Consider the following 54633-nt stretch of genomic DNA (forward strand, 5'->3'; position numbering starts at 1 on the left):
TTTTTTATTTAGAATGGGAGAGCAATCAACTTAAATATTTTGGTTTTTCATCCACAATTTCAGCCTGCATTTCATTTGCCTGCTTTTCGAGCAGGCCAAATAAAGCCGCCTGAATCATATGCTGAGCAACCACCGGGGTCTGATCACCGAGAAGTGCTTTTACTTCATCATTAAACTGAATAATGACCAATGGCTGTTTTTCTGAGCCTGCATTGCGTAATGCTAACTCACCACTTTCCAGTTGAACGAGTTCTAAAATCGCTTCTTGACTACCAAATAGTTCTTTCAATTGTTCTATAGACATATGTCCTCCATGTTCAACATGGTGGCAAAGCGCAGAATCACTTTGCATCGCTGTTTATTGGATATATGGTTAATAATTTCAATTTCAAGGGCCATTGGTCGGATTAAAATTCCACCATCTCATTGCGAAAACCATCAATCAATTGTGTCAGGTCTCGATGCCATTCACGCAGGATTGCTGTATCTGGTAACCACGCTTGAGGTGTTTGAGTGACTTTAATAATCAGTTTAGAAGATGTTTCATCTTCAGGCTCCGGCACACTCGGCTCGGGTGTGTACTGACACAAACGATAAGCACGCTTCAGCTCAGCGATAAAGCCGTCTTTAGAAAGTTGCTGCATTACGGTGACTTCTGGAGAGATCTGCCCTTTCGCAGCCATCTGCTCTTCAATCGATTTCAAGGTCGGACTCAGATCATTTAAACGGTAATAACGCACCAGTTCCTGCAAAAAAGCCAAGACTGCACCATGCAAATGGAAAACTGCTGATTCACGATGTGCCTGAGCCTGCTGGACATGATCGGTTTGCTCTGCCTGCTGACAGGCAAGGCGGGCGAAATAAAGTTTCTGATTGGTACGGTCCGCATGATAGCGAGCAACACGAGTCATGGATTTTTCCTAAGTGTTAAAACAAATTTTGGCTTTTATAACTTAAGACCAGATCATTATTTTTACAATGGAATTTATTTTATTTATTGATCTTTTCAGGAAATATGAACAACCGGGCTAAATTACTGACGTAATTTATTTTAATTTTTGAGGAGTCATTAAATCTCTTTCATAAATCAAAAAATGATCATGCTATTCATATTTAAATAGATATTTAAAGCCCTTATCCCTCTGGAATGAGATGCACTGCTTCGCAAGAGGATGAGGGAATGTTCTTTATAGTGATTAAAAATGATTTATGACAAAACTCTATTTTATTGAATGGATAATAAAGTTTGGATTGAGTTATTCAACCAGAAGCTCTAACTATTTGGTCATTCAAAAAAGTTATTTCCATAAAAAAGGAGCATTATCTGCTCCTTTTTCTATTTACGCCTGTGGCTTTTCTTCAGCCTGTTTCACACGAATGCCTGTACCATGTAAGCGCAAGGTATTCAGACCTTTGATCGCTTTAACTGCTTCACGGCCATGCGGCATTTCTACAAAGGCAAAGCCTTTAGACTTACCAGTTTCAGCATCCAGCACCAGTGTACAAGTATCCACTGTGCCATATTGCTTGAACAATTCCAGTAACTCAGCCTCTGTCACAGTACGTTCCAAGTTACGAACTAAAATTTTCATTTGATAACCTTAAGAAGATAGGCAAAAAACATCAAAAAGCACTCGCCTACTCTACTTTTTGCATACAACAATATCTGTCTAGTTTAATCGAGATCAATGCCAAAATCTAAATTAATCGACTGGCGCTCGATTAAGGCACTTTTCACGGTTTGCTGACGGGTCTTGTAATGGGTTTCCGTAGTACACAGCTGCCGAGTTAGGTCATTCATAAAATAACTTTCGACTTTACGGCCCTGCTCATCCACTGTTTCGCGTGCCCAGTGATTCAGATTCTGTTTTGTCAAAATCAACTCATTCTGCGCACGGGTCAACGCCACATACAGCACCCGGCGTTCTTCTTCGACATCATCAAAATCACCTTGCGCGCGCGCATGAGGGTACTGTCCCGGTGTCACATTCGCCACATAACAGACTTTCTGCTCTGTGCCTTTGGCAGAATGGATGGTGATTAAGGTCACCACATCAAGATCTGACTGTCTTTCAATTTCAGAAATAGAGACCGGATCGAGCACATATTCTTCCAGAAACTCACTCACTTGAGCATGTTTGGAAGCTAACTGTTTAACCAATTCAAAATCCCCCTGACGGCGATTCCAGTCCTTTTTATAGTTCTCGGCCAGTTGCGCTTCAATGGCCTGGACTGCCAGACCCACACAGGCCTGTACTTCGGTTTTGAGTACCGCCATTTGCTTCATAATCAGAATGGTTTCTAGGGGGATCTTGCCAAATTTTTCCAGCTTGTCGGCAATGATATCCATCTCTGGCTCAGCTAAAAGTTGCTGTGACAGCTTACTCGCTCCGACATCACCCACACCATTCCACAACGTTAAAAACCGCATCCAGGCGATATCATCCAGCGGATTGGCCACCACACGCAACAGACTGAGCAGATCTTTTACATGTGCAGTTTCTAACAGTTTCATCCCGCCGATGAATCGATACGGAACATTGGCCGCGATACAAGCTGCTTCAATATGTCGCGCTGCATAACTGGAACGTACCAGCACCATATGATCGGACCATTTACTGCCTTGCAGATAATGGCGCTCTTTAATATCAATCGCGATCCATTTGGCTTCATCAAACTCATTCGGGAAGATATGCATTTTTGGCTTAATGCCTTCACCCCGATGTGCATCCAGCCGCTTGTCATATTTAATTTCGGATTGATCCAGCAGCCAGTTGGACAGGTCTAGAATTTCCTGAGTCGAGCGGTAATTTTTTTCCAGTTTAAAAATCTGTGCATCAGGCACACGCTCTTTGAAATGGTGAATATTTTCAAAGTCCGCACCACGGAAGCCATAAATTGACTGTGCATCATCTCCAACACAGAACAGACTGATATGATCTTTGAGTGGTTCTAGCAAGGCCCATTGCAATGGATTGGTGTCCTGCATCTCATCGACCAGCATATGACGGCAGATTGAAGCAACATAATCCACCAGTCCTTCTGATTGTGCCAATGCACTCGCGACCACCGCCAGAATATCGTCATAGTCCAGGAAACTACGTGCCTTTTTACGTGTTTCGTATTCTTTCATGATGTCAGCAATCTGGTCTTTCAGCGCCAGATATTCCGGCATCTGTTTTTCCAGCGCCAGACTCAGCTTCTGACGGGTATTGCGTGCAAAGGAATACAGGTCACACAACTCTTGTGGCTTGGGTAGGTAATTCGGGTTTTTCTTGTCATCGCGTCCGCGAATCAGACGGAACATCATCAACTGATCATCACGATCAATAATCGAAAACTGCTCCAGTCCAAATGCTTTGGGAATACGGCGCAGCAGATACATACAGAAGGTATGAAAAGTCGATGCCCGCAGACCTTTGGCCTCCTCCCCCAAAGCCAATTCCACACGTGCGACAATTTCACTGGCTGCACGACGGGTAAAAGTCAAAATCTGAATCTGATTCGCAGGTACGCCCTGATCGATCAGATAAGCTGCACGTGCGACGATGGTTTTAGTTTTGCCACAGCCCGCCCCAGCCAAGACCAAACTGTGCTTTGCTTCAGTCGTCGCAGCTTGTTTTTGTTGGGGGTTCAGTTCATCTATTAGGCTGGCTAAACTCATGGTCACTCATCATTCTGTGGATGCGTGTAGTTTAACAGATCGCTCTTATAATTATGGCTTTTCATCCGCGCTGAAACAGCACCCAATTTTATCTCTTGATTTGCTATAGGGTCGATGGCATGGATGCCGTCTGCTGGATTAGGGTATAGGGATATCCCCTCAATCCAGCAAAGGATTTTTGTTACCTTGCAAAGCAGTGCTTTTTCTCACCCATGAAAAGTAAGATCTGCTTACGCGTTATTATCTACCATTATGTAAAGTTTGTGCAGCAATGACTATCTTGTAAGAGAACACTAAGTCCTCGGTTCCCAAATATTTTTAATAGTTTTGGACACTGCTTTTTCCAGATTCACTTCCCCATTTTTTAATGCTTCTTCCAAGCTACAATCTGGTGGATTAATTCCCACAATCTGACTAAAGCCGGCATCAAATAAAGACTCAATTCCTTCACCCACCAGACCAGCAAAAGCTAACACCGGTTTATTGAACTGCTGTGCGACCTGAGCAACGCCAAACGGTGTTTTGCCTAAGGCCGTTTGGCTGTCAATCTTGCCTTCACCAGTCAGTACATAATCCGCTTGAGCAATTTTTTCGGCTAATCGGCTTTGCTCAATAATCAATTCCACACCGGATTGCAACTTGGCATCCGCAAATGCCATAAGGCCAAAACCCAAACCACCCGCTGCACCCGAGCCTGCTACATTCTTTATAAAAATACCTAAACTTGCTTCGACCAGATTAGCATAATGGTTGAGATTACGATCCAGTTGCTGCACCATTTCCGGAGTTGCTCCCTTCTGCGGCCCAAAGATTGCCGAAGCGCCATTCGGTCCACACAGTGGATTATTGACATCAGAAGCGATTAGAATTTCGGTGTTTTTCAAACGAGCATCTAACTGGGAAATATCTATTTGATTAATCTGATCTAGATTACCGCCGCAGACCTGAATCGCTTCACCTGTACTATTGAAAAACTGGACACCCAATGCCTGTGCCATCCCGGCACCGCCGTCATTGGTGACACTACCACCAAGTCCAATAATGATTTTTTCAATACCGCGATCTAATGCTTGTTTGATCATCTCTCCTGTGCCATAGGTTGAGGTCAGCATCGGGTTACGTTGTTCTGCTGCGAGCAAATGTATGCCATTGGCTTTGGCCATTTCAAGGACGGCCGTTCGACCATAATCGACTATGGCAAAATAAGTAGACACTTGCTGAGTCACTAAAGGCCCAGTCACCATACAGGTAATACCTTGACCATCCAAGGAGCGCAGCAAGGCCTCTACTGTTCCCTCACCACCATCTGCCATAGGCACAGCAATACAGCATGCATCAGGAAAGACCTGTAGAACACCGCGTTGCATAGCTTGGCACGCTTGCTCGGCTGACATACTTTCCTTAAAGGAATCGGGTGCCAGGACAAAAGTATGCATATTCTTCTCAATTATTAATATTTTATGGTTAGCAGTTTCAGTCTATCTATAAGCTCATAAGCCAGTATTAAATTTATTTACAAGCACGACTAAAGTTCTGGGTAAATTCAGCATTATCCACATCAGTGTTTCCAACCCAATTCAATCGCAGTGATCTCATTAATTAGAGTCTGGCTTAAAGATTCTGGCATTTTACTTGACGTTTGAGAGGTTGGAATATGTCCTGCCATCAGTTCTGCTTTGGCCTGGGGAAACAAAGGTTGCTGATCTGGAAATGCATATCCCACAGGATACATCGGCTGACCGGTCGCCAGATCATATTTATCGCTGGCTCCAAAGGCATGTAATAGCTCATGTACAAGGACAATCTTGTTTTGTTCAGTCTGTTTCCTGGAAGCGAACAGGTTCACTGATCCAATCCGGCCTTTTTGTAAAGCTGTTGAATGCTTTAACACTTTATGCTGTGCCGGATCATAGTAGTTTAAATATAAGATCACATTGGCCGAAGGATCTGAACTTTGCTGCTGTTGCCAGGCATAGAAACGGAATTTCAGGCTCCAGACAATGGTATCTATAACTGAGGCCTGCTCAGGAACTTTAGGTGGTAATTCTTTCAGTTCACGTCCAAGATTAAAATAGAAATATGTTGGTTGACCACGATACTGCTGCGCAGCCTTTTCCAGATATTCTTGTGCTCCATTTAAATCCTGAGCCGAGAGTTGCTGAATATATTGTTGGGTAGCTGCTGAACCATCCGCATTAATTGGATGCAACAAGACAAAAATAGGCTTGGACCAGTCCTGGTTTTGGTCACGATAGGCATTGACTGCGACCATAAATAAAATCAGTAGCAGAATCAGGATTCGGATTTTTTTCCACATGCTTTAAGCACTCTGTTTTTTTATTTTTCTAAGAAACATCTGGCTCATTTCAATTTTAGTTTCAAAAAGATTTAAAGTCTTGATTAACCCAGAAAGTTTGGCACGACCATAATTACGAGAGTCAAAATCAGGTTTTACCGCACTTATGTATTGCCCAACCATACTTAAATTGGCCCAACCATTTTCATCTGCATTATCTTTTACAGCTTTATAAATTAAATTAAGTGTGGCTCGGTCCATCCCTTCAGGTAACTGAATTTCCTTTTGGGCAGATATGGTTTTTTGTCCACTTGTCTTGCTAATATCCGAAACCTTTTTATCGGTTAAGTCTGTTTCTTCACTATCCTCATTATTTTTAATTTCACTATCTACAATTAAGTTTTCAACATAAATAAACTTATCACATGCTTTTTTGAATGCTTCAGGAGTAGCTTTTTTGCCAAAACCATAGACAGTGAGACCATTTTCACGAATACGTGAAGCTAAGGGCGTGAAATCACTATCACTGGATACAATACAGAACCCATCTAATGCTCCTGCATAAAGTAAGTCCATAGCATCAATAATCAGGATCATGTCTGTTGCGTCTTTACCTTTGGTATAGGCAAATTGCTGTACAGGTGTAATTGCATGTGGAAGTAAAACATCGCGCCAATTTTTTAAGGTTTCACTGCTCCAATCTCCATAAACACGTTTAACACTGGCAATACCGTATTTAGCAACTTCTTCTAAAACTGATGCGATTGCATTAATTGATGAATTATCCGCATCAATGAGCACTGCGAATTTTTTTGTTTGAATATCCACACCTTCCCCAAATTTTATTATTAATCAAATTTCTAAAATTTATTCTGCCATAAAAAATGCCGACTGATGTCGGCATTTTTTACTTTTAGCTTTTAGGCTTCAACCCATTTTCCATCCTGGTAGACCAGCGACCATTTGGTTTGCTTACCTTCAGGTGTTTCTGAACCAATATATTGCGACTGGTTCTTACGGCTGAACTTCACCAACGTCGGGTTACCTTCAGGATCTACATCTGGCGCCTGCAAGATAAACTGATACTTCGGATCCAGCTGCTCTGCAACGGTACGTAGTTCCGCCACCTTCGGTGCACGGGTTTCACGTACTTTAGGGAATTTGCTCGCTGCCAGGAACAGACCTGCGGCACCATCACGCAGGACAAAGAAATCATCATGCTTGGTTGAGCGTAAATGTTCCATCTTGATTGGATCAACACGCGGTGGCGCAGGCTGACCATTTTTCAAAACCTTACGGGTATTTTCACAGCTGGTGCAGGCAAAATAAGGACCAAAACGGCCAGTCTTTAACTGCATTTCGCCATCACATTTGTCACATGGAATGGTTGGGCCATCATAGCCCTTGATCTTGAACTCACCTTCTTCCAGTTCAAAACCGGCACAGTCCGGGTTATTACCGCAGATATGCAGTTTACGACCACCATCAATGACGTAGCTGTCCATCGCAGTTGAGCAGATCGGACAACGTTTTTTCGACATCAGGTCAGCAGTTTCAGCGGCATCATCGTCAGACAGTGCAGCCAAAGACTCAACCGGGGTCAGGTTCAGTGTGCCTTTACAACGCTCTTTAGGCGGCAGGTTATAACCTGAACACCCCAAGAATACACCTGTCGTTCCGGTACGGATCTGCATTGGACGTTCACATTCTTTACAGTGTACGGCATTGACTTCTACCGGCTGGTTACGGCGCATACCGCTCTCACCCTGTGCATTGGTCAAACGCTTCTTAAAGTCACCGTAGAAGCTGTCTAAAAGATCTTTCCAGTTCCGTTCACCATCTGCCACCTTATCCAGCTGACCTTCAAGATCTGCTGTAAAAGCATAGTTCATCAGGTTGTTGAAACTTTCATCCAGACGATCAGTAACGATCTCACCCATCTTCTCGGCAAAGAGACGACGGTTATCCAGTTTCACATAACCACGATCCTGAATAGTCGAGATAATCGCGGCATAGGTCGAAGGACGGCCAATACCACGTTTTTCAAGTTCTTTTACCAAGGAGGCTTCAGTGAAGCGTGCAGGTGGTTTAGTGAAATGTTGAGAAGGATCAAGTTTCTCTAGCTTGAGGACTTCACCCACTTTGACAGCTGGCAATAAAATATCGTCATCTGCCTTGTTGGCACCACGAACTTTGGTGAAACCATCAAATACCAGAGTACGGCCTTTGGCCTTCAGCTCCACACCATTGGCATCGACTAAAATCGTAGAAGATAAATATTCAGCAGGTGTCATCTGACAGGCAACAAACTGACGCCAGATCAGGTCATACAAACGCTGTGCATCTCGTTCCACACCAACCAGGCTATCACCTTTTAAGCCAACAGTTGAAGGACGAATTGCTTCGTGGGCTTCCTGCGCACCGGCTTTATTACCATAACGGTTTGGCTTGGCTGGTAAATATTTTTCACCAAATTCAGATTCGATGTGACCACGTACCATATTGACTGCATCATCGCTCAAGAACGTGGAGTCAGTACGCATATAGGTAATAAAGCCAGCTTCATACAGACGCTGGGCCAGCATCATGGTTTTCTTCACCGAGAAGCCTAAACGTGTGCTGGCTGCCTGCTGTAGCGTTGAAGTGATATACGGCGCGCTTGGATTGACCTTGGTTGGTTTATCCTCACGGCTCATCACCTTGTATTCAGCATCTTTGATCAGGCTCAACAAAGCATCAGTTTCAGCTTTATTGTGCAGCTTTAAGGTCTTACCATTTTGCTTCACTGCTTCCAGGCGAATGTCATCTTTTTTCGCTTTGGTATCAGCAAATACTTGCCAGTATTCTTCAGGAATAAAGGCACGGATTTCACGTTCACGCTCAACCACCAGTTTTACTGCAACGGATTGCACACGACCTGCCGATAAACCACGGGCAATTTTTTCCCACAGCAATGGCGAGATCATAAAGCCTACAACACGGTCCAAGAAACGGCGTGCCTGTTGAGCATTGACTTTGTTGGTATCCAGACGGGTTGGATGCTTGAATGCTTCCTGAATGGCATTTTTGGTAATTTCGTTGAAGACCACACGCTGGTAACGTGAATCATCACCGCCGATCACTTCTTTTAAATGCCAGGCAATCGCTTCCCCTTCACGGTCCAAATCCGTTGCCAGGTAGACTTCATCAACTTGCGAGGCCAGTTTTTTCAGTTCGGCAACCACATGCTCTTTGCCAGGCAAGACTTCATATTTAGCTTTCCAGTCGTGTTCCGGGTCTACGCCCATACGGTTAATCAACGCCTGCTGTGATTTTTCCGCTTTTTCTGCTTCAGTCAGCTTGGTTCGCGTTGCTGGTTTTTTCTCTGTACTTTTGGCAGAGCCGCCTGTCGGTAAATCACGTACGTGACCGACAGATGATTTCACAATGTAGTTCGAACCGAGGTATTTGTTGATTGTTTTCGCTTTTGCAGGCGACTCCACAATCACTAAGGCACGCTTATTTCCAGCGTCGGAAGACTTCGCTGTGCTGCTTTTTGATGTGGACCGAGGAGCGTTCGCCATAATTAACCGTTAATCCTGTATATTCTAAAAAATTAAAGTTCAGCCAAGGAATGTAATAGTGCCTTGATGTCATCGAGCTGGGCCGCTTTTAGATCAGCTTCTTCATCCCAATACAGTCCAACACAGTTTGCCTGCATATCAATAGCATAAATGCCTTTTAATGCAATGGGAAAATCTTTAAATTTGTCATCGCCTTGTACCAGCTCAAGCTTTTGATCGACCACACGGGCACGCATCAGTGGCAAACGTGCGTCTGGTATCAGCACACTATAATAAGCCACCATACTGGCACGCTTTTCAGTGGCCATCGGCACTTTGGTCCAGTCAGGAGCCACAACCAGACGTGGGTGTAATCCCATCTTGCGGGCTTTCTCACGCATCATGCCCAAAGCTCTTTCTCGTGGGCTGACACGCAGACCAAAAATAGATCCCAGTACAAATACAATGATGACGACAGCAACCCAGATTCCTGTATTTTCCATAGCTCAACCTTTATGTTCTATTATTAGAGTTGCATAAGCTCAATATAAAACGCAAGTTTGCGCGACAAAATTAATTCAGGAACATCTCATGGCTGTAGAGAACTTCATGACCATTCCAGTAAATATAGCCTTTCTCCAGCAGTTCCTTCAGCAATAAACGCACATCGGATTTTGGAAATAACTGTTCCAGTAAATCTCGCAATTCATAAATATCTTTAGGCTTGTCACCTTGCAGTTCACGCAGCTTGCGTGCCACTTCCATCTGTACCGGATCAATGCGGTCAAAGTTTTTGAACAATCCCTGTTGTGCAGACTGAATGGCAGATTGTTCTTCAATGACTTTTTCTGGCTCTTCCGGGGTCAATTCAGCAATGGCCTGACCTAGATCCCGTGATGTAGTTGGTGCAGCAGACAGATCCAGTTGTGACCATTGTTTTAATACCTTTTTACGGAAGGCAATCTGATCTTCATAGCGTTTTACAATCTTGAGGTTAATCAGCATTCCGACTACATGCTGCGCTTTACCTGGCAGTACTTGCAAAATATTTGCCACAGAATTTTTCAGGCTTTCCAATGTGGTTGGCTTGCCTGGCATTTTCGCCAGTGCATCACAATATTTTTTCACCAGTTGTAAAGTGGGTTTCTGCTGAATGGTGTCGAGACTTGGGATCTTGAATTTAGGAGAGATTTTTTTATCCTGTTCCGGTTCTGCCTGTACCTGAATCAGGCTACAGCTAATGTCAGATGCAATCAGCATTTGCATCAGCATTTCACTGCTGTCCATGGCTGAAATCAGTTCCACATGCGTGTCCGGTTCCAGCAGTGCCATCAGCTGTCCGACAATGACCGCATATTCATATTCACGGTGTTCAGCTTCAGGAATGTCCAGAATGACCACTTGCCCACTGGCGATCCAGCCTGCCAGTTCGGTCAGGTCTTCCAGTTCAAATTCAAACTTTCCGGCACAGCTAAACAGGTACAAGATTGGATAATGCTTGGTGATTTCACGTAATAGAGTGGCGGTCGGGAAATTATTTTCAAGATCGAGTAAAACAACTTTCTGTGACATGGAACACCAATCTGAACAAAACCTGGAAGCGCTATTAGAGGGGCAAGCGTGAAAAAGGTCAAATTATTTTAAGCATGGCTAGTTTTACTGACTAGGATTACCCTGCTGAAACAAAGCATAGACCCATTAAAGCGAAAACCCTCACAATGGAGGGTTTTCTACATGACCAATTACATAATTAATAATGCGGTGGTCGATCAATAATCGGGTCGAATTCTGCAATGCCCTCAGACAAATCTGCCGACTCAACACGTTGATATAACAGCGTCATTTGCTTCTGAAGATTGATGATTTCCAGATTCTGCCTGGTCACCTGCTGATTCAACTGTTCAACTAAATCGTCCAAAAATGCAATTCGGACTTGCAAATCTTCAATGGGTGCGGAAAATGACGCCTGTTCATTTAGATTTTGTTGTTTAGTCATTTTAAGTCCTCATCATAGGATTTCAGGAAACCATTATGGCATATATTACCCTAAGGGACGTCCAACTCGCGTTTGGCGGACCTGCACTGCTCGACGGCGCTAACTTTAATTTAGAACGCGGTGAACGAGTGTGTTTGATTGGCCGTAATGGTGAAGGTAAGTCTACCTTACTTAAACTGATTGAAGGAAGCCTGTTACCTGACAGTGGTGAAGTTTCCTTACAAAATGGCATCACAATTTCCATGTTGGCCCAAGACGTGCCGATGGATTCGGGCAAAGTCGCGGATATCGTGGCAGATGGCGCAGGTGAAGCATCAGAATTTCTACGTGCTTATCATGAAGCCAGCGAAGCCTGCGTACTGGGTGATATGGAAGCTTGTGACCGCATGGGTTCATTGCAGCACAAGATGGATCAGCTGGATGGCTGGGCTTTAGAAACCAAGGTGAACTCTATCCTGAGTAAAATGGGCCTGGATCCGGATGCAGACCTTGCCGATTTATCCGGTGGCCGTAAGCGTCGTGTGCTGCTGGCTCGTGCCCTGCTCACTCAACCAGACGTTCTGTTACTTGATGAACCAACCAACCATCTGGACGTTGAGAGCATTGAATGGTTAGAGAAATTCCTGCTCGATCAAAATAATTTAACCCTCCTGTTTATTTCGCATGACCGTTCATTTGTAGACAGCATTGCAACCCGTATTGTTGAACTGGATCGTGGTACATTGCGTAGCTACGAAGGTAACTATTCACGTTACCTCGAGCTTAAAGCACAGCAGATGGAAGCCGAAGAAAAGCAGAATGCGCTGTTTGACAAGCGTCTTGCTGAAGAAGAAGTATGGATTCGCCAAGGGATTAAAGCGCGTCGTACCCGTAACGAAGGTCGTGTCCGCGCGCTTAAAGCATTACGCGAAGAATCAAAAGCACGCCGCTCACAACAAGGTAAAGTGAGCATGGCAACTCAGGATGCGAGCCGTTCTGGTAAAGTCGTATTTGAGATTAAACACCTCAGCGTGAAATTTGGTGACAATGCACCAATCATTAATGACTTCTCGGCACTGGTAATGCGTGGCGATCGTATTGGTTTAGTCGGTGATAACGGTGTTGGTAAAACCACACTGATTAAAGCGATTTTAGGCCAGCTTGAGCATGGCGGTACGGTGAAAACTGGTACACAGCTTGAAGTGGCTTATTTTGACCAGTTACGTAACGTACTGGATCTGGAAAAATCGGTAAAAGATAACGTCGCTGAAGGTTCTGACCATGTCGATATCAATGGCAGTCGTCGTCATATCTATAGCTATTTACAAGATTTCCTGTTCTCACCTGAACGTGCCCGTACACCAGTAAAAGCACTGTCTGGTGGTGAACGTAACCGTATTTTGCTGGCAAAACTGTTGCTTAAACCATCAAACCTGATTGTGATGGACGAACCAACCAATGATCTGGATATGGTGACCCTTGAACTATTAGAAGAAATGTTAAGTGGCTATAAAGGCACATTACTGCTGATCTCGCATGACCGTGCCTTTATGGACAACGTCGTGACCTCAACCTGGGTATTTGATGGTAAAGGCAATATTGATGAATACATCGGTGGTTATCAGGATTATTTAGAGCAACGTCCGAACCAGACAGCGGTCGATCAAAAATCTGCCGTTAAAAAAGCTGCAGCCAAAGCTGAAGCCGCAGCGGCTGCTCCTGCACCGAAAAAGGTGAAACTCAGCTACAAAGATCAACGTGAACTTGAACAATTGCCTGCAGAAATCGAAGCACTGGAAAGTGAACAGGCTGAACTTTCTGACAAACTGGCAGATGGCTCATGGTTTGTGAAAGATGCAGCAGCAGCCACCAAGGCATCTGAACGTTTAGGTGAAATTGACGAGATTTTGCTGGAAAAAATGGAACGTTGGGATGAACTGGAAAATATGACCAAAGCTTAAGTTTTCTATTTCTCCCATGCCAAGCATCTGTATTCATACAGATGCTTTTTTTATTTTCACTTTTTTGTTTCAAAAAGCTCTTCTGCTACACTGCAGATATCTTGAGGTTTAAATAGCAGATTATGAGTAAAAAGCCAGATTACCAACCCGGTGAATTTCAGTGGGCCTTCCTGTCTCCCCAGTATTGGGGCATATGGATTGGCATTGTATTCCTGATGATTCTGGCGATTTTACCTTGGGCGATTCAGTACCGTCTGGCTTCTTTACTGGGTAGCTTAAGTTATAAATATCTCAAATCTCGCCGTGAAACTACAGTGCGCAATCTGGAAGTGTGTTTTCCAGAATGGTCTGCACAAGAAGTGCAGGAAAATTCCCGTCAGGTCTTTATTGACCAGATGCTCGGTGTGTTTGAAACCTTAAATGCCTGGTACACGCCAAAGTGGTTTAAAGGCCGTGTAACTATTGAAGGTCTGGAATATATCCAGCAAGCACAAGCTGAAGGAAAAGGTGCATTATTACTGGGTACACACTCTACCCTGCTGGATGCTGGCGGCTACCTGTGTGCCCAATATTTTGAACCGGATGTCGTCTATCGTCCGCAGAATAACCCCTTGCTGGATATGCTGATTTATCGCTGCCGTGCCACAATTTATGCTAACCAGATTGACCATGATGATATGCGTGGTCTGGTGCGTAATCTGAAAAATGGACATGCGATCTGGTACAGCCCGGATCAGGATTTCGGTTTAAAACAAGGCGTAATGTCACCATTTTTTGGCGTTCCTGCTGCAACCGTGACCGCACATCGTCGTTTATTAAAAATGACCAAAGCCGCTGCGATCCCATTGTATTTCTACCGTCACGGCGATATCAAAAATCCCAAATATCATGTCCTGATTGAGCCACCCGTTGAAAACCTGCCAAGCGCAGATGAACTGGATGATGCCACTCGCGTGAACCAGATTATTGAACGCCAGTTACGGATCGCCCCAACGCAATATATGTGGTTCCATCGCCGTTTTAAGACCCGCCCACAGGGTTATGATTCGATTTATTGAGTTCTCGAACTCTTTCATCATGGATTAATGATTTATTTCCTGATAAATCCACATGGCTTCAGTATGACCAACATAGCTAAAGCCTGATAAAAGCCGGTAGCATGCTGGTCAGCAACTAAAATTTTTTGATGAAATCCTGAATAACGCTGTAGAATGGCCTGCATAATTCGGCGACCAATGCCCTACCCTTGTAGTTCTGGATGAACCAGTAAATGGGAAAATACATCACCAGTTAGCCATCAAAAATGGCATTACCGAGTCCAACCAGTCAACCATTTATATGGGCAGTCACAAGACTATGAGAATGGTTCAAGGCTTCTAAAAGCAGTTGCGTCTTTTAGCTGCTGACCATCGATTGGCATGATAGACTTCAAATATTTCAAATTCCTGGGCTGAGTCACTGTCAGAAATAATAAACTGCATACACGTTTTTCAGACATTATTTCACCTCAATAAATTGTTTTAATAATCAATTAAATAAAAAAGAAAATTAAAGCTCTAAAATAGTTTAACCCGGGCTCTACATCCTGTAAAAACCCGGGTTAATGAGGTTGTGCTTTCAACATTTTAATTCTTGGTTTTTTGTGATTTCCATTTCATCATCATATCCATGATGTCTTCATTCAGCTTCGTCTTCCTTATGAGAAATTCCCTTCTCGACTCCCTGTGCTGATATAAGCAGAATATTGGAATCATCGAGGAATAAATATCGTTTAAGACCCCAATCTGTGTAAGCCATTTCGTACACTTTTCCGATAAATCCATCACACTTTTAAACCATTTTTGTAAGTTTGAGCAATTTCATCCGTGACTATTTTTTCTTCTTTCTCAGCTTTTTCAATACCTTCTTGTATAGCTTCCTGAGCCTGTTGCTCATCTTCTTCAGTCTGTTCCAGTTCTTCTTGTACATGATCAAAGACTCGCCCGGTTTGTAGTACCACAAACACCGGAAAATGATCCGAGCCCACATGTGGCAAACGCTCCATATGGACTAAAGCAAAGTCGGTACTGTGAAAGACATGGTCAAGTGACCAGCGGAACATCGGATAATCGGCATGAAAGGTATTAACATAACGGCGCCCGACACGCGGGTCGAGCAAGCCACTAATACGCTGAAACAAACGTGTAGTACGTGACCAGGCGACATCATTTAAATCACCCATCACAATACAGCTTTCATCGAGATCCTTGATTTGATCTCCAACAATCAGCAATTCAGCATCACGCAGTTTCGAGTCCTTGGCTTCAGTCGGACTTGGCGGTTTTGGATGTAGGCAATATAACTGAACCGGATGGCCAGAACGTAAAGTGACTGTGGTATGAATTGAAGGAATTTCATTACTCAAAATAAATTTCACTTCGGTATCGCTGAGTTTTAATTTACTGTAGAGATGCATCCCATACAGGTTATCTAAAGGCACAGGTACACGGTAGGGATAGTCCGCTTCAATCACTGAGAGTTGTTTCTGCCATTCTGAATTGGTCTCCAGCGTCAGTACCAGATCTGGAGCTAAATGTTGAATTTGTTCGAGTAATAGATGATATTTTTCATTGGTCATTAACACGTTAGAAACCAGTAAAGAAATTTGTTTGCTTGGATCCAGTTGCTGCCGTTTGACCTTCTTCACCTGTTTCTTCCAGATAAAGGTATAAGGCAAGACCATCTTCAACTGGTAGGCTTGTGCCGCGAGCAGCCCTACAAAAATAATTTGGTCTATCAAGGTCCAGGAATGCTCCCAGAATATATAAAGTCCTAGTGCAATGAAGCCAATGATCAGAATTTGTAGTCGCGGGAAATCGGCGCCACGGATCCACCATTCATCACGAGGAATCAGGGACCAGAAACTGAGCCAGATGACCAGCACTGACAATATCTGAATAAACAAAATCATAAAGTGACTCTTTTACTATGTTGTTATTTTTTCTAGAAGAAAATCTGCGTTATCAATTTTGTATGTAACATAAACAAGATATTTCGCTCAATATTATTGATGTTTCTATTGTGTAGCTATTGCAGTTGAGTCCCTTTTTGGTACACTCGAACCCCCTTTAATTTTTTAACGCACCGAGGCAAAGTGACATGAAAGTAGGTCTGGTCGGTTGGCGCGGGATGGTTGGTTCCGTCCTAATGCAACGTATGGTTGAAGAGAATGATTTTGCTCATTTTGAGCCATTCTATTTCTCTACCAGTAATGCAGGTGGTGAAGCACCGGCATTTGGTGGTAAAACTGCCCCAGCACTTATGGATGCGACAGACATTGATCGTCTGAAGCAAATGGATGTCATTATTACCTGCCAAGGTGGCGATTATACCACTGCGGTTTTCCCTAAGCTGAAAGCTGCAGGCTGGAATGGTTACTGGATTGACGCTGCGTCTACCCTGCGTATGGATGATGAAGCAATCATCGTACTTGACCCGGTTAACCTGAACGTGATCAAAGATGGCCTAGTGAAAGGTACTAAAACTTTCGTTGGCGGTAACTGTACGGTTTCCCTGATGCTGATGGGCCTAGGTTCTCTCTTCCAGAATAACCTGGTGGAATGGGCAACTTCGATGACCTATCAGGCGGCATCTGGTGCAGGTGCACAAAACATGCGTGAGCTGATCACAGGCATGGGTTACCTGTATAACAATACTAAAGACCTACTCGATGATCCACGCTCTCCAATTTTGGACATCGATTCTAAAATTGCTAAATTACAACGTGGTGAAGGCTTCCCGTCTGCAAACTTTGGTGTACCGCTAGCTGGTTCTCTGATTCCATATATCGACAAGCAGCTAGAAAGCGGCCAGTCGAAAGAAGAATGGAAAGGTCAGGTTGAAACCAACAAGATCCTGGGCAACCAGCAGATCGTTCCAATCGATGGTCACTGTGTACGTATCGGTGCCATGCGCTGTCACTCTCAGGCAATTACCTTGAAGCTAAAACGTGACGTACCTTTGAATGAAATCGAAGATATGATTCGTCAGTCTAGCCAATGGGCAAAAGTGGTACCAAATACACGTGAAGCATCAATGACTGATCTGACGCCTGTCGCAGTAACCGGTACATTAACTGTTCCAGTCGGCCGTCTGCGTAAAATGAACATGGGTAAAGAATACTTGGGCGCATTCACTGTAGGCGACCAGTTACTTTGGGGCGCTGCTGAGCCTTTACGCCGTATGTTACGCATTCTGATCGATTATAAAAATGCTTAATTAAGCGCGTTATAATCAATCTAAAAGCCGATCTTTATTGATCGGCTTTTTTGTGTCACTATCAAGAAAATAGTTGAACAAACATAGACATCCCAATCATCGAGTCATATTGCCTATAATATGACCGATGCTGAGCCTAGAATGAAGATGACTGTATATAAAAAATTTAAAATTGCTACTTTAACCATGATGATGGCACAGCCTGTTTTTGCAATCACGGTTGAGCCAGTTCAGGTTCAATCGGCACCCGGGGAATTACTCTATGCGGAAATGAATTTCCGTCAGTCAGATATCAATATACCGATTGAAGTGAGTTTAGCTACGCCAGAAGATTTAATGACGCTGGGCACTACGCATCAACCTCCCGGTCATCTTAATTTTTTTACCCGTCGTAGTAGCAATGGAACAGGTGTGATTACTATTACCTCTTCACGCCCAATCACTCAAAATGATCTGAATTTTGTAGTTAAGGTTAAAGAAGGCAATGCAGCACGCTTACAACATATCAAGACCACACTCAAACCCAAGACAGATCTGCTAAAAGCTTCAATCAGCGCGAATGAACGAACATTAACCCCAGTCGTGGTGGTGAATGAAAATGAAATTGGTTTAAATTTACCTGTCAGTACGCAATACAAGACTGCAGCAGCGAGTACCAAGGCTCTGGAAAAACCATTGGCTGTACAGCGTCTTGCTCCACCACCATTATCACCAAACTCTATCCCTCAGACAACATCGATAACGACTCCCGCTGTTCAGGCTCCAGCCAAGGTTGAGGAAGCTATTACAGCTGTGAATACGCGTCCAGTCACAAGTACTTTGACACCACCAATCGCTGAACCGGCAATGCCAGCTATTCAACAAAAGCCTCTAGCCTCAAATAGTCTGCAAAAAAATCCAGTCACTACCACAGCTCAAGCAAAAACTCAGATAGCACAAGCTGCTTCAGCAGCGCCTGTTGCACAGCAGAATCAAGATATACCAGCTCAAAAAGTACAAAATCAAAAGCCAGTGGCAACCTATCCTGCTGCTGCGCCACAATCCAATTCCAGCGACCCATTAGTTAAAAAATATACCGAAGAACAAGTCGCAAAACAGAAGCAAGCCACTCCTAAAAAACCGCCTCGAGCAGCTCCGGCTCCAGTGCAACATTCCCCTCAAGCGAGTCCGACATCTACTGCAAAAGCAAGTTATGTGGTTCAATCCAATGAATCTCTCTGGAAAATTGCTGCACGTATTGCTCAGGAACAAAACCGCGGTGTCGGTGAAGTCATGCAGCAAATTAAAAAAAATAATGAACACGCCTTTATTGGCGGAGATGCGAATCGTCTGAAGCGTGGTGCGGCACTGAATTTGCATATTGCGCCCGCACAACAACAGCCAATTACCGTCAAGACATCTGAGCTTGCACAAGTTCAGAACAAGGCTAAAGGCAGTACCAAATATCGTTTAAATCAGGCTGAAATGAGTCTGGTTGCTGAGAACCAGCAAGAATCTGAGCAACTTTCTGCAAATCAAAACACATTAGACCGTCAAACTTCGAAAGAGTTATCATTAAAAGTTATGACAGTTCGAGAAAAACCGTTAAATTACAGAGAAACGTAACTGAATTAGAATTGGCGCTTAATCAGAAGGATCAGAGAATTCAATTATTAAATGCCCGTCTTGCCCGACTGCAACAGCAGTTGAAAGCACAACAGGCAGATAAAAAAGCCAATTAACTAATCATTACATACATTGATTTACAGGGATGAGTGGATATATGGAGCCCTCTATCTCTAAGGGGTACTTATCATGCTGATTTATGTGATTCCATTAATTTTATTGATCATCGTTCTGATCGTAGTCAAAAAACGTCAGGATGCTCAAGGGTCAGATAAACCAAAGGCAACTACAGCGAAAGCGAGAAAAACCACCAGTTCAGCACGGGCTACCCCAGCAAAAACCCGGGTGGTTGAAGAAGTTGCAGCGAACCCCCAAGAAGCTATTGCTCTTTCAGCAGATCTGCGCAAGAAAATTGAACGTCTGATCAATGAAGGAAATTTCTTTGCCGCTGAAGCACAAATCAATCAGGCGCTCAAAAAAGACAACCGCCAGCATGAACTGTATCTGTTGCTCCTTGATATCCATATTCAGCAGAAAGATGAATTTGCCATTTCCCAGTTAATCACGCATGTCCGTTCACTCGGTTTGGATAATATTCTTGCGCAGGCAGAAGCGAAAAAGGCAGAGTTTGAAAATACAGCTACGCCGACCAAGGATACACTGGGTTTCCCTTCTACCCAGTTAAGCGCTGGCTCATCAGTAACTGAGGCAGCACCTGTAGACAACACTGCTGCCTTTGAAGAGCTATCCCCAACCCACAGCCTAGTAGTTAATGATCTTGCTTTTGATGAACTGCAACAAGAAAATAAGCCTCAAAAAGCTGTATTTGAGCCGGCGCCATCACAGAATGATATCCAGCCGCTAGAATTTAATTTTGAGCCCACTCTAACTAAACCGGCAAGTGATGCAGCCCAGGATCTGCCAGGAGCTACAGGTTTAGAGTTTAACTTCTCTGACGCTCCTGTATCTAAGCCTACACCGACGACAACATCGGATACTGCCCCATCTGCACTAAACTTTAGCTTTGACTTAGATAGCTCAACAAAAGCTGAAACTGAAATTGCATCTGCTGCCGAGCCTAGAACTGCCGCACCGGTTATGGATTTTAAGCTTGACTTAGGCAGCTCAGAAAAACCAGAAGTGACAGCAGTACCTACTGCAGAATCAGTTCAACCTCTTGATTTTTCTTTCTCGGCAGATACAACGTCAACCACAGAAACTCAGCCAGAAATCGCAGTACCAGAATTTGATTTATCAGGTTTAACTACACATGAACCTATAATTCCAGCAGTCCCTGCTGTCTCAGAATTGGACTTTAAACTGGATGCCGTTCCTGAAAAATCAGCCAGTGCTGCAATCAGTTTTGATATTCCATCTTCGCCCGTTACTTCAACTGCTCATCAAAATGATCCACTGGTTCAATCATTCCCTGAATTAACGGAAACGGATGAAGTAGTATTAAATCTGGAATTGGCAGAGCAGTATATTCAATTGGGTGCCTATGATGCCGCACGTGAAATCCTGACAGAAAAGGAAGCGGACTACAGTCCACAACAACGTACCCATGTTGATCAATTACTGAATCGAATCGCTTCTTAAGTAAATTCGTTCTACACTAAAGCAGTCACTATGGCTGCTTTTTTTATGATGAAAAATATTGCATTGATTTATATAGGAGGTACGTTTGGATGCGTTGGTGATCCACTTGCTCCTATGCCTGCCGAATCTTTTTTTATAAAACTAAAAGACTTATTGCATGAAGACACGCATTCGGTAGAGTGCTTCTGCGCCCCTGTAATTAAGGACAGCAGTGCATGTACTGCTCCTGATTGGCTAGCCTTGATTCAATTTATTCAGCAACTGCAGGCTCAGGATTATCAGCGCTTTGTTATCATTCATGGTACAGATACCATGAGCTATGCCTGTGCCGTGCTGGCGCATCTTTTAGGGCAATCTGCCTATGTTGTTTTAACCGGTAGCCAGTACCCATTATTAAATGCAGCTGGCAAGCAGCCACGCGAATTCAGTGATGCTTTGGACAACCTATGCTTTGCTCTAGATTCTGTACAGCAGGTCGAGATGGGCGTTTATCTGGCATTTAACCAGGAACTGGTTCATGGCAGAACAGCGTTAAAGCAACATACTACTGAACTCAAGGCCTTTGCTGGCATAGATGCAGAAGTAAAAATTCCACCGCAACTATATACACATACCATTACTGCAAAAGATTTAATTAAAGCACAGCAATTTAATTGTCTGAGTATAATGATGCAGCCGGTTGGGCTAGATCAGCAACTTCATAACCTTAAGCAATTATTGGCTTCACCTCCAAATTTCCTGATTCTGCAAGGTTTTGGCACAGGAAATCTCGCAGTTAATCCTGATCTCATTCAGCTTTTTGATGATTTCTATAATGCTGGCTGTGCTGTAGTTTTGACTACACAAGTACCTTTCGGGAGCACAGACCAACGCTATGCTATTGCTGAATGGGTACAGGACTGCCGGATTTTACTCAATGATGCCTATGGCCATGCCGATCTATATGCAAAAGCCCTGAAAATGTATTTACAATACGACAGCGTGGAGCAATGGCATCACCATTGGTCTGATTAGTTGAATCTTGAGGTGAATATGCAGCGTTTTGCAGTTGGTATTGAATTTAGTGGAGCACACTACAGAGGTTGGCAAACCCAACAGCCCGGCGTAGCAAGCGTGCAGGAAACGATTGAAAAGGTTCTGTCTAAAGTCGCCAATGAAACTATTATCCTGCATGGTGCAGGTCGAACTGATGCCGGCGTGCATGCCACCAATATGGTTGCTCACTTCGATACCTCTGCTGATCGTTCCGAATATGGCTGGTTACGCGGCTGTAATAGTCAGCTTCCTAAAGATATTGCAATTCAGTGGATTCAGGAAATGGACATGGATTTCCATGCCCGTTTTAAAGCCCAAGCCCGTCGTTATCGTTATGTAGTCTACAATCATCCTGTGCGTTCTGCGTTATTGCATAAACAGGTCACCCATATCCATTACGATTTAGATGTCGACAAGATGATTGAAGCTGCGACAAAGTTTGAAGGCACACATAATTTCGAAAGTTTCCGTGCCTCTGCCTGTCAATCCAATCAACCTGTACGCCATGTGCATCACTGTCGCCTAATTCGTCATGGTCACTATCTGGTCCTGGATATTCAGGCTGATGGTTTCCTGCATCATATGGTGCGCAATATCATGGGCTGTTTGCTGGAAATTGGTCAGGGCATGTATGACATCGATCAGATTGATGCCATCTTTGCTGCAGAAGACCGTAAAGCGGCAGGTGTGACAGCACCATCAGATGGACTCTACTTTATTCAGGCACATTATCCTGAGCAATTTAATTTACCGAAAGTGCCCTTGGGACCACATTGGTTAAACATGCCAGAATAATTAAATCCTTTTTTATTAATTTACCTCCTCTCCCCCCTTCTGGAAAGAGAGGAAATTCCTCCCTTTTTTAAAGGGAGGTTAGGAGGGATTTAACGCTGCTTGCGCTTTCTATATTCCACTGGCGTTTCATTGGTCCAACGTTTAAAAGCACGATAGAAGGTACTTGGTTCAGAAAAACCGGTCAGATAAACAATCCGCTCTACACTTTCACTGGTGCCTGCCAGTAAGCGTTTAGCCAGACGGCAACGATAATCCGAAAGGATCTGCTGGAAACTGGTATTGGCTTCACTCAGCTGAGTACGCAAACGGCGGGGAGTAATATTCAGCTGGGCAGCGACTGTTTCTAGCGTGGTTTCCCCACTTTCCAAGGTTGAGCCAATGGCACGGCGCACTTCACCCACCAGATCATAACGTGCCAGCTCTTGCAGCTTTTCAATTGCTAACTGCTCATGCAGCTGGAGTAATTCTGGTTCTGCCTGCCAAAGCGGATATTCAAGAATACTTGAATCAAAATAAAGACGTGTTTCTTTCTGTCCCAGACTTACTGGGCATTCATAGACACGGAAGTATTCATCATCAGTTGCGCCTTTAGAAAAATTGAAGTCGATATAAATCGGTTCAAAACGCCCTTCGGTAATAAACTTAAAGAAACGCAGTACACCAGACATGGCACATTCAGTGAAATGACGATTGACGATGTTTTCGGCAAAAAGCTGTTCACCATTGGTCAAATAACAGCGGTCATCTTCCACGACCAGTTGCGCATGGAAGGCATCACTGATGAGGCGCTGGTAAGCTAAGGCACGTTTTAGCCCTTCACCAAAATTTTCTGATGAAATAAACAAATGCTCAATGACCTGACCACGGTAAAGTGGCAGGTGTTCACCCAAATGTAAGCCGATATCAGGGTCCTTGCTGACCTCTTCTGCCGCGACCCAGAATGCATACTGTGCACTCAACGGGGTACGGTCATTGGCTTCAACCTGGTTTAAGGCAACTCCTGCTTTAGTAAGCAATTCTTCGGTTGGCAAACCCGCACGACGTATCGCCTGGTAGCCTAATCGCAGTACAACCGATGCATCTGTTAGCTGACCCACTCAAAAACCTTCCTTGTATGTGCTTCATTTATACCTAAAAAGATATTTTTTAGATTAACTGTGATTGACCAAACTGACAACATCAACAAGCAGTTTTTTAGTTAAAATATTTGTACTGATGCTTCGCTTATTTTACTTTCAGATGATCAGTCTAAAGCCTGCTATGCCTTGTGTTATACGAAAAAATTGACTATAATTTGCGCCTTTCTAATTTATTCTTTTAGGTAGGCTATGGCCAATAAAGAGGAACTCATCGAGTTCGAAGGCGTTGTCACCGAGACGCTTCCTAATACTATGTTCCGTGTACGTTTAGAAAACGGCCACGAAGTGATTGCTCATATCTCTGGTAAAATGCGTAAACACTACATCCGTATTTTAACTGGCGACAGTGTAAAAGTGGAGATGACTCCTTACGACTTAACTAAGGGTCGCATCACTTATCGTGCACGCTAAGATTTAGCGTCAGTAAAAAAAGCCACTGATCAGGGTGGCTTTTTTTTGTGACTTTAATTATTCATTATTTACCAATAAATAAAAAAATTGACATAGCCTGAGAATTACAAGACTATTCAATTTAATTAAAACAATATTTATAAAAACAATGAATATGAAATATTTGACTCTGCTTTCCAGCTTGTCTTTTGTTGCATGTGCTACAGGCAGCAATCAGCATCTGCATCATTCTCTACAGCCCTATATCGGTCAAACTGCCGCACAGGTTCGCAGCCAACTTGATCTTGGTGCAATGGGATTTAAAACCGCCCAGCACCCCATCCAGACAGCAGACTTTCTCAGTTATACTATTTTCCGGGATATGAATATTCCGATGGGTACACCTAATATTAGTCAAAGTATCTCCCCTGGTGCACCAATTCCAATGCCTTCGAATGGAGGTTATAACATTAAGATGAAATGCCAAATCTGGTTTGACTTGAAAGATGAAATTGTTCAGGACATTCGTTATACTGGTAAAGCTTGTTAAACTGTGTCCAGTGAAGTTTGAAACCTGTATGGGATTTAATGAGAAATCCAATTTATCAGGATACTTCTCTCTACCGTGTGTCAAATTACAACAATAAGCTCGTTTTCTCCTCGCTACAATAACCGCAATGGCTTTTGTAGGAGTCAGAATATGTTATCTGCATTTCGCCAAATAAAACTCGTATTACCAGGTATGCTTCTGCTGTTGTCTGCATGTACGCATACGCCTACCCTGTCTCAAGCCGAACGTGACGCTTATTTACAGCAGTATATTGGACAGTCTAGCCAAACCATTTATGCCAATCTGGATTTAAGCAAACTCGGCTACCAACAGGTAAATGAACCCGTACTTTCAGCCGGGCAACTGGTCTATATCGTGCAGCGTCCCGTTGCACTTCCACTCTCTGTTGCTCAGCATCCGGTTGCCGGTACTGGAACAGTACCCATTCCGGTGACACATAGTCCATCGCGTGGCTATGACGTAAACCTGCAATGTAAAATTGTTTTTGAACTCAAGGACAATATTGCACAAGCAGTGAAATATACCGGCCGAACCTGTTAATTCAGCAGACACAAAAAAACGCAGCCTGAGCTGCGTTTTTTATTGATCAGTTCTGGAGTGAAATTTAGTTCAATGCAGCAACTACTGCCTGGCCCATTTCCACTGTACCGACTTTGCTCATGCCTTCGGACATAATATCCGCAGTACGTAAACCTTGATCCAATACATGACCTACTGCATCTTCAATTGCTTTTGCAGCCGCTTCTTCACGGAAGGTGTAACGCAGCATCATTGCAACAGACAGAATGGTTGCCAATGGATTTGCTAGGTTTTGACCTGCGATGTCTGGTGCAGAACCATGACATGGTTCATACATGCCTTTGCCATTCTCATCTAGAGAAGCAGATGGCAACATACCAATTGAACCCGTTAACATTGCTGCTTCGTCAGACAGAATGTCACCGAACAGGTTAGAAGTGACAATTACGTCAAACTGTTTAGGCGCACGTACCAACTGCATTGCAGCATTGTCGACATACATATGCGATAGGTTGATGTCTGGATATTGCTCTTCTTTCAATGCAGTAACGGTTTGTTTCCAAAGCTCAGTCACTTCAAGCACGTTTGCTTTATCGACTGAACATACTTTACCGCCACGCAGACCGGCAAGTTCAAATGCAACTTTGGCAATACGCTTGATTTCAGATTCTGAATACACATCAGTGTTAAAACCTTGTTTTTCACCATTTTCCAATTCACGGATACCACGTGGTTGACCGAAGTAGATACCACCTGTCAATTCACGTACGATCAGGATATCTAGACCAGCTACAATTTCAGGTTTCAGGCTAGACGCATCAGCAAGTTGCGGATAGAGAATCGCCGGACGCAGGTTCGCGAACAGGTTCAGTTCACTACGCAATTTTAACAGACCACGTTCAGGACGAATTGAGCGTTCAATCGTATCCCATTTAGGACCACCCACAGCGCCAAGCAGAATTGCATCAGCTTTTTTTGCCTGCTCAGAAGTCACATCTGGATAAGGTGCACCATGTGCATCAATCGCAGCACCACCCAACAGGCCATGTTCCCAGCTTAGATCTAAATTAAATTTTTCATTTACGCGAGTCAGCACTTGCTCTGCTGCTTTCACAATTTCAGGACCGATGCCGTCACCAGCTAAAATCAAAATTTGTTTAGACATGAGATATTCCATTTATAAAGTCAGCATTTCACTGACTGGGTTAAATTTTCTGTTCTACAAACTCAGCAATGCCAGTTTCAACATTGTATGGCTTGCAGAAGCGTCGAATTATTTTGGTGTTTTGCAACAGATCTACACACAGTGGATCAGGTGCAGAGGCCTGCAATAAGCTGGTGTTTCGAGTCGAGCGCTGACGATACATCTTAAAGGTGTACTTATGCTTGGCCTGGAAGTTCTGGAATACATGTAGAACTTCGGCCTTATCCGGACTAATCGGATAAAAGCGTACCACCAGTTCATGCTGCCCCGCGGGTACCGACAGGTAAACCGGATTAGGCTCTTTCAGGCTTTTTGCTTGTAAACGCACAAGCTTGAGCTTGAGCGCTTCACTCTCCACATGTCGTTTTTCAGCATTGATGATCTTGATATCATCCATACGTTCAAAATTACAATCGTGGGTACCTGAACAATAAATCAGGGCATCTGAACTATTTACAGCCGAATCTGTCAATTTCTTCAACTGTATCGTATCGATGGTCTGACATGCTGTCATTAACATCGAAACCGTACCCAATGCAAATAACTGTTTCCAATAGCTGGCCATGCTGAATGTCTAACCCAAACGAAATTTCCATGATTTCACGATATTAGCAAGGGTTAGACTTTCCCGCTATGACAATTTAACTAGATTTAGCCACTAATTTCTGCAAATACCCAAGGGCGCGATTGTTTGGTTTTTTCTTCATAAGCACGAATCGCATCGGCATCCTGCAAAGTTAAACCGATGTCATCCAAACCGTTTAAAAGACAATGCTTGCGGAATGGATCAACTTCAAACTTGAAACTTTCACCTGACGGGGTACGCACTTCTTGCGCTGCAAGATCAATTGTTAATTGATAACCTTCAGTCGCAGCACATTCTTTAAATAACTGGTCAACAATTTCTTCAGACAGGATTACTGGCAACATGCCGTTTTTAAAGCTGTTATTGAAGAAAATATCCGCATAGCTCGGAGCAATGACGGTACGGAAACCGTATTCATTCAATGCCCATGGCGCATGCTCGCGGCTTGAACCACAACCGAAGTTTGCACGTGAAATTAAAATTGATGCACCTTGGTAACGTGGTTTGTTTAACTCAAAATCAGGGTTTAAGGGACGTTTTGAATTATCCTGACCTAAATAACCTTCATCCAGGTAACGCAATTCATCAAATAAATTTTCACCAAAACCGGTACGTTTGATCGATTTTAAAAACTGTTTTGGAATAATTAAGTCGGTATCTACATTGGCACGGTCTAATGGTGCAACGATACCTTGTTCAACGGTATAAGCTTTCATGTCTTTGCTCCTATTAGCCGATTAGAATGAACGTACATCAACAAAGTGACCGGCAATTGCTGCTGCTGCTGCCATTGCTGGGCTCACCAAGTGGGTACGACCGCCATTGCCCTGACGACCTTCGAAGTTACGATTCGAGGTAGATGCACAGTGCTCGCCCGGCTGTAACTTATCAGCGTTCATGGCTAAGCACATTGAACAACCCGGCTCACGCCATTCAAAGCCTGCTTCAATCAGGATTCTATCTAAACCTTCAGCTTCAGCTTGTGCTTTGACCAAACCAGAACCTGGAACGACCATCGCCTGTTTAATGCTCGGTGCAACCTTTTTACCTTTCGCCACTTCAGCCGCAGCACGAATATCTTCAATACGTGAATTGGTACAAGAGCCGATAAATACACGGTCTAACTGGATATCAGACAAGGCCTGACCAGCAGTTAAACCCATGTATTGATAAGCACGTGTCCAGTCATTGCGTTGTACGTCATCTTTTGCCTGTTCTAAAGTAGGCACTGCCTGAGAGACTGGAATCACCATTTCAGGAGAAGTCCCCCAAGATACTTGTGGTTCAATCTCTTCACCTTGTAATACCACAACGGTATCAAAGTGCGCACCTTCATCAGAATGCAAGGTATTCCAGTAAGCAACCGCTTGATCCCACTGCTCACCTTTCGGTGCATATGGACGGTTTTTCACATATTCAATGGTTTTATCATCGACTGCGACCATACCAACACGGGCACCGCCTTCGATCGCCATATTACATACGGTCATACGACCTTCGATCGACATGTCGCGGAAGACCTGACCGCCAAATTCGATGGCATGGCCTGTACCACCCGCAGTCCCGATTTTGCCAATGATGGCTAAAACCACATCTTTTGGAGTTACGCCTTGACCCAGTTTACCGTCAACACGTACCAGCATGTTTTTCATTTTCTTTTGAACCAGGCATTGGGTTGCCAATACATGCTCAACTTCAGAAGTCCCGATACCATGTGCCAAACAGCCGAAAGCACCATGCGTTGCAGTATGTGAGTCACCGCATACCACCGTCATGCCTGGCAAGGTCAAGCCCTGTTCTGGACCCACAACATGCGCAATACCTTGGCGAACATCATTAATGTCAAACTGCACCACATTAAAAGTTTTACAGTTGTCATCTAAGGTTTGTACCTGGATACGTGAAGTTTCATCTTCAATCCCAGAAATACCTTCTGAACGTTCTTTGGTAGAAGTCGGTACGTTATGGTCTGGCGTTGCCACGTTCGCGCTTAAACGCCATGGTTTACGACCCGCCAGTTGTAAGCCTTCGAATGCCTGCGGAGAAGTTACTTCATGCAATAAATGACGGTCGATATAAAGTAAAGCTGAACCATCGTCACGCTGTTTTACTAAATGGTCATCCCATAACTTATCGTATAATGTTTTTGCTGTTTGGGTCTCGCCTGCCATGTCGATGTACTCCACTGGACTGGGTAAATTCTATCTCTAATTTTGATTATATCGCTGCGGTCACATAAATCTAATTTATCATTTTTATTAGTTAATAAACTTTTTGGAATCTTTAAAATTGGATTCTAAACAGACCGATATTGATTTTTATTTAATCTAATTTTCCGATCATTTTTTGCAAAATATACGTTTTTACAAATTAAATGAGAATTATTATTATTTATTCATACAGAAAACATTGAATTTATTTTTTGAGGAATATCGATATGGCACATGTTCAAAAATTTGTTGTAGATAATCAGCGTATGTTCAAGAAAACCTTGAGTTACTACATCATGCACATCACGGTAGCCATGTTAGTCGGTTATTTTGTGACGGGTAGTTTAGCCATGGCAATTGCATTAAGTTTATTAGAACCGACTGTTCAGGCTGTTGCTTTCTTCTTCCACGAAAAAGCCTGGGAGGCTAAATCTGAACAGAACAATAATGAGGAAATCACAGCCTAAATTCTTTTCTGTCCTTATTCCTCGTTTTGCCACCGCTTACCCTCGGTGGCTTTTTTTATTGATGCATATCCGATTTTTATAAAATATTTTTCTGGGTTCAAGCCGCCATTTCCACCGATCTATTGTATTAGCAATCAATGAATGTCGGATTTTACAGCAATAGATACAACTTTTCCTTTGATTTATTCTTAAAATATTACAACAATAGAGATACGCATAAAAAATCTTTATAGGTGATTAAGATGAATCTCGCAGCCTTTGAAGCCTTTGTAAAAGTCATGGAAACCGGATCAATTTCTCTGGCGGCAGATCAGCTTTTTATTACTCAACCCGCCGTGACCAAACGGATTCATAGTCTGGAAGAGTATTTTTGGAGTCAAGCTATTTGAATCAGCTGGTCGTGGTGTACAAGCAACCCATGCCGCACATTCGCTGTTACCCAAAGTGAAAAACTGGCTGAATGAACTGGGCGATATTCATCATACTCTCAGTCATGAACAAGGCCAGATTCAGGGCAAACTGAAAATTGGTACCAGTCATCATATTGGTCTGCATCACCTTCCAGCACATTTGCGTCAGTATGTACTGCAATATCCGGATGTGACCCTGGATGTGCACTTTGTTGATTCTGAACAGGCACATGAACAGGTGATTGCCGGTGACTTGGAACTGGCTTTTCTGACTTTACCTCCACATGGCGATGAACGGCTGAACTATGTGACTATCTGGAACGATCCATTGGTGTTTGTAGTTGCTCCATTCCATCCATTGGCCCAGCAGAAGAATCTGTCACTAGAAGATCTGGTGCATTACCCGAGCCTGTTACCGTCTGCACAAACCTATACCACGCAAATTACCATGGCAGAGTTTGAAAAGCGTGGCGTCAAACCAAAGATCACCATGAGTAATAATCCACTCGAATCGATCCGCATGCTGGTTTCCATTGGTCTGGGCTGGTCAGTACTACCACAAACTCTTGTAAATCATGACTTGCAACAGCTGGATATTCCTCTGGAAATGAACCGCCAGCTCGGCATGGTCTGGCATCCGGGACGTACCCAGTCCAAAGCCGCACAGGCCCTGGTTGAGTTAATGCAACAACCTAAACTCTAAGTCACTTCATTTTAAAATAAGAGGCTGCGATGGATTCAATTCGCAGCATTTTGTTACCTAAATGAGCAACAACTGCATCCTGCTTTGCATTAAGTTTAAGATATTCCCTGCGCGGACTTACCAGTGGAATATCTTAAAATTCTTAATGGAGTCTGATGGATGCAGCCCGATTCAACCTTATTTAAATCTAACCAGCCAAATAGTAAGTCACCTACATATTTAGCAGACGACAGCCCTTGGCAACAGGGCAAAATTCGCCTGCTTCCAACACCTAATTTAAACTTTGAAGACATTTCCACAGCGCGCCATGTGATTCGTGAATATTTCCTGAATACCTTTGACACCTACGAATCCCTGTTTGACTGTCTGCGCAATGAAGAAGCATTTTATGTCAAACCGATTAGCCTGCGTCATCCGCTGATTTTCTATTTCGGTCATACCGCTACTTTTTTTGTCAATAAACTGCTGCTCAGCAAACTGATTCCTGAACAGCTGAATCCATATATGGAAAGTATCTTTGCCATCGGTGTAGATGAGATGAGCTGGGACGATCTGGATGATCAGAATTATGACTGGCCTGAAGTCAGTGAAGTAAAAGCGTATCGGCACCGGGTACGAGCCTTGGTACTGAAGATCATAGAAAATGCATCTTTAGAACTCCCCCTCAACTGGCAGAATCCATGGTGGTCAATCCTGATGGGTATTGAGCATGAACGGATCCACCTGGAAACTTCGTCGGTATTGATTCGACAACATCAACTGCAATATGTGCAAAATCATCCACTATGGCATGCCCGAATCCTGACTGGCCCTGCACCAGAAAATCAGCTTCTTCCTGTTCCTGCGGGAACGGTTCGACTGAATAAAAATTTCACTGATCCATATTATGGCTGGGACAATGAATACGGTCTGCATGAAGCTGAAATCAACGCGTTTCAGGCATCACAATTTCTGGTGTCCAATCAGGAATTTTTCAACTTTGTCGAAGCTGATGGTTATCAGCAGTCAGAATACTGGAGTGAAGAAGGTAAAGCCTGGCTGGAATTTATTGAAGCGCAACATCCAAGCTTCTGGATCAAAAAAGAGGATGGCTGGCATTTACGTATCATGCTGGAAGAAATTCCGATGCCGTGGGATTGGCCAGTCGAGGTGAATTACCACGAAGCTAAAGCCTTTTGTAACTGGAAATCACTACAAACCGGTGAATCAATCCGTTTGCCGAACGAAGATGAATGGTATCGGCTGTATGACCATGTCGGCCTGGATCCTAAACGACCGCTGCCTTTAGAAGCTAATATTGCCTTGCAACATGCACCTAATCCTTGTCCGGTACATCAGTTCCAGCAAGGCGAGTTTTATGATGTACAAGGCAATGTCTGGCAATGGACTGAAACTGCAATCTATCCCTTTGAAGGTTTTCAGGTCCATCCAATTTATGATGACTTTAGTACCCCAACCTTCGATGATCGGCATAATCTGATTAAAGGCGGTTCCTGGATTTCAGGCGGTAATGAAGCTTTGCATAGTTCCCGCTATGCCTTTAGACGACACTTTTTCCAGCATGCGGGTTTTCGCTATGTGGCTGGATCAGATGAACCAGTTTCACCTTATCATTCACATTATCAGACGGATGAACTGATTTCGCAGTATCTGGAATTTCAGTATGGTCAGGAGTATTTTGGCGTTCCGAATTTTGCCAGGTCTCTCATTATCCTCGCCGAGCCTTATTTTGTAAAAACTGCCAGAAAAAAAGCACTTGATCTTGGCTGTGCCACAGGACGCGCCAGCTTTGAACTGGCGCAGCATTTTGAACAGGTAACAGGTCTAGATTTCTCGGCACGTTTTATTCAGCAAGGTATAGCCTTAGCGCAAGGTGAAACTTTAGGTTATACCATTCCGGTTGAAGGTGAACTGGTCGAATATAAATCCTGTTCACTGCAAGAGACTGGACTTGATCAGGTTGCTCACAAGGTCGAGTTTTATCAGGCGGATGCCTGTAATCTAAAACCGCAATTTAAGGAATATGATTTCATTCTGGCAGCCAATCTGATTGACCGGCTGCACCACCCTAAAGCCTTTTTGCACGAGATTCATCAGCGACTGAATATTGGCGGTATTCTGATGCTGGCTTCACCTTATACCTGGCTGGACGAACATACCGCGCGTAGTGAATGGCTGGGCGGTTTTCAGCGGGCTGGAGAAAATTGTACGACCTTAGATGGAATACAGAAATTATTGAGTCCACATTTTGAAATGCTGGCTGAACCTATAGATATTCCTTTTGTGATCCGTGAAACAGCGCGTAAATATCAGCATACCCTGTCACAGGTCACTTTATGGAAACGCATACGTTAAAACGCCGAAATCAAATAAAAAGCCAGTCATCGGACTGGCTTTTGGTTTTAAGATACATTCAGATTTCGATGGTCGCATCCTCATGCAGGGATTCATTCAGTTGGTCTACCACGATGGCCCATTCACCATCAGACGCAATCTTTTCAGCGAGAAACTGGCGCTGTGCCTCAGACCAGTAGGGTGCATCCAGCAGATTAAAATCCTTATGCAGCTGATGATCGTTAATGAAGGTTGCAATTCCTTCCTCACTGGCATCCAGGCCCAACTGTTCAAATAGGTGCGTCATGCGTGGTCTTACTTTATTCATTTCAACTACCTCTGAGTTTCCCTTATTCTCATTATGCAAGTTAAGCTTAGCATGAGCTGCAGTGAGCGAGTGTGACAATAGTTTATTTTTCACCTTGAATCTGTGCACATAAAAAAGCACAACCTGAGTTGTGCTTCACAAATTTGAACGCTTCAGATGATTAAATTGACCAGTCCTGAATTTCCCAGCCCTGCTCTTTCGCCAGTGCTTCTAAACGATCATCCGGATTGACTGCAATGGCATGATCGGCATGTTCCAGCAAGAAGCGGTCATTGATTGAATCCGAATAGGCCCAGGACTCGGTCACATCACGGCCTTCCAGCCACTGTTCCAGGCGGATCAGTTTGCCTTTCTGGTAACAGGCAGTATTGATCACTTTACCGGTATATTTACCATCAACAATTTCAGCATTCGTCGCGATAATTTCAGTAATACCAAATTCACGGAAAATTGGCGCAGTAATAAAGTCAGAAGTTGCGGTAATACCGACCAATTCATGTCCTGCTTCACGGTGACGTTCAATTGCCTTAAAACCTTCTGGACGCATTTGGGGACGAATGACTTTTTGCATGAATAGTTGATGTAGTTCAGTCAGATAATCATTGTCATGTTTGGTTAAAAATTCAAAGACAAATTCATTATAGGCATAGGGATCCAGCTGACCTTTTTTATAATCTTCATAGAACTTGTCATTCATGGCACGGTGATGAACAGGGTCAACCAGGCCCTCGTTGACCAAGAATTCCCCCCAAGAATGATCCGAATCTGTATTTAACAAGGTGTGATCGAGATCAAATAGCGCCAATTTCATGAAAATACTCGTAAAAACTGAAATTTAAGAAAAAAATTGTAAATCTATCTCCGCTAGTCGATAGAAATTCGTTAAGATCATAGCAATTTTAACATTTTTAAACTTTGCTTTTTTCGTGCTGGATACAGAAATAAAAATCCCCGAGGGCAAAGGCATAAATTACACAATATTAGGTGCCAAATGATCGACTCTGAAGGTTTCCGACCGAATGTCGGGATCATTTTGGCAAACGATGCTGGACAGGTTTTATGGGCGAAGCGCATTGGACACAATGCATGGCAATTTCCACAAGGAGGTATCCAATATGGAGAAACCCCTGAGCAGGCACTCTACCGTGAGCTGAGAGAAGAAGTCGGCTTACTGCCCGAACATGTCCAAATTATAGCGCAAACCAAAGGCTGGCTGCGTTATCGTTTGCCGCACCGGTACATTCGTACGGATTCAGATCCGGTGTGTATCGGACAGAAACAAAAGTGGTTTTTACTCAAACTGACGGCGTCAGTACAGAACATTCAGCTTGATCTGTCTGACCCGCCCGAATTTGATCAATGGCAGTGGGTCAGTTACTGGTACCCGCTCGGTCAGGTCGTGAATTTTAAACGTGACGTATACCGCAAGGCCATGGTAGAACTGTGTCAGCAACTTCCCAAGGAAAAACCTTAAGAATTGCATAAATATGCAGATTTTTTAGGCAGTTATTGTTATAAATAAAGAAGATACCGGACCCTAAATTACGAAGGAGCAGCGCGAATGTCGAATATGCAACTGGAGACCCTGAGACGTATTGTTCAAGAGATCAATGCGTCAGCCAGTTTGCATGAATCGCTCGACATTATGGTTAATCAGGTAGCCCAGGCGATGCAGGTCGACGTCTGCTCCATTTATCTGCTGGATGAGCGCAACCAGCGCTATCTACTGATGGCATCTAAGGGCCTAAAACCTGAAGCGGTGGGCCATGTGTCGCTGCAAACCGGTGAAGGTCTGGTGGGGCTGGTCGGACAGCGCGAGGAAATCGTCAACCTTGACAATGCCCCGAAACATGAGCGTTTCTTGTATTTACCTGAAACGGGGGAAGAAATTTATAACTCTTTCCTTGGCGTTCCGGTCATGTACCGCCGTAAGGTCATGGGCGTTCTTGTTGTTCAGAATAAAGAACCTCAGGATTTCTCAGAAGCTGCTGAATCCTTCTTAGTGACGCTCTGTGCTCAGCTCTCCGGTGTAATTGCCCATGCCCATGCAGTCGGCAATATTGACGTGTTCCGCAAACCTAGCAATCTGCCTGCTTATAAAACCTTCCAGGGCGTATCAGGTTCAGGTGGTATTGCTCTAGGTCGTGCCGTGATTCTTTATCCGCCTGCGGATCTGGGTGCTGTTCCGGATCGTGAAGCGGATGACATCAGCGAAGAGCTTGCCCTGCTCGACAACGCGCTAAATTCCGTACGTGAGGAAATCCAGTCTCTCGATGACAAGATGCAGGATGCTCTCATGGCTGAGGAACGTGCACTGTTCAGTGTGTTCCTGCGTATGCTGGACGAAAATGCCCTGCCAGCTGAAATCAAGGAACTGATCCGTGAAGGTCACTGGGCGCAAGGAGCGGTACGAATTGTCATTGAAAACCATGTGGCGCAGTTTGCCCAGATGGAAGATGACTATTTACGTGAACGTGTTGCTGACCTGAAAGATTTAGGCCGCCGGATTCTGGCTAAATTACAGGAAGCTGATGAAAGCCATCGTGAACTGACCGATGAAAGCATCCTGATTGGCGAGGAAATCTCGACCGCAGCGCTGGTAGAATTACCCGTTGATAAAATTGCAGCGATTGTCACCACTGAAGGTGCAATGAATTCACATATGGTGATTGTCGCGCGTGCACTCGGTATTCCGACCGTAGTGGGTGTGACCGAATTACCTATCAATACCCTTGATGATGTCGAAATGATTGTTGATGCGCATCAGGGTCGGGTATTTATCAATCCGCCACGTCGTCTGCGTACCCGTTATAAAGAAATTCAGAAAGAAGAAGAACAGCTCGCCAAAGATCTGCGTCAGTATGAAACCAAGGATGCGATTACCCCAGATGGTGTAGCTGTACGCTTGTTCGTGAATACAGGCTTGATGATTGATGTGGTACGCGGTGTACAGCGCGGTGCCAAAGGCGTCGGTTTATACCGTTCTGAAATTCCGTTTATGCTGCGCGACCGCTTCCCGGGTGAAGAAGAACAGCGTGCCATTTACCGCCAGCAACTTACTCATTTCGCCAACAAACCGGTGGTGATGCGTACCCTCGATATTGGGGCAGATAAAGACCTGCCATACTTCTCGATTGAAGAAGAAAATTCGGCATTGGGCTGGCGCGGGATTCGTTTTACCCTCGATCATCCAGAAATTTTCTCTTCGCAAATTCGTGCGATGTTAAAAGCCAGTATTGGACTGAATAATCTACATATCCTGCTACCAATGATCACCAGTGTCAGCGAAGTAGAAGAAGCACTATATTTGCTGGAGCGTGACTGGGTTGCAGTCCAGGAAGAAGAACAGGTCAAGATCACCAAGCCTAAAATTGGTATCATGCTAGAAGTGCCGAGTGTCCTGTATCAGATTGATGAATTTTCTGAATTTGTCGACTTCTTCTCGGTCGGCTCTAATGACTTGACCCAATATTTACTGGCAGTGGATCGTAATAACCCGCGTGTCGCCAACGTTTATTCGCATTTGCACCCTGCCGTTTTACGTGCCCTGACCCGTTTGGTACAGGATTGTCATCGTAATGAAAAACCGATCAGTATATGCGGGGAAATGGCAGGTGATCCGATTTCGGCTGTGCTGCTGATGGCCATGGGCTTTAATACCCTGTCAATGAGTTCAAGTAATATTCTGCGGGTGCGTAAGACGATTTGTCATGTCCCCATGCCGGATGCTCAGGACTTATTGGAACATGTTCTAAAACTGGATAATCCGCTGGTCGTAAAAAGCTGGATGGAACATTATTTCCGCACGCATGGTCTGGGAGATATGGTGAAAGGCGCGACCCGAATCGTGGGAGCTTAAGCTGCTAAATTTAGCAAAACTGCCATAAACAAAAAGGGAGATAGTCATTTGAGTATCTCCCTTTTTTGTGCTTGCTATAGCCACGTTTTGCATCTTTTTTGCGGTCCGTAAACACTTGGCTTTTGTTGACCTCATGCATGTGTTTGGCCACAAAGTTATGTATTACTGCTTCTGGCAGCTGTTTTTTCTTTGTCATCTTTTCACCTGTTTTTTGACATAGCATCTGAATTGACACTGTACATATATTGCGCTCTATTCAACATATTTCAAGTGGTTTTCAATATTTTTAGGATTTGAAAGATTAGAGAATAGCTTTTAAAAAGAAGCTATTCTCTCCTCCTTTTTAATATTTCATGAAGATGAGTCTTGAGCTAAAGCCCGTTCCAAAATCCTCTCTACATCTCCTTGTTTGGCACTCATCATACCTACTACTCGCCCATGAAACTCACTGTATCGGGTCTGAATAAATGCATTAAAAATAAATTCAGGTGCATGACGTTTTAACAATACAGCTTGAGCTAAAAGAGTTAAACGGCTGACCAGACTGCGCCCCATAAATTGCAGTTCATCTGCAGGCTGCTGGAACAGTTTAAACAGCGTTTGAAGTTCCTGTTTCAGTCTTTCATCCTGCATTGCAGTAGCAGCCAGATCCTGAAACAGTATGTCAATCGATTCCGGTTCACGACCAATGGCACGCAGTACATCCAGACACATGACATTGCCTGAGCCTTCCCAAATGGTATTCACTGGCGCTTCTTTGAAAATTCGTGCCATGATGCCATGATCGACATAGCCATTGCCACCAAAGACTTCCATGGTTTCACCGGTCAATTCTACGGTACGTTTGCAGGTCCAGAACTTGGACGCCGGGGTCATAATCCGCTTCCAGGCCAGTGACAAGGCATCATCATTTTCATAACAGGAAGCCAGATAGAAACTCAACTGCATTGCCGCTTCTGTTTCCAGTGCCAGATCAACCAGTACTGCCTGCATTAAGGGCTGTGCTGCCAGATGCTTGCCAAAAGCTTTACGCTGTCGGGTATAGACCAGACATTGCACCAGCGCCTGACGTAACATCGCAGTACTGCCAACCGAGCAGGTCAGACGGGTATAATTCGCCATTTCAATAATGGTGGGGATACCCCGTCCTGCTTCACCGATCATGATGCCCCAAGCTTCCTGAAACTCGACTTCCGAGCTGGAATTGCTACGATTCCCAACTTTGTCTTTGAGGCGCTGTACATGAATATTATTCTTGGTTCCATCTTCACGCCAACGTGGAACAAAGAAACAGGCCAGACCATCCTGTTCAGTTTTCGCTACGACCAGATGAGCATCACACATCGGTGCCGAAAAAAACCATTTATGACCGGTCAGCAGATAAGCCTGTCCTCGACCTGATTCACCGATAGGCATGGCAAAGGTTTCATTCGCCCGAACGTCGGAACCACCCTGCTTTTCGGTCATCCCCATACCCAGCCAGATTGATTTTTTTTGGGCAATCGGCAGATCACGTTCATCGTATTCAGTAGATAATAATTTATCGCCGATTTTGGCCCAAAGTTCCGGTTCACGCTGAATTAAGGGAATACTGCCAAGGGTCATCGAAGTTGGGCACAGACTGCCACATTCTACCTGTCCACTCAGGTAAAACCGTGCTGCCCAGTCGACCCATTTAGATTTTGATTCAGCCTGATTAAAAGGATGTGCATGACTATCAAACTGACGATTGATGCGCATCCATTGATGCCATGCAGGATGAAATTCAATGTAATCACGACGGCGACCACGGGCATCAAAAGCATGCAGAATAGGCGTATGCCGGTTTGCCAGATCGGCATATTGATAATATTCTGATGAACCGACCACCTGCCCCATTTCATTTAAAATTGTCTGATCCTGACTACCATAGCTCTGCAAAATTTCCTGCAAAGTGGTATCAGTTGCAAACAGGTTATAGTCCTGTTTTTCATCAAACTGATTGCTGATCTGATGGGTTGTCCATGTGTTCATCTTATCTTCCTTAATCTTCATTTTTGTTGTGTGGTTTTCAGTCCAGTATAGAGAAAAAGTGGCGAATACCTATTAAGTTTTCAGTAAGACCATCTATTTTTCATGACTGGTCGTTCTATGAGCTGATTGACCAATAAAAATTCAGGTAATAAAAAACCGGCCCTAGGACCGGTTTCCTATTTCAAGATCGAAAAATTATCGTTTCACATCAAAACGGTCTGCATTCATGACTTTGACCCATGCCTTGACAAAGTCACGCACGAATTTTTCTTTATTGTCATCCTGAGCATATACTTCTGCATAAGCACGAAGAATCGAATTCGAACCAAAGACCAGGTCTACACGTGTTGCAGTCCATTTCTTCACTCCTGTCGCACGTTCAACAATGTCATACTGGTTACGGCCAGTTGCTTTCCATTGATAGTTCATATCCGTCAGGTTCACAAAGAAGTCATTGCTTAAGACACCAACATTGTTGGTGAGGACACCTTCTGGCGCACCACCATAGTTGGTTCCGAGTACACGCATACCCCCAACCAGCGCAGTCATCTCAGGTGCAGTCAGCCCTAACAGTTGTGCACGATCGACTAGCAGCTCTTCAGCCTGAACCACATATTCATCTTTTAGCCAGTTACGGAAACCATCGTATTTCGGTAACAGGTCTTCAAATGAATAGGCATCTGTCTGTTCCTGAGATGCATCGCCACGGCCTGGTGTAAATGGCACCTTGATATTTACACCTGCTGCTTTGGCTGCCTGTTCAATCGCTGCGCTACCGCCCAATACAATCAGATCGGCAATGCTGACTTTCTTCTCAAGACCCGCCTGAATCTCCTCAAGTTTGTTCAATACTTTATTCAGGCGTTCCGGTTCATTCCCTTCCCATTGACGTTGTGGCTCTAGACGGATACGCGCTCCATTGGCACCACCACGATAATCCGAACCACGGTAAGTACGTGCACTATCCCAAGCCGTATTGATCAGTTCGGTTGGGGTTAAACCACTGATCAGTAATTTTGCTTTGAGTTCCTCAATTTCAGCCTCAGACAAGGTGTAGTCCACTTTTGGAATTGGGTCCTGCCAGATCAGATCTTCAGCTGGTACATCTGGGCCAAGGTAACGGGATTTTGGCCCCATATCACGATGGGTCAGTTTGAACCATGCGCGTGCAAATACTTCAGAGAAATAAGCCGGATCTCGGTAGAAACGCTCGGAAATTTTACGGTATTCCGGATCAATTTTCAGTGCCATGTCAGCGTCGGTCATCATCGGATTACGGCGTACACTGGTATCATGCGCATCAAATGGTTTGTCTTCTTCCTTGATGTTAATCGGTTCCCACTGTTTCCCGCCTGCCGGGCTAACAGTTTTTTCCCATTCATAGTTGAGCAGCAGATAGAAGAATTCATTGTCCCATTTGGTTGGGTTGGTGGTCCAGGCACCTTCCAGACCACTGACCATGGTATTCGCCGCGTTACCAGTCCCTTCCGGGTTATGCCAGCCCAAGCCCTGAAATTCGATATCTGCGCTTTCAACATCTGGTCCAAGCAAATCTGCTTTACCATTGCCGTGTGACTTACCTACGGTATGACCACCTGCGGTCAAGGCAACTGTTTCTTCGTCATTCATGCCCATACGGTCGAAAGTGACTCGCATATCCTGTGCCGTACGTAAAGGATCCTGTACACCATCCACTCCTTCAGGATTGACATAGATCAGACCCATTTGCACCGCAGCAAGAGGATTTTCTAGCGTTGAACGATCTTGGTTATTTTCATAACGGCTTTCGGTCGGTGCCAACCATTGGCGTTCATCACCCCAGTACACATCTTTTTCAGGATGCCAGATATCTTCACGACCACCAGCAAAACCGAAAGTTTTCAAACCTGCAACTTCATAGGCCACTGTCCCTGCGAGGATAATCAGGTCACCCCAAGAGAGCTTGTTACCGTATTTTTTCTTGATCGGCCATAACAGACGACGGCCTTTATCGGTATTGACATTATCGGGCCAGCTGTTCAACGGTGCAAAACGCTGATTACCCGTATTGGCACCACCACGTCCATCCTGCTTACGGTAAGAACCTGCCAAGTGCCAGGCAGTACGAACAAACATACCAATATAGCTGCCATAATCTGCTGGCCACCATGCCTGGCTGGTCGTGATCAGTTCACGCAGGTCTTGTTTTACTGCTTCAAGGTCAAGGGAATTAAATGCTGCTTTATAATCAAAGTCGGGATCAAAAGGATTGGTTTTTCTATCGTGTTGAGAAAGAATGTCGAGGTTAAGCGCATTTGGCCACCAATCCGTATTGTGTGAGCTGGCATTTGTTGCTGCTGTACCTTCGTGTTTTTGATGAAATGGGCAGCCGGATGCTTGCAAATCTTGTGTCATTTTGTAGCTCCAAAACTTTATAAAGTCTGTTTGATCTGAACTGTTTAAACATCTTATTTACTTCAACATACCCCTTTTATGTGACAAGCTAAAACAATTTTTATGAATACAAACCATCGTTTTCTTCTATCTAAAAGCTTGTAAATCTATTGTTTATTTATTTTTTGCAATTTTCTAGGGGAAATTGCAGAGAACTGGTGAGTTGATGAAAATTAAACCATCTTCAAGATTGCTTTTGTTATTCGACTAAAGTTATAGAACATAGATGTAAGAAAGGCGCTCCAGCGACAACATGAGTCTAGCAATCATTACAAAGATTGATTTGAATCCTGAGATTTTTAGTTCAAGACGCACTTTTGCGTCTGCTTACTGTTGTCTTTAGGGATGGTATTGGCAAAAATAGACGCCGCTACGCCTATTTAAAACAGTGATCTGAATATGCAGTTTAAAAGGCTGCTATTTGAAGATATTTTCTATCCATATCAATTAAAAAAATAGCTTCTTATAGACGTCCCTGGGTACGTTCCAGCCAGACGGCCTGAGTTTGTGGTTTCACAAACAGGGTAATAATTTCCGGATGGATCTGTTTGATCTGCGCTTCGATCCGGTTGACGCAGGCTTCAATATCATCCGAATTCAGATTATCCATAAACTCCAGGCTTAAAGAAGCAATCACCTGATGTGCACCGATCTGTTCGGTCAGTACTCCATTGGCACTAAATACTGCGATATCCTCCTGCGCAATCAGCAGCACATTTTCCCGCAGTTTCGGATCTGCAGTTTCACCAAGTAACAGCCCTTTTGTTTCACGCGCCAACAGCCAGGCCGATACAGCGAGTACCACACCAATTAGAATTGAGGCCGCCCCATCCAGCTCAGGAATATTTAGCTGATGTGCGAGGAAAATACCCACCAGCGCAATAAAAAGTCCAATCAATGCAGCTGTGTCCTCAAATAACACAGTAAAGGTCGTTGGATCTTTACTGCGTCTAAAAGCTTCAAAATATCCCATTTTGCCTTTGTGTTTGCGAAAGGCTTTTAAAGCCACAAACCAGGAAGTTCCTTCACATAATATCGCAATACCGAGCACAATATAGTTGATCATCGGGTCCCGCATTTCTTCAGGGTGGATGATGTGCTGGATACCCTGATAGATTGATACAATGGCGCCCAAAGCAAAGACCAGTAAAGCAACGATAAAGGCCCAGAAATATAGCTCTCGACCATAGCCAAAGGGATGCAATGCATCGGGGCGTTTTTGAGATTTTTTCATGCCGTGCAGCAGAAGAATTTCATTCAGGGTATCTACAACCGAATGAATAGCTTCACTCAACATAGCAGAACTATTGGTAATATAGGCCGCGACAAATTTAACCAGCGCAATAGCCAGGTTGCCAAATAACGCTGCATAGACCACAATTTTATTAGATTCAGACGACATGCAAATTTGTCCTGGTTTTTATTGTCAAACAGATGGATCTATTTGATTTTTCATTTTATCTAATTGCATCTTAATAAACTGCCGGCATAAATTGTTTATCGTTTTGTTGTTCTCATTTTTTCCAAGAATCTTTATCCTTACAATGTTTATCATCTGTACTGATCAGCACACTTTTTGACTGGAAGTGTGAGCATAATCAGTATGTTTTCGCCTCATTTGCTGAATGACGTATAGGTCCTGAGGATCTGTCATTAGATTATTGACTATGAGGATGTGCAGCAGGTGCAACTGTTCCATGTGGAACATCAGCAGCAAATTTTGGGTTTGATGCACATTACTGAACAATGCGGGAAATACTGTTTATTGTATCTGATGCGACTATCTTTGACTTAAAGCCTGGATTTGAGCTCATCTGCCGTTCTGAAAGGGGCAGAGAAGACATCCCTACCCGGTTTTCTGCATCAAAAACCAGAAAGGAAGCCTTGGCTTCCTTTCTAAATTATTTTTTTAATTTGAGTAATACAGCTTAGGATTTAGAAAAATACTGCTCGCGCCATTCCTTCCAGAAATACATCACAATTCCAAACATTACGATCACAATGCCAACAAAGGCATTTGAACTAATGTATTCGTTATTCAAGGTTGCCCCCAAGACCAATGCAATCACAGGTGTCATCACATTGCTTAAAGATACTGTCGACGCTGCCAAACGACGAATGAGCCAGAAATAGCACAGCATTGCCACAATGGACGACAAAATCATAGTAAAGATAAACCCAATGATGGCATTTGTACTTGGCATTTGCGTCGGAAAATGCTGCCAAATAAAAGGAACCAGTGCCAATGAACCGACAGCAGAAATCATCAATGAGCCTGTGGCTTGCGACATCGGCTTCAGCGGTGCATTAATCTGTTTGACCCAGAAAATGGAGCTAATATAGGAGATCATACTAATCACCATCAGCACCACACCCCAAGGATTGACATTGCTTTCAGCAGAGTCGGCAAATACAAACGTTAAGCCACTCACCGCAACCGCCATACCGAGCCATTGCAACCACACCAATTTATGAGTCTTTAAAATCACATGACCGATTAAACCCGCAATCAGCGGTGACAAGCCAAAAATCAATGCCATCAAACCTGAAGTTAAGTAATTGGCAGCAAGATAAATAAACAGTTGTGCGCCAATCAAGTTTAAGCTACCTGCCAAATAACTTTTCATGGACACTGCGTCAAATGGCAGCGGATCACGCATGATTTTAAGTAGGGCTAAGGCAATTAAGGATGCCCCAAAATAACGGATGATCAGCACCCACATGGGATGCACTTCCGCCACACTCCAGACAATCGCAAGTGGCGTCGCTGCCCAAATGAGTACCAACAAAGCATAAATACTTGCCGTGACAATCATGGGAGATGATGAATTTGAACTCATAAACTGCTCAATAAAAATGTATTAGATAGAATCGAACCAAATTTATGTTCAAATCTGCATTCAACAATACGGGGAGCGACAGGGATGCCGCTGGATCGTTTGGGGTATAGGGATATACCCTCAAACGATCAAAAGATTTTTGTTACTTTTAATCTTTTAAAAGTAAAAATCACCTATACGCAAACTTTACTCAAATATAATGACAACTAAGGTCGTGACAACAAAGTAAAGTGCATAAAAAAGCAGACCTAGGTTGCCCAAGGTCTGCCCTTTTGTAAACTCATAAATAACGCAAAGTTATTTCACAAGCTTACGAAGATCTTGGCTCAGATCCAAATACTTATCAGCTTCAAATGCAGCTTGCTTGCTGATCAACTTTTTAAGATGACGCATTTCTTTGGCAGCGTTGACAGTAATACCACCCACGATCACACCATCTGTTACACCGAACAAGACAAATGAAGACTCGCTACGCAATTCAGGTTTGATTTCGCCACGAACATGCCATTCAGCCGCTGCCATATCACCCACGAATTGGTAGTTAATATCAAGCTGATCTGTCCAGAACCACGCTGGGTTTGGTGTAGGATGCTCAACACCCATCACGTGACGTGCAAAAATACCTGCTTGAAGGTTGGCATTTTCCCACGTTTCAACACGGCGGTGGTTACCACAGTCACGAAGCTGAGTCGCAACGTCACCCGCTGCATAAATGTCAGGATTCGACGTTTGGCAGTTTTCGTTGACTTTAATTGCAAGATCAATATCAAGGCCTGCTTCAACCGCAAGCTGTGCATTTGGCACAATACCAATACCGTAAACTACAGCATCCGCACGAAGTTCTTCGCCGTCACCCAAAGTCACCACGATTTCTTCGCCATCAAGCTTGCAGTCTGCAATTGACGTTGAAAGACGAACGTCTACACCTGCCAATTTTTGCTGTTCAAGCAGGAATTCGCTCAGGATGCGTGGCGATGAACGACCCATCACCATTGGACCCATCTCAATCACAGTCACTTCACATTCTTTAAAACGTGCAGATGATGCAAGCTCAAGACCGATTACGCCACCACCGATGAGGATGATGCGTTGACCTTTCTGCAATACAGGTACAAGCGCTTGTGAATCTTCAAGATTACGCAGTGTGTAAACGTGTTTGCCAAGTGCATCGAAGTTTGGCAAACGACGTGCCGCACCACCTGTTGCAAGAAGCAATTTGTCATAAGCAACAACGTCACCATTTTGAAGTTCAACCGTTTTCGCCTCAGCGTTAATTTTTTGCACGCCATTGCCACGGATGGTTTCAACACCAAGTTCTGCCAGTTTTTCTTCTGACAAAATTTCGATCTTGGTTTCTTCAGGACGCAAAATCACGTCTTTAGATAGTGGTGGACGCTCATAAGGAAGATGCGTTTCATCACCGATCAGAATGATTTTACCTTCGAATTTGTTAGCACGAAGTTCTAGGATTGCGCTTGCACCAGCTTGGCCAGCACCCACAATCACGATGGTTTCGATGTTGCTCATGTAAATTAACCTTTTAACTCTGCAGATACGATACCGAAGCCTGCAATCCATTCACTGATGTCTTCATAGCAATGCGTTGTCATTTCGTACTCGCCCATTTCGCTTAAAGCAGCAAATGCCGCCATCCACGAACGAACTTCCTGACCACCACGGCCACCATCACGGCGGATTTCAGCTTCAGTCATGGCTTCCAGTGCAGCAAAATCAGCATTCTTGAATTTTTCAAGCAATGCGATATCCCATTCAGCATTCAGAGGAACTGCAACAGAGGTGTCGCCCGCTGCCAGTTTTTGTCCCACTGCAATGATTTTTGACTGACGCGCGTTACGTGCTTCAGGTGTCGGGTTACGACCCGCAATCAGGAACTCTTCCACTTCTGGTGGTACAGAACCCATTTGCGGAGTCGGTGGATCATGTGACAGACCACCTGTACCCAGAACCAGTACACGCTCATTTTCAAGGTTCAGAGATTTGATGAACTGACCTACAGCACGGCCTAAAGCGATGGTACGCTTCGTGGTTGGCATTGGTGCTGCAGCGCCATTAATGAAAATTGGAATCGTTGGATAACGATCAAGTTTGCCGTCGCACAGGAAGTGCAATGGCTGAGTCACGCCATGGTCGGCTTGCATACGGTAAGAATATGCAATGTCCACACCCTCATCGAGTACACGACGGACCAAGCCCAGTGCTTTGTCTTCTGGTACATCAATGTGTGCATTGTCTTTACCATAGTCCCAGTCCCCTGCAGCAGTCGCACGAATACCCACGCAGAAACTTGGCATCAGGTCATAAAAGAAACCATTGAAATGGTCTGGACCAAAGGTAATGATCAGGGTTGGGTCGTAAGCTTTTACTTCAGCAGACAGTTTTTCAAACGCTTCACGAACAGCCTGTTCTTTGCATTTTTCCTGCGGTGAAGCAAATTCCATTAAAGGACTGTGCGATGCACAAATAAGTTTAACGTCCATGAGAGACTCCTTAAAAGGAAGGCAGCAAAGAACAGGCTGCCGAAAAGTCCATTTCAGACTAGATTTTTATTCGTCAAAGAAACCGGCACGTGGCTGACGTAGACCACGAATACCTAGACCGCATTCTGCATTAATCAGAACACCAGTCAAAGGACGGTTGTTTTGACGAGATGCCAAGAGCACATATGAACCGGTCATGTCTTCCGGTTCAGGCAAGAAATTCAGTGGCATGCCACGTGCAATTTTCTCAGGATCACGCGCATCGAGCAGGCCCACATTTTCCTGGCCGAGCGATGCAGCGCCTTTGATATTCACATTCATACCTGACGGCGCAACGGCATTGACTCGGACTTTAGGTGCAAGTTCGTAAGCCAGTTCTTTCATAATGCCCACCCCTGCATGCTTAGATGCTGTGTATACAGGGCCTCCGCCAGCGGAGTACAGTGCCGAATTAGACAAAGTAAATATGATAGAACCTTCAGAAGCGATCAATGCATCCAGTGCAGCCTTCGCACCGAGGATCAGAGATTTGGTATTAATGCCCATAATCTCGTCAAAGGCTTTTTCCAGCTGCTCACCTGAGGTATTGACGATATCGGCATAGTGATCCCAGATACCGGCATTACCCACGAAACAGTCGAGTTTACCGTAACGTTCTACAGTCGCTTTAACAGCACGGACGTTGTCTTCATAGCTGGCCACATCACCTGCGATTGCCAGCGCGCGGTCACCAAAATGTGCGTTCAGTGCATCGACTTTAGACTGTGAACGCTGAAGAACGGCCACTTGTGCGCCCTCTTCCAGGAAACGTTCTACCAGTGCCCAACCGAGACCTGAACCACCACCAGTGATGAGTGCAACTTCGCCTTTTAGCCACCCCATGATTACTCTCCTGCCATCTCTACGTATAACGCACCATCTTCAAGTACAACCGGGAAAGTTTTGATTGGATCAGTTGCAGGTAGACACAATGCTTCACCTGTTTTTAAACAGAAACGTGCTGAATGCAATGGACATTCAACAGTACCGTCATCTTCAAGGTAACCTTCAGACATAGAAGCATTACCATGACTGCATTTATCGTTCATAGCGAAGAATTCACCGCCATTGTTAAATACAGCAAGCGCTTCGATACCGTTTACGCCGCAATCCACTTTTAACGCTTCGCCTTCGTCTAATTCGTCAACTTGGCAAACAAAAATCTTATTCATTAGAAGAACACACTCAGGTTATGTGAGTTATAGGTAACTTGGTCAAGCGTGATCTTACGGTTGAAGATCTGTAAGCCTAGGCCGCCTTCAACTTTGCGGATCTTGTCATGACGTTTACCACAGTAAATCGTAACGTCTTTCTCTTTCTGGGTACGGTACAGAAGGTATGTCACGTACACATCGTATTCGCCTTCAACTTCAGTCGGCTCTACGATCACGTTGCTCACCATGTGAGTGGTACGTGATGGAGGCTCTTCAGCCCAAGCCATACCTGTTTCCAGACGAGCAACACGACGTTCTAAAAGATCTTTCGTATCGTTGAATACCCAGGTAGTAGGTGGTTCAACTGAACGACGACGGTCACGCGTTTGAGCGCTTGGTGTAGTACGTAGCGTGTAAGAGATATCTTCAGCTAGCGTGTCTAACCATTCGCGGAATTTCCAGTCATCAAGAAGCTTGGCTTCACGATAGAGGAACTGACTAATTTGGTGATGAAGTTCTAAACTGATTTGACTCATTTCATAAGCTCCTTCTCATATTCGTCAGCCGCAGCTTCAACGTCTTCCCATTTTTCATGAATCAATAAATCTGCCCAACGGCGGTACATACCACGTGCTGCAGTTTCAGAGAAAATATAGTTAGTGATACCCGGGATACCATCTTCACGTACTTTCTCGTTGCCTTTACCCATTTCCATAATGAGTTTGTTTTGACGTGCTTTGTAACCACGTAAAACTTTTTGGATTTCGATCCAGTTTTCAGAGTCATCTTGCTCCAGGAAGCCAGCAGGACCGAATGCGCGAGTTGCAGAGCGTTCGAACGCTTCTTTCACTTCTTGAGATGCCTCAGCATCGGCAATACAGAATGCCCAAACTTCAGTTTTGTTTGGACCACGTGGGTGCCATACGCGAAGTGTTGCAGTACCGTTCAACCAAGATAGTGTTGGGAACATAGTGTTATGACCTGCAAGACGCAGTGCACGTACTTCACCTAAACGCTCTTTAACTTCGTCATAAGTTTCGCGGAAGTAGTTGGCAACTTCACCGTCAACCCATACGTTTGCGTCTGGTTTCTCTGTGAAGAAGAAGCCTGAACCGTGACCACGTGAACCGTACTGGATCGCATCTTTGGCAGTTTCCCAAACTGGACGAGCAGTTTGCGCAGCACCTAATTTCTTAGATGATTCGTCATCTGGTTTTGCGCCCAATACTTGGATCGCAGAAGCGTGAGAGAACAAGGCGTGGTATTGGTCAGATGCGAACTGTTCCGCTGCAAATTTCCAGTTACACTCGATTTCCCACTTGTGTACACCACCGATGATTTCAGTACCACCTGGACGACGGTCAACAACGCCATCTAAGTACCACGCGATATCGCCCATGTATTCTTCTAGGTCAGGTGTGGTTTCATCCCAACAAGCAAATACCAAGCCTTTGTAAGACTTCACACGATTCACTTCAACCAGACCCCATTGCTCTTTACATGCACCATGCGGGTAAGCACGATCTTCAAGCGGGATATCTTTTAAAGAACCGTCAATGCCATATGACCAGCCGTGGTATGGGCAAGTAAATGCACGGGTATTACCACAGTCAGCGAAGCTCACACGCATAGAACGGTGACGGCACTGGTTTAAAAATGCTTTGATTGAGCCGTCTTTTTGACGTGCCACAATGATTGGATCTTCACCCATGTAGGTATTGAAGAAATCACCAGCCTTAGGAATTTGGCTTTCATGGCAAAGGAATAACCAAGTACGACCGAAAACACGTTCGAGTTCTAATTCGTAAATGTCAGGATCTGTATAAATAGATGGCGTAATACGTCCATTTTGTGCATCGACTAAAGCATCGATTTCGCGCACATCAATTTTTCCACTCATGAAAAGCTCTCCTGTGACCTATCTTTGGCACAAAGTAATAGACTCAACTTTTCAACGATGATGGATTTGACAGCGTTTTTCGGGAAATATTTTTTTTGTTTCAATTAAGAGCTTAAAACAATTATTAAGCACGTGAATTTTTATATTAAAACATCTATTAATTCCGCCAGAGCATTTAGTTTATGAATGGGAAAATAATCTTCACGACATAGTTGTTTATAGATTATACTCTTCTGAAATTATAGTAAGACATTTTTTGGATTACTCGACGGGCTAGTTTTATGGAATTACGACATCTTCGTTACTTTATTACCGTTGCTGAAGAACTGAACTTTAGTAAGGCGGCACTCAAACTTTATACGGCACAGCCTTCTTTGAGTCAGCAAATCAAAGACCTGGAAGAAGATGTCGGCGTAAAGCTACTCAACCGTACTAAGCGTAAAGTCGAACTCACTGAGGAAGGTGCTGTATTCCTTGAACAGGCACGCCTGACGCTGGCTCAAGCAGATAAAGCGATTGCCATGGCACGCCAGGTATCACAAGCCAAGCAGCAGATGCTGCGCATTGGTTTCGTTCCTGTAGCAGAGATGAAAATCTTCCCTTATGTGCTGCCAAATCTGCGCGTTCAAAATCCAGACCTAAAAATTGAACTGCTCAGCCTGAATAACACTGAACAGATGAAACTGCTCAAAAAAGGTGAGCTAGATCTGACCTTTACCCGTTATAACTTCAACAGTGACGAGATTGAAAGCCAGTTTGTCATTCGTGAACCGTTGATCTTTATTCTTCCGAAAGATCATCCACTTGCGAAATATGACCGTATTCCGGTGAAAGCCCTCAATGGCATTGATTTTATTATTCCTTCAGCAGAACAATCATTGATACTGCACAATGCTATCCTGGACTTCGCTAAAGCCAATGGTATTGAATTTAATATTGTGCAGAAAGCAGACAATATTCTGTTTAACATCAATTCGATCGGGATTGGTTTAGGTTGTACTATTCTGCCAGGCTATATCGCGCCACTGACCATGAACAATACGGTGATTCGCCCCTTAGACGTTGAGCTGCCTTATCTGGATCTATATGTCAGCTACCGTAAAGATGGCAATTCGGTTGCAGTGAAGAAATTCCTTGAATTACTGACACGTGTATTCTATCTCGATATTAATCGCGATCAGTAAAAATAAGCCTTTAGCTTAATCCCGACGCGCTTACTGACAAGCTCAGAGGCACGTTTTTTATTCTCCCAATTCAAATGTATATTTTTTAATCAAACAGAAACATCTGTATTTAACGTTTTAATCTATATTTCAGCCAGCTGCTGTATTAAAAAAATCTATCAAAATTTCCAAATTGATTATTTACTACTCAAACCATCCCCTGCTTTTACAACTTAAGTCTAATGCGATTTTAAGGGTAAGAAAAAAGGATTTAGACGCCAAAGATATTGTGCAAATTATGTTTGAATCTAAATTAGTGGTTAATGAGAATCACCCTCATTGAATGCATTTGAGTTCATCTTTTTAAGTATAAAAAAAGGATGGCTTCAGCCATCCTTTTTCACCAAGCTACGACTTATTTTACGCCGTGAACAGCCAGATAGTTTTTAATGACAGTATTGAACTCATCTGCTTTTTCAACTTGAGACCAGTGGCCACATTGGCTGAAAATATGCGCATCAGCATTTGGCACGATGTTCAGGATGTCCCAAGTACGAGAAACTGGAATCACCACGTCTTGAGTACCGTGAATCAATAATACAGGCACAGTGATGTCTTTCATTTTTTCGAAGTCTAACGGGAATTCGAAACGGTCACGGTCACGTGCGCCAACCACATCCATCAAACGGTTTGATGCATAGTCATTGGCAGCAGAAGCAAAACGTACTTTCACCAGTTCGTCAGTGATCAGGTCTTTATTCACGACAAACATAGAAAGAGTTTTCTTGATACCTTCTTCAGTTAATACTGGATTTGCGTGTGCTTTCAGCGCAGCAGTCTGTTTTGCACCACCAGTACCCATAGACACGATACCTAGAACACGTTCAGGATAATCAAGTGCCATCTGGAATGCCAACCAGCCACCCAGAGAGTTACCCACTAACCAGGTTTTTTCAATGCCAAGAGTATCTAGAGTACGGATCGCGTGATCAACCCAAGCACGGATACCATAAGCAGTACCTGGTGCAACAACAGTTTGACCATAACCAATCGTGTCAATTGCGATACAACGTGCTTGTTCACCAATTGCAGGCAGGTTCAACCACCAGTTTGCAGCAGCAGATACACCAGTACCAGAACCATGAAGGAATAGAATTGGTGTACCTTCACCAATTTCGTGGTAGTGAGTCAACTCATCTTCTGCAGTTTCAATCCATTTGTCTTCTAAGCCAAAGAATGGATCTGTTTTATAATCAGGGATTTGAACAGTGCTCATGTTGATTCCTCGTACAGTCTTTAGCTTGCGTGTCCATCTATTCAGAGGTCGACGGCAAGTTGACTCTTTAAAAAATGAATTTTTACAGCTTTATATTAACCGCTTAGCACAGCTCAACTGATACAAAATTACGATTGCATACTATAAAAAATATATAACTTAAGATATTGTTTTATATAATTATTTTTAAAATAATCCCTTATAAATACTCAGGTTTTAAATTTTAAAATGATATAAAAAAGAGCGGTGTCGATACACCGCTCTTTTAAATTCTCAATTTTAGAATTTATAGGTATAAGTTGTTGCAATACGATGTTCCTGCAAATCAAAGCCACCTGCAATATTGTCATAGTTGGTATCGATGAACATGTATTGGAAACCTAAGCCTTTTAATTTACCTTCAGGAACAACATAATTAACAATTACATTGTTTTCATCTTCCTTACCACGCTTATTACCAGCACCATTATCTACGTTCCATCCTTCAAAATGACGTAAAGTTGCAGTTAAACCTTTTGCACCTAGCTCTGAGAAGTCATAGGTATAACCGAGATTCCATGATTTTTCGTCTTTACGAATAAAACTTGCTACAGACCAGTTGTCTAAATATGGTTGTGGAACCCATCCGCCCAGAGTCGGGAACATAGTGGCTCTCGTACCATGATCACCAAACATTTGTTGATAGCCCAACTGAACTGTATGAGCACCCTGATTTACTTTTAGGCCTGCAGAAACCGCCTGGCTATCAATATTGCCATAAAGTTTGTCACCAGATTCACTGTTATCAAAGTAGCGAACGTGTCCATCGAGCTTAATCTTTTCACCGACAGTTGTTTTATAGTCTGTACCTATATAATGCTGTTTATAGATATTGGTCATATCAGCATACCAATAGCTACCAGTAAATTTAGGTGTGAATTGATGGTCGATTCCTACGATATACATACCGTCATCAGTGGATAGACCTGCAGCTTCAGCTTTAGCAAAATCATTTTGCGGCAACAGCGTTAAATTTTGATATTGATTATCATAACGCGTATTAATACCATCAATATAAGCCAAGGTCAGTTTAGTGTCTTTGATATCTTTAGACTCTAACCATGCGCCACTATAGGTCGTTAGCAATTGACGAGATGGATCAAAGAACACCACTGGTGACATTGGTAATAGATCACCCACCTTCAACTCTGTTTCAGATACTTTAACTTTTAAGGTTATGCCCAACCTGGCATTATCACGTTCAGTCTTCTGATCTTTGTTGCTATATGGCATGTGAATATCATTCACATTATCAGGAGATTTCAAACCTACGGCATATTGTGCTAATAGATCGGCACCTACCTGAACCCCACCACCGATATCGTGATAACCAGACTTAGCATCTAGTGTTACCGCTTGCGTCCAGTTACCATAGTTTTTTTGAGATTCATTATCATAATTACGTTCTAAATAAAAATTCTTAAATTTTAATTGAACGTTACTGTCGTCAATAAAATCAGCTTGAGCAGCTGTTGTTCCTAAAGTCGCTGTTGCAGCAATGATTGCTATCCATAAATTATGACGACGCATTTTCTTTGTCCTTAACCAACATAAGAAGTAATGGCTGCATCATGCTGAACAACGTATTTATTTAAAATCCGACCACAGTATTAACTTTTTGATCCCAATTATTTTTCTGGATTTATTTGAATATATTTATCATTTCTTTAATATTTTTAAAATCTTAGATATTTTTTATTATTTTACTAAACAATATAACTCTTTGTTCTATATTTCAAATTCAATATTAAAAAATAGACCTCTTTCATAAATCATTTTTTTGCTCAGTTCCAAGTTGTAGATTCCAGCGATTAAATTGAATCTCAAAC

Annotated in this window: 46 protein-coding genes and 2 pseudogenes; 16 read left to right on the forward strand and 32 right to left on the reverse strand. The window is 43.7% G+C overall.

Features of this window, described 5'->3' with window-relative positions; all coding sequences use genetic code 11:
* Window positions 1–25: 25 nt before the first annotated feature.
* From HADU_RS02480 to HADU_RS02530, 11 genes are all read right to left on the reverse strand, one after another.
* A complete protein-coding gene (locus tag HADU_RS02480; protein ID WP_004813278.1) occupies window positions 26–304 on the reverse strand; it encodes a hypothetical protein in 279 nt (92 codons plus the stop codon).
* 103 nt (window positions 305–407) lie between these two features.
* The gene (locus HADU_RS02485) at window positions 408–911 is read right to left on the reverse strand and encodes a DUF6586 family protein (protein WP_004813280.1); all 504 of its coding nucleotides are present in this window, start codon (window positions 909–911) and stop codon (window positions 408–410) included.
* A gap of 429 nt (window positions 912–1340) precedes the next feature.
* On the reverse strand, window positions 1341–1592 hold the full coding sequence (locus tag HADU_RS02490) for an RNA recognition motif domain-containing protein (RefSeq protein ID WP_004890294.1): 252 nt from the start codon (window positions 1590–1592) through the stop codon (window positions 1341–1343).
* An 83-nt stretch (window positions 1593–1675) separates the two neighbouring features.
* Window positions 1676–3664: an ATP-dependent helicase gene (locus HADU_RS02495; protein WP_008303252.1), complete on the reverse strand. Its 1989-nt coding sequence runs from the start codon at window positions 3662–3664 to the stop codon at window positions 1676–1678.
* Between the two features lie 293 nt (window positions 3665–3957).
* Entirely contained in the window at window positions 3958–5100 is a 1143-nt protein-coding gene (locus HADU_RS02500) for a glycerate kinase (protein ID WP_008303254.1), read from the reverse strand.
* A gap of 122 nt (window positions 5101–5222) precedes the next feature.
* Window positions 5223–5981: a hypothetical protein gene (locus HADU_RS02505; protein ID WP_008303255.1), complete on the reverse strand. Its 759-nt coding sequence runs from the start codon at window positions 5979–5981 to the stop codon at window positions 5223–5225.
* 3 nt (window positions 5982–5984) lie between these two features.
* Complete coding sequence (locus HADU_RS02510; protein ID WP_005220844.1) at window positions 5985–6788, reverse strand: NYN domain-containing protein; 804 nt, start codon at window positions 6786–6788, stop codon at window positions 5985–5987.
* A gap of 92 nt (window positions 6789–6880) precedes the next feature.
* Entirely contained in the window at window positions 6881–9523 is a 2643-nt protein-coding gene (gene topA / locus HADU_RS02515) for a type I DNA topoisomerase (protein ID WP_008303258.1), read from the reverse strand.
* 32 nt (window positions 9524–9555) lie between these two features.
* Window positions 9556–10005 (reverse strand): ammonium transporter, encoded by a 450-nt coding sequence (locus HADU_RS02520; protein WP_004813293.1) that lies wholly within the window; start codon window positions 10003–10005, stop codon window positions 9556–9558.
* Between the two features lie 70 nt (window positions 10006–10075).
* Window positions 10076–11074, reverse strand: coding sequence for a hypothetical protein (locus tag HADU_RS02525; RefSeq protein WP_008303260.1), 999 nt, complete (start codon window positions 11072–11074; stop codon window positions 10076–10078).
* 178 nt (window positions 11075–11252) lie between these two features.
* Window positions 11253–11498 carry a SlyX family protein gene (locus tag HADU_RS02530; RefSeq protein ID WP_004813295.1) on the reverse strand — a complete coding sequence of 82 codons (246 nt, stop codon included), beginning with the start codon at window positions 11496–11498 and terminating at the stop codon, window positions 11253–11255.
* A 35-nt stretch (window positions 11499–11533) separates the two neighbouring features.
* Between HADU_RS02530 and HADU_RS02535 the strand changes: the two genes are divergently transcribed.
* Together HADU_RS02535 and HADU_RS02540 are read left to right on the forward strand one after the other, a co-directional pair.
* Window positions 11534–13438, forward strand: a complete 1905-nt coding sequence (locus HADU_RS02535; protein WP_008303262.1) for an ATP-binding cassette domain-containing protein — start codon at window positions 11534–11536, stop codon at window positions 13436–13438.
* Window positions 13439–13560: 122 nt separating this feature from the next.
* A complete protein-coding gene (locus HADU_RS02540) occupies window positions 13561–14496 on the forward strand; it encodes a lauroyl acyltransferase (RefSeq protein WP_008303264.1) in 936 nt (311 codons plus the stop codon).
* A 764-nt stretch (window positions 14497–15260) separates the two neighbouring features.
* Here HADU_RS02540 and HADU_RS02555 read toward each other — a convergent pair.
* A complete protein-coding gene (locus tag HADU_RS02555; protein ID WP_008303268.1) occupies window positions 15261–16388 on the reverse strand; it encodes an endonuclease/exonuclease/phosphatase family protein in 1128 nt (375 codons plus the stop codon).
* A 188-nt stretch (window positions 16389–16576) separates the two neighbouring features.
* Between HADU_RS02555 and asd the strand changes: the two genes are divergently transcribed.
* The 5 genes and pseudogenes from asd (at window position 16577) to truA (ending at window position 22729) form a co-directional block, all read left to right on the forward strand.
* A complete protein-coding gene (gene asd / locus HADU_RS02560; protein WP_004813302.1) occupies window positions 16577–17695 on the forward strand; it encodes an aspartate-semialdehyde dehydrogenase in 1119 nt (372 codons plus the stop codon).
* A gap of 147 nt (window positions 17696–17842) precedes the next feature.
* Window positions 17843–19416, forward strand: a pseudogene (locus HADU_RS02565) (hypothetical protein).
* 73 nt (window positions 19417–19489) lie between these two features.
* A complete protein-coding gene (locus HADU_RS02570; protein ID WP_004813307.1) occupies window positions 19490–20899 on the forward strand; it encodes a hypothetical protein in 1410 nt (469 codons plus the stop codon).
* 30 nt (window positions 20900–20929) lie between these two features.
* On the forward strand, window positions 20930–21913 hold the full coding sequence (locus tag HADU_RS02575) for an asparaginase domain-containing protein (protein WP_004813312.1): 984 nt from the start codon (window positions 20930–20932) through the stop codon (window positions 21911–21913).
* A gap of 18 nt (window positions 21914–21931) precedes the next feature.
* On the forward strand, window positions 21932–22729 hold the full coding sequence (gene truA / locus HADU_RS02580) for a tRNA pseudouridine(38-40) synthase TruA (RefSeq protein WP_004813314.1): 798 nt from the start codon (window positions 21932–21934) through the stop codon (window positions 22727–22729).
* Between the two features lie 89 nt (window positions 22730–22818).
* Here truA and HADU_RS02585 read toward each other — a convergent pair whose 3' ends face one another.
* The gene (locus HADU_RS02585) at window positions 22819–23826 is read right to left on the reverse strand and encodes an AraC family transcriptional regulator (protein ID WP_004813317.1); all 1008 of its coding nucleotides are present in this window, start codon (window positions 23824–23826) and stop codon (window positions 22819–22821) included.
* 231 nt (window positions 23827–24057) lie between these two features.
* Between HADU_RS02585 and infA the strand changes: the two genes are divergently transcribed.
* From infA to HADU_RS02600, 3 genes are all read left to right on the forward strand, one after another.
* The gene (gene infA, locus HADU_RS02590) at window positions 24058–24279 is read left to right on the forward strand and encodes a translation initiation factor IF-1 (protein ID WP_001284370.1); all 222 of its coding nucleotides are present in this window, start codon (window positions 24058–24060) and stop codon (window positions 24277–24279) included.
* A gap of 148 nt (window positions 24280–24427) precedes the next feature.
* A complete protein-coding gene (locus HADU_RS02595; protein WP_034592109.1) occupies window positions 24428–24808 on the forward strand; it encodes a hypothetical protein in 381 nt (126 codons plus the stop codon).
* A 150-nt stretch (window positions 24809–24958) separates the two neighbouring features.
* A complete protein-coding gene (locus HADU_RS02600) occupies window positions 24959–25369 on the forward strand; it encodes a hypothetical protein (protein ID WP_008303312.1) in 411 nt (136 codons plus the stop codon).
* 64 nt (window positions 25370–25433) lie between these two features.
* Here the strand turns inward: HADU_RS02600 and leuB are convergent, their stop codons facing one another.
* The 4 genes from leuB to leuC all read right to left on the reverse strand — a co-directional run bounded on the left by leuB (window position 25434) and on the right by leuC (window position 29309).
* Window positions 25434–26513: a 3-isopropylmalate dehydrogenase gene (gene leuB, locus HADU_RS02605; protein WP_004890344.1), complete on the reverse strand. Its 1080-nt coding sequence runs from the start codon at window positions 26511–26513 to the stop codon at window positions 25434–25436.
* 40 nt (window positions 26514–26553) lie between these two features.
* Window positions 26554–27117 carry a hypothetical protein gene (locus HADU_RS02610; protein WP_004890345.1) on the reverse strand — a complete coding sequence of 188 codons (564 nt, stop codon included), beginning with the start codon at window positions 27115–27117 and terminating at the stop codon, window positions 26554–26556.
* Window positions 27118–27203: 86 nt separating this feature from the next.
* Window positions 27204–27854, reverse strand: a complete 651-nt coding sequence (gene leuD / locus HADU_RS02615) for a 3-isopropylmalate dehydratase small subunit (protein WP_008303314.1) — start codon at window positions 27852–27854, stop codon at window positions 27204–27206.
* Window positions 27855–27875: 21 nt separating this feature from the next.
* Window positions 27876–29309: a 3-isopropylmalate dehydratase large subunit gene (leuC, locus tag HADU_RS02620; protein ID WP_008303315.1), complete on the reverse strand. Its 1434-nt coding sequence runs from the start codon at window positions 29307–29309 to the stop codon at window positions 27876–27878.
* A gap of 266 nt (window positions 29310–29575) precedes the next feature.
* Here leuC and HADU_RS02625 point away from each other — a divergent pair, with 266 nt between their 5' ends.
* From HADU_RS02625 to ovoA, 3 genes and pseudogenes are all read left to right on the forward strand, one after another.
* The gene (locus HADU_RS02625) at window positions 29576–29815 is read left to right on the forward strand and encodes a DUF2061 domain-containing protein (protein ID WP_008303316.1); all 240 of its coding nucleotides are present in this window, start codon (window positions 29576–29578) and stop codon (window positions 29813–29815) included.
* A gap of 242 nt (window positions 29816–30057) precedes the next feature.
* A pseudogene (locus HADU_RS02630) lies at window positions 30058–30928 on the forward strand (LysR family transcriptional regulator).
* A gap of 159 nt (window positions 30929–31087) precedes the next feature.
* A complete protein-coding gene (ovoA, locus tag HADU_RS02635; protein WP_008303317.1) occupies window positions 31088–33283 on the forward strand; it encodes a 5-histidylcysteine sulfoxide synthase in 2196 nt (731 codons plus the stop codon).
* A 58-nt stretch (window positions 33284–33341) separates the two neighbouring features.
* Here ovoA and HADU_RS02640 read toward each other — a convergent pair whose 3' ends face one another.
* Both HADU_RS02640 and HADU_RS02645 read right to left on the reverse strand, forming a co-directional pair.
* On the reverse strand, window positions 33342–33590 hold the full coding sequence (locus HADU_RS02640; RefSeq protein WP_004813337.1) for a DUF2789 family protein: 249 nt from the start codon (window positions 33588–33590) through the stop codon (window positions 33342–33344).
* A 160-nt stretch (window positions 33591–33750) separates the two neighbouring features.
* Complete coding sequence (locus tag HADU_RS02645; RefSeq protein WP_008303318.1) at window positions 33751–34401, reverse strand: HAD family hydrolase; 651 nt, start codon at window positions 34399–34401, stop codon at window positions 33751–33753.
* 180 nt (window positions 34402–34581) lie between these two features.
* Here HADU_RS02645 and HADU_RS02650 point away from each other — a divergent pair, with 180 nt between their 5' ends.
* Together HADU_RS02650 and ptsP are read left to right on the forward strand one after the other, a co-directional pair.
* Window positions 34582–35064, forward strand: coding sequence for an RNA pyrophosphohydrolase (locus tag HADU_RS02650; RefSeq protein WP_004813339.1), 483 nt, complete (start codon window positions 34582–34584; stop codon window positions 35062–35064).
* An 87-nt stretch (window positions 35065–35151) separates the two neighbouring features.
* Window positions 35152–37449 (forward strand): phosphoenolpyruvate--protein phosphotransferase, encoded by a 2298-nt coding sequence (gene ptsP, locus HADU_RS02655; protein ID WP_004813340.1) that lies wholly within the window; start codon window positions 35152–35154, stop codon window positions 37447–37449.
* A gap of 10 nt (window positions 37450–37459) precedes the next feature.
* On the opposite strand, the gene HADU_RS02660 is transcribed toward ptsP, so the two are convergent.
* The 11 genes from HADU_RS02660 to hcaE all read right to left on the reverse strand — a co-directional run bounded on the left by HADU_RS02660 (window position 37460) and on the right by hcaE (window position 50326).
* The gene (locus tag HADU_RS02660) at window positions 37460–37645 is read right to left on the reverse strand and encodes a hypothetical protein (RefSeq protein ID WP_008303319.1); all 186 of its coding nucleotides are present in this window, start codon (window positions 37643–37645) and stop codon (window positions 37460–37462) included.
* A gap of 155 nt (window positions 37646–37800) precedes the next feature.
* Window positions 37801–39462: an acyl-CoA dehydrogenase family protein gene (locus HADU_RS02665; protein ID WP_008303320.1), complete on the reverse strand. Its 1662-nt coding sequence runs from the start codon at window positions 39460–39462 to the stop codon at window positions 37801–37803.
* Window positions 39463–39657: 195 nt separating this feature from the next.
* Complete coding sequence (gene katG / locus HADU_RS02670) at window positions 39658–41856, reverse strand: catalase/peroxidase HPI (RefSeq protein WP_008303322.1); 2199 nt, start codon at window positions 41854–41856, stop codon at window positions 39658–39660.
* 502 nt (window positions 41857–42358) lie between these two features.
* Entirely contained in the window at window positions 42359–43297 is a 939-nt protein-coding gene (locus HADU_RS02675; protein WP_008303341.1) for a cation diffusion facilitator family transporter, read from the reverse strand.
* A 526-nt stretch (window positions 43298–43823) separates the two neighbouring features.
* Window positions 43824–44735 carry a DMT family transporter gene (locus HADU_RS02685; protein ID WP_034592114.1) on the reverse strand — a complete coding sequence of 304 codons (912 nt, stop codon included), beginning with the start codon at window positions 44733–44735 and terminating at the stop codon, window positions 43824–43826.
* 297 nt (window positions 44736–45032) lie between these two features.
* A complete protein-coding gene (hcaD, locus tag HADU_RS02690; protein WP_008303344.1) occupies window positions 45033–46262 on the reverse strand; it encodes a 3-phenylpropionate/cinnamic acid dioxygenase ferredoxin--NAD(+) reductase subunit in 1230 nt (409 codons plus the stop codon).
* Window positions 46263–46267: 5 nt separating this feature from the next.
* On the reverse strand, window positions 46268–47233 hold the full coding sequence (locus HADU_RS02695; RefSeq protein WP_008303345.1) for a 3-carboxyethylcatechol 2,3-dioxygenase: 966 nt from the start codon (window positions 47231–47233) through the stop codon (window positions 46268–46270).
* A gap of 66 nt (window positions 47234–47299) precedes the next feature.
* The gene (gene hcaB, locus HADU_RS02700) at window positions 47300–48115 is read right to left on the reverse strand and encodes a 3-phenylpropionate-dihydrodiol/cinnamic acid-dihydrodiol dehydrogenase (protein WP_008303347.1); all 816 of its coding nucleotides are present in this window, start codon (window positions 48113–48115) and stop codon (window positions 47300–47302) included.
* 2 nt (window positions 48116–48117) lie between these two features.
* Window positions 48118–48444, reverse strand: coding sequence for a 3-phenylpropionate/cinnamic acid dioxygenase ferredoxin subunit (hcaC, locus tag HADU_RS02705; protein WP_008303354.1), 327 nt, complete (start codon window positions 48442–48444; stop codon window positions 48118–48120).
* Window positions 48444–48962, reverse strand: coding sequence for a 3-phenylpropionate/cinnamic acid dioxygenase subunit beta (gene hcaF, locus HADU_RS02710; protein ID WP_008303357.1), 519 nt, complete (start codon window positions 48960–48962; stop codon window positions 48444–48446). The genes hcaC and hcaF overlap by 1 nt, the downstream gene beginning before the upstream one ends.
* Window positions 48959–50326 (reverse strand): 3-phenylpropionate/cinnamic acid dioxygenase subunit alpha, encoded by a 1368-nt coding sequence (gene hcaE, locus HADU_RS02715; RefSeq protein ID WP_008303359.1) that lies wholly within the window; start codon window positions 50324–50326, stop codon window positions 48959–48961. The genes hcaF and hcaE overlap by 4 nt, the downstream gene beginning before the upstream one ends.
* Window positions 50327–50607: 281 nt before the next feature.
* Here hcaE and hcaR point away from each other — a divergent pair, with 281 nt between their 5' ends.
* Window positions 50608–51510 carry a DNA-binding transcriptional regulator HcaR gene (gene hcaR / locus HADU_RS02720; RefSeq protein ID WP_008303361.1) on the forward strand — a complete coding sequence of 301 codons (903 nt, stop codon included), beginning with the start codon at window positions 50608–50610 and terminating at the stop codon, window positions 51508–51510.
* A gap of 394 nt (window positions 51511–51904) precedes the next feature.
* Here hcaR and HADU_RS02725 read toward each other — a convergent pair whose 3' ends face one another.
* Window positions 51905–52765, reverse strand: a complete 861-nt coding sequence (locus tag HADU_RS02725; RefSeq protein ID WP_008303363.1) for an alpha/beta fold hydrolase — start codon at window positions 52763–52765, stop codon at window positions 51905–51907.
* Between the two features lie 279 nt (window positions 52766–53044).
* Window positions 53045–54334, reverse strand: a complete 1290-nt coding sequence (locus HADU_RS02730; RefSeq protein WP_008303364.1) for an OprD family outer membrane porin — start codon at window positions 54332–54334, stop codon at window positions 53045–53047.
* Between the last annotated feature and the right edge of the window lie 299 nt (window positions 54335–54633).

The organism is Acinetobacter sp. HA (assembly GCF_000264725.1).
GTDB lineage: Bacteria > Pseudomonadota > Gammaproteobacteria > Pseudomonadales > Moraxellaceae > Acinetobacter > Acinetobacter schindleri.

Bases quoted from the DNA above. Each gene is read 5' to 3' on its own strand.
- hcaC (WP_008303354.1), bottom strand. From the start codon at position 48,444: ATGAATAAGATTTTTGTTTGCCAAGTTGACGAATTAGACGAAGGCGAA.
- ovoA (WP_008303317.1), top strand. From the start codon at position 31,088: ATGCAGCCCGATTCAACCTTATTTAAATCTAACCAGCCAAATAGTAAG.
- HADU_RS02610 (WP_004890345.1), bottom strand. From the start codon at position 27,117: ATGGCCAGCTATTGGAAACAGTTATTTGCATTGGGTACGGTTTCGATG.
- HADU_RS02625 (WP_008303316.1), top strand. From the start codon at position 29,576: ATGGCACATGTTCAAAAATTTGTTGTAGATAATCAGCGTATGTTCAAG.
- HADU_RS02520 (WP_004813293.1), bottom strand. From the start codon at position 10,005: ATGGAAAATACAGGAATCTGGGTTGCTGTCGTCATCATTGTATTTGTA.
- leuB (WP_004890344.1), bottom strand. From the start codon at position 26,513: ATGTCTAAACAAATTTTGATTTTAGCTGGTGACGGCATCGGTCCTGAA.
- asd (WP_004813302.1), top strand. From the start codon at position 16,577: ATGAAAGTAGGTCTGGTCGGTTGGCGCGGGATGGTTGGTTCCGTCCTA.
- infA (WP_001284370.1), top strand. From the start codon at position 24,058: ATGGCCAATAAAGAGGAACTCATCGAGTTCGAAGGCGTTGTCACCGAG.
- HADU_RS02725 (WP_008303363.1), bottom strand. From the start codon at position 52,765: ATGAGCACTGTTCAAATCCCTGATTATAAAACAGATCCATTCTTTGGC.
- hcaE (WP_008303359.1), bottom strand. From the start codon at position 50,326: ATGAGTGGAAAAATTGATGTGCGCGAAATCGATGCTTTAGTCGATGCA.
- HADU_RS02665 (WP_008303320.1), bottom strand. From the start codon at position 39,462: ATGAACACATGGACAACCCATCAGATCAGCAATCAGTTTGATGAAAAA.
- hcaR (WP_008303361.1), top strand. From the start codon at position 50,608: ATGGAATTACGACATCTTCGTTACTTTATTACCGTTGCTGAAGAACTG.
- HADU_RS02650 (WP_004813339.1), top strand. From the start codon at position 34,582: ATGATCGACTCTGAAGGTTTCCGACCGAATGTCGGGATCATTTTGGCA.
- HADU_RS02490 (WP_004890294.1), bottom strand. From the start codon at position 1,592: ATGAAAATTTTAGTTCGTAACTTGGAACGTACTGTGACAGAGGCTGAG.
- HADU_RS02555 (WP_008303268.1), bottom strand. From the start codon at position 16,388: ATGATTTTGTTTATTCAGATATTGTCAGTGCTGGTCATCTGGCTCAGT.
- HADU_RS02595 (WP_034592109.1), top strand. From the start codon at position 24,428: ATGAATATGAAATATTTGACTCTGCTTTCCAGCTTGTCTTTTGTTGCA.
- HADU_RS02535 (WP_008303262.1), top strand. From the start codon at position 11,534: ATGGCATATATTACCCTAAGGGACGTCCAACTCGCGTTTGGCGGACCT.
- katG (WP_008303322.1), bottom strand. From the start codon at position 41,856: ATGACACAAGATTTGCAAGCATCCGGCTGCCCATTTCATCAAAAACAC.
- HADU_RS02505 (WP_008303255.1), bottom strand. From the start codon at position 5,981: ATGTGGAAAAAAATCCGAATCCTGATTCTGCTACTGATTTTATTTATG.
- hcaB (WP_008303347.1), bottom strand. From the start codon at position 48,115: ATGGGGTGGCTAAAAGGCGAAGTTGCACTCATCACTGGTGGTGGTTCA.
- HADU_RS02540 (WP_008303264.1), top strand. From the start codon at position 13,561: ATGAGTAAAAAGCCAGATTACCAACCCGGTGAATTTCAGTGGGCCTTC.
- topA (WP_008303258.1), bottom strand. From the start codon at position 9,523: ATGGCGAACGCTCCTCGGTCCACATCAAAAAGCAGCACAGCGAAGTCT.
- HADU_RS02730 (WP_008303364.1), bottom strand. From the start codon at position 54,334: ATGCGTCGTCATAATTTATGGATAGCAATCATTGCTGCAACAGCGACT.
- leuD (WP_008303314.1), bottom strand. From the start codon at position 27,854: ATGAAAGCTTATACCGTTGAACAAGGTATCGTTGCACCATTAGACCGT.
- HADU_RS02525 (WP_008303260.1), bottom strand. From the start codon at position 11,074: ATGTCACAGAAAGTTGTTTTACTCGATCTTGAAAATAATTTCCCGACC.
- HADU_RS02600 (WP_008303312.1), top strand. From the start codon at position 24,959: ATGTTATCTGCATTTCGCCAAATAAAACTCGTATTACCAGGTATGCTT.
- HADU_RS02685 (WP_034592114.1), bottom strand. From the start codon at position 44,735: ATGAGTTCAAATTCATCATCTCCCATGATTGTCACGGCAAGTATTTAT.
- hcaD (WP_008303344.1), bottom strand. From the start codon at position 46,262: ATGAGCAACATCGAAACCATCGTGATTGTGGGTGCTGGCCAAGCTGGT.
- HADU_RS02530 (WP_004813295.1), bottom strand. From the start codon at position 11,498: ATGACTAAACAACAAAATCTAAATGAACAGGCGTCATTTTCCGCACCC.
- HADU_RS02480 (WP_004813278.1), bottom strand. From the start codon at position 304: ATGTCTATAGAACAATTGAAAGAACTATTTGGTAGTCAAGAAGCGATT.
- HADU_RS02575 (WP_004813312.1), top strand. From the start codon at position 20,930: ATGGCTGCTTTTTTTATGATGAAAAATATTGCATTGATTTATATAGGA.
- HADU_RS02695 (WP_008303345.1), bottom strand. From the start codon at position 47,233: ATGGACGTTAAACTTATTTGTGCATCGCACAGTCCTTTAATGGAATTT.
- HADU_RS02495 (WP_008303252.1), bottom strand. From the start codon at position 3,664: ATGAGTTTAGCCAGCCTAATAGATGAACTGAACCCCCAACAAAAACAA.
- HADU_RS02485 (WP_004813280.1), bottom strand. From the start codon at position 911: ATGACTCGTGTTGCTCGCTATCATGCGGACCGTACCAATCAGAAACTT.
- HADU_RS02660 (WP_008303319.1), bottom strand. From the start codon at position 37,645: ATGACAAAGAAAAAACAGCTGCCAGAAGCAGTAATACATAACTTTGTG.
- HADU_RS02645 (WP_008303318.1), bottom strand. From the start codon at position 34,401: ATGAAATTGGCGCTATTTGATCTCGATCACACCTTGTTAAATACAGAT.
- HADU_RS02675 (WP_008303341.1), bottom strand. From the start codon at position 43,297: ATGTCGTCTGAATCTAATAAAATTGTGGTCTATGCAGCGTTATTTGGC.
- HADU_RS02500 (WP_008303254.1), bottom strand. From the start codon at position 5,100: ATGCATACTTTTGTCCTGGCACCCGATTCCTTTAAGGAAAGTATGTCA.
- hcaF (WP_008303357.1), bottom strand. From the start codon at position 48,962: ATGAGTCAAATCAGTTTAGAACTTCATCACCAAATTAGTCAGTTCCTC.
- ptsP (WP_004813340.1), top strand. From the start codon at position 35,152: ATGTCGAATATGCAACTGGAGACCCTGAGACGTATTGTTCAAGAGATC.
- HADU_RS02640 (WP_004813337.1), bottom strand. From the start codon at position 33,590: ATGAATAAAGTAAGACCACGCATGACGCACCTATTTGAACAGTTGGGC.
- HADU_RS02570 (WP_004813307.1), top strand. From the start codon at position 19,490: ATGCTGATTTATGTGATTCCATTAATTTTATTGATCATCGTTCTGATC.
- leuC (WP_008303315.1), bottom strand. From the start codon at position 29,309: ATGGCAGGCGAGACCCAAACAGCAAAAACATTATACGATAAGTTATGG.
- truA (WP_004813314.1), top strand. From the start codon at position 21,932: ATGCAGCGTTTTGCAGTTGGTATTGAATTTAGTGGAGCACACTACAGA.